This window comes from Kitasatospora sp. NPDC004531, assembly GCF_053602195.1.
The window spans coordinates 1-57671 of record NZ_JBSGDD010000036.1 but is presented as its reverse complement, the minus strand read 5'-3'; the positions used below and the strand labels follow the sequence as shown (position 1 = coordinate 57671).

Annotated in this window: 45 protein-coding genes (1 of these 45 running past the window's edge); 14 read left to right on the top strand and 31 right to left on the bottom strand. The window is 73.6% G+C overall.

Features of this window, described 5'->3' with window-relative positions; genetic code table 11:
• The 5 genes from dapB to eccD form a co-directional block, all read right to left on the bottom strand.
• On the bottom strand, nucleotides 1-313 hold the start of the coding sequence (gene dapB, locus ACWEMJ_RS17000) for a 4-hydroxy-tetrahydrodipicolinate reductase (protein ID WP_452137835.1). Its footprint begins 434 nt before the window's first position; 313 of the gene's 747 nt are visible here — the first part of the coding sequence; its start codon is at nucleotides 311-313; the stop codon falls past the left edge of the window.
• Nucleotides 314-344: 31 nt separating this feature from the next.
• Entirely contained in the window at nucleotides 345-1700 is a 1356-nt protein-coding gene (locus ACWEMJ_RS16995) for a M16 family metallopeptidase (RefSeq protein WP_452137834.1), read from the bottom strand.
• Nucleotides 1701-1803: 103 nt separating this feature from the next.
• Entirely contained in the window at nucleotides 1804-4014 is a 2211-nt protein-coding gene (locus ACWEMJ_RS16990) for a polyribonucleotide nucleotidyltransferase (RefSeq protein ID WP_452137833.1), read from the bottom strand.
• Nucleotides 4015-4388: 374 nt separating this feature from the next.
• A complete protein-coding gene (rpsO, locus tag ACWEMJ_RS16985) occupies nucleotides 4389-4679 on the bottom strand; it encodes a 30S ribosomal protein S15 (protein WP_030462697.1) in 291 nt (96 codons plus the stop codon).
• 91 nt (nucleotides 4680-4770) lie between these two features.
• Nucleotides 4771-6237, bottom strand: coding sequence for a type VII secretion integral membrane protein EccD (eccD, locus tag ACWEMJ_RS16980; RefSeq protein ID WP_452137832.1), 1467 nt, complete (start codon nucleotides 6235-6237; stop codon nucleotides 4771-4773).
• Between the two features lie 588 nt (nucleotides 6238-6825).
• On the opposite strand from eccD, the gene eccCa reads away from it, so the two are divergent.
• The gene (gene eccCa / locus ACWEMJ_RS16975; protein ID WP_452137831.1) at nucleotides 6826-10782 is read left to right on the top strand and encodes a type VII secretion protein EccCa; all 3957 of its coding nucleotides are present in this window, start codon (nucleotides 6826-6828) and stop codon (nucleotides 10780-10782) included.
• A 472-nt stretch (nucleotides 10783-11254) separates the two neighbouring features.
• The gene (locus ACWEMJ_RS16970) at nucleotides 11255-12664 is read left to right on the top strand and encodes an APC family permease (RefSeq protein WP_452137830.1); all 1410 of its coding nucleotides are present in this window, start codon (nucleotides 11255-11257) and stop codon (nucleotides 12662-12664) included.
• Between the two features lie 83 nt (nucleotides 12665-12747).
• Here the strand turns inward: ACWEMJ_RS16970 and ACWEMJ_RS16965 are convergent, their stop codons facing one another.
• From ACWEMJ_RS16965 to eccB, 4 genes are all read right to left on the bottom strand, one after another.
• Nucleotides 12748-14070 (bottom strand): S8 family serine peptidase, encoded by a 1323-nt coding sequence (locus ACWEMJ_RS16965; RefSeq protein WP_452137829.1) that lies wholly within the window; start codon nucleotides 14068-14070, stop codon nucleotides 12748-12750.
• A gap of 113 nt (nucleotides 14071-14183) precedes the next feature.
• A complete protein-coding gene (locus tag ACWEMJ_RS16960; protein WP_452137828.1) occupies nucleotides 14184-14468 on the bottom strand; it encodes a WXG100 family type VII secretion target in 285 nt (94 codons plus the stop codon).
• A 72-nt stretch (nucleotides 14469-14540) separates the two neighbouring features.
• Nucleotides 14541-14843 (bottom strand): WXG100 family type VII secretion target, encoded by a 303-nt coding sequence (locus ACWEMJ_RS16955; protein ID WP_452137827.1) that lies wholly within the window; start codon nucleotides 14841-14843, stop codon nucleotides 14541-14543.
• Between the two features lie 181 nt (nucleotides 14844-15024).
• Complete coding sequence (eccB, locus tag ACWEMJ_RS16950; protein WP_452137826.1) at nucleotides 15025-16596, bottom strand: type VII secretion protein EccB; 1572 nt, start codon at nucleotides 16594-16596, stop codon at nucleotides 15025-15027.
• 254 nt (nucleotides 16597-16850) lie between these two features.
• Here eccB and eccE point away from each other — a divergent pair, with 254 nt between their 5' ends.
• From eccE to ACWEMJ_RS16935, 3 genes are all read left to right on the top strand, one after another.
• Nucleotides 16851-18236, top strand: coding sequence for a type VII secretion protein EccE (gene eccE / locus ACWEMJ_RS16945; protein WP_452137825.1), 1386 nt, complete (start codon nucleotides 16851-16853; stop codon nucleotides 18234-18236).
• A complete protein-coding gene (locus ACWEMJ_RS16940; RefSeq protein WP_452137824.1) occupies nucleotides 18236-18994 on the top strand; it encodes a hypothetical protein in 759 nt (252 codons plus the stop codon). The genes eccE and ACWEMJ_RS16940 overlap by 1 nt, the downstream gene beginning before the upstream one ends.
• A 209-nt stretch (nucleotides 18995-19203) precedes the next feature.
• Nucleotides 19204-21282, top strand: a complete 2079-nt coding sequence (locus tag ACWEMJ_RS16935) for a nucleotide-binding protein (RefSeq protein ID WP_452137823.1) — start codon at nucleotides 19204-19206, stop codon at nucleotides 21280-21282.
• Between the two features lie 60 nt (nucleotides 21283-21342).
• Here the strand turns inward: ACWEMJ_RS16935 and ACWEMJ_RS16930 are convergent, their stop codons facing one another.
• Nucleotides 21343-22287, bottom strand: a complete 945-nt coding sequence (locus ACWEMJ_RS16930; protein WP_452137822.1) for a bifunctional riboflavin kinase/FAD synthetase — start codon at nucleotides 22285-22287, stop codon at nucleotides 21343-21345.
• A 63-nt stretch (nucleotides 22288-22350) separates the two neighbouring features.
• The gene (locus ACWEMJ_RS16925; protein ID WP_452137821.1) at nucleotides 22351-25797 is read right to left on the bottom strand and encodes a serine protease; all 3447 of its coding nucleotides are present in this window, start codon (nucleotides 25795-25797) and stop codon (nucleotides 22351-22353) included.
• A 201-nt stretch (nucleotides 25798-25998) separates the two neighbouring features.
• On the opposite strand from ACWEMJ_RS16925, the gene ACWEMJ_RS16920 reads away from it, so the two are divergent.
• Nucleotides 25999-26565, top strand: a complete 567-nt coding sequence (locus ACWEMJ_RS16920) for a GNAT family N-acetyltransferase (protein WP_452137820.1) — start codon at nucleotides 25999-26001, stop codon at nucleotides 26563-26565.
• Between the two features lie 7 nt (nucleotides 26566-26572).
• On the opposite strand, the gene truB is transcribed toward ACWEMJ_RS16920, so the two are convergent.
• From truB to rimP, 8 genes are all read right to left on the bottom strand, one after another.
• Complete coding sequence (gene truB, locus ACWEMJ_RS16915; RefSeq protein WP_452137819.1) at nucleotides 26573-27478, bottom strand: tRNA pseudouridine(55) synthase TruB; 906 nt, start codon at nucleotides 27476-27478, stop codon at nucleotides 26573-26575.
• Between the two features lie 63 nt (nucleotides 27479-27541).
• Nucleotides 27542-28600 (bottom strand): DHH family phosphoesterase, encoded by a 1059-nt coding sequence (locus tag ACWEMJ_RS16910; protein ID WP_452137818.1) that lies wholly within the window; start codon nucleotides 28598-28600, stop codon nucleotides 27542-27544.
• A 56-nt stretch (nucleotides 28601-28656) separates the two neighbouring features.
• On the bottom strand, nucleotides 28657-29094 hold the full coding sequence (rbfA, locus tag ACWEMJ_RS16905) for a 30S ribosome-binding factor RbfA (protein WP_400902665.1): 438 nt from the start codon (nucleotides 29092-29094) through the stop codon (nucleotides 28657-28659).
• 145 nt (nucleotides 29095-29239) lie between these two features.
• Nucleotides 29240-29536 (bottom strand): DUF503 domain-containing protein, encoded by a 297-nt coding sequence (locus ACWEMJ_RS16900; RefSeq protein WP_043909696.1) that lies wholly within the window; start codon nucleotides 29534-29536, stop codon nucleotides 29240-29242.
• A 124-nt stretch (nucleotides 29537-29660) separates the two neighbouring features.
• Nucleotides 29661-32744: a translation initiation factor IF-2 gene (gene infB, locus ACWEMJ_RS16895; RefSeq protein ID WP_452137817.1), complete on the bottom strand. Its 3084-nt coding sequence runs from the start codon at nucleotides 32742-32744 to the stop codon at nucleotides 29661-29663.
• A 192-nt stretch (nucleotides 32745-32936) separates the two neighbouring features.
• Complete coding sequence (locus ACWEMJ_RS16890; protein ID WP_452137816.1) at nucleotides 32937-33239, bottom strand: YlxR family protein; 303 nt, start codon at nucleotides 33237-33239, stop codon at nucleotides 32937-32939.
• Nucleotides 33240-33316: 77 nt separating this feature from the next.
• Nucleotides 33317-34309: a transcription termination factor NusA gene (gene nusA, locus ACWEMJ_RS16885; RefSeq protein ID WP_452137815.1), complete on the bottom strand. Its 993-nt coding sequence runs from the start codon at nucleotides 34307-34309 to the stop codon at nucleotides 33317-33319.
• Nucleotides 34310-34311: 2 nt separating this feature from the next.
• Entirely contained in the window at nucleotides 34312-34854 is a 543-nt protein-coding gene (gene rimP, locus ACWEMJ_RS16880; protein WP_452137814.1) for a ribosome maturation factor RimP, read from the bottom strand.
• A gap of 226 nt (nucleotides 34855-35080) precedes the next feature.
• Here rimP and ACWEMJ_RS16875 point away from each other — a divergent pair, with 226 nt between their 5' ends.
• Genes ACWEMJ_RS16875 through ACWEMJ_RS16865 form a run of 3 tightly spaced genes read left to right on the top strand, consistent with a single transcriptional unit; the run spans nucleotide 35081 to nucleotide 37556 of the window.
• Nucleotides 35081-36016, top strand: a complete 936-nt coding sequence (locus tag ACWEMJ_RS16875; RefSeq protein ID WP_452137813.1) for a ferritin-like domain-containing protein — start codon at nucleotides 35081-35083, stop codon at nucleotides 36014-36016.
• Between the two features lie 24 nt (nucleotides 36017-36040).
• A complete protein-coding gene (locus ACWEMJ_RS16870) occupies nucleotides 36041-36955 on the top strand; it encodes an aminoglycoside phosphotransferase family protein (protein WP_452137812.1) in 915 nt (304 codons plus the stop codon).
• 49 nt (nucleotides 36956-37004) lie between these two features.
• Nucleotides 37005-37556, top strand: coding sequence for a GNAT family N-acetyltransferase (locus ACWEMJ_RS16865; protein ID WP_452137811.1), 552 nt, complete (start codon nucleotides 37005-37007; stop codon nucleotides 37554-37556).
• 7 nt (nucleotides 37557-37563) lie between these two features.
• On the opposite strand, the gene ACWEMJ_RS16860 is transcribed toward ACWEMJ_RS16865, so the two are convergent.
• From ACWEMJ_RS16860 to ACWEMJ_RS16830, 7 genes are all read right to left on the bottom strand, one after another.
• Nucleotides 37564-38439, bottom strand: coding sequence for a GNAT family N-acetyltransferase (locus tag ACWEMJ_RS16860; RefSeq protein WP_452137841.1), 876 nt, complete (start codon nucleotides 38437-38439; stop codon nucleotides 37564-37566).
• A gap of 83 nt (nucleotides 38440-38522) precedes the next feature.
• On the bottom strand, nucleotides 38523-39683 hold the full coding sequence (gene ispG / locus ACWEMJ_RS16855; RefSeq protein ID WP_452137810.1) for a flavodoxin-dependent (E)-4-hydroxy-3-methylbut-2-enyl-diphosphate synthase: 1161 nt from the start codon (nucleotides 39681-39683) through the stop codon (nucleotides 38523-38525).
• A gap of 121 nt (nucleotides 39684-39804) precedes the next feature.
• On the bottom strand, nucleotides 39805-41112 hold the full coding sequence (locus ACWEMJ_RS16850; protein WP_452137809.1) for a M50 family metallopeptidase: 1308 nt from the start codon (nucleotides 41110-41112) through the stop codon (nucleotides 39805-39807).
• Between the two features lie 25 nt (nucleotides 41113-41137).
• Nucleotides 41138-42367, bottom strand: a complete 1230-nt coding sequence (dxr, locus tag ACWEMJ_RS16845; protein WP_452137808.1) for a 1-deoxy-D-xylulose-5-phosphate reductoisomerase — start codon at nucleotides 42365-42367, stop codon at nucleotides 41138-41140.
• Between the two features lie 133 nt (nucleotides 42368-42500).
• Nucleotides 42501-43943: an aldehyde dehydrogenase family protein gene (locus ACWEMJ_RS16840; protein WP_452137807.1), complete on the bottom strand. Its 1443-nt coding sequence runs from the start codon at nucleotides 43941-43943 to the stop codon at nucleotides 42501-42503.
• A gap of 139 nt (nucleotides 43944-44082) precedes the next feature.
• Nucleotides 44083-45648 (bottom strand): PucR family transcriptional regulator, encoded by a 1566-nt coding sequence (locus tag ACWEMJ_RS16835; protein WP_452137806.1) that lies wholly within the window; start codon nucleotides 45646-45648, stop codon nucleotides 44083-44085.
• Nucleotides 45649-45809: 161 nt separating this feature from the next.
• On the bottom strand, nucleotides 45810-47825 hold the full coding sequence (locus tag ACWEMJ_RS16830) for an ATP-binding protein (RefSeq protein ID WP_452137805.1): 2016 nt from the start codon (nucleotides 47823-47825) through the stop codon (nucleotides 45810-45812).
• A gap of 224 nt (nucleotides 47826-48049) precedes the next feature.
• On the opposite strand from ACWEMJ_RS16830, the gene gabT reads away from it, so the two are divergent.
• The 3 genes from gabT to ACWEMJ_RS16815 all read left to right on the top strand — a co-directional run bounded on the left by gabT (nucleotide 48050) and on the right by ACWEMJ_RS16815 (nucleotide 51559).
• Nucleotides 48050-49390, top strand: coding sequence for a 4-aminobutyrate--2-oxoglutarate transaminase (gabT, locus tag ACWEMJ_RS16825; protein WP_452137804.1), 1341 nt, complete (start codon nucleotides 48050-48052; stop codon nucleotides 49388-49390).
• Nucleotides 49391-49755: 365 nt separating this feature from the next.
• Nucleotides 49756-50394: a phosphatase PAP2 family protein gene (locus ACWEMJ_RS16820; RefSeq protein ID WP_452137803.1), complete on the top strand. Its 639-nt coding sequence runs from the start codon at nucleotides 49756-49758 to the stop codon at nucleotides 50392-50394.
• Between the two features lie 85 nt (nucleotides 50395-50479).
• Nucleotides 50480-51559 carry a hypothetical protein gene (locus ACWEMJ_RS16815; RefSeq protein WP_452137802.1) on the top strand — a complete coding sequence of 360 codons (1080 nt, stop codon included), beginning with the start codon at nucleotides 50480-50482 and terminating at the stop codon, nucleotides 51557-51559.
• A gap of 11 nt (nucleotides 51560-51570) precedes the next feature.
• Here ACWEMJ_RS16815 and ACWEMJ_RS16810 read toward each other — a convergent pair whose 3' ends face one another.
• Nucleotides 51571-51903: a DUF2218 domain-containing protein gene (locus tag ACWEMJ_RS16810; RefSeq protein ID WP_452137801.1), complete on the bottom strand. Its 333-nt coding sequence runs from the start codon at nucleotides 51901-51903 to the stop codon at nucleotides 51571-51573.
• Between the two features lie 131 nt (nucleotides 51904-52034).
• Between ACWEMJ_RS16810 and ACWEMJ_RS16805 the strand changes: the two genes are divergently transcribed.
• Nucleotides 52035-52505, top strand: coding sequence for a MarR family winged helix-turn-helix transcriptional regulator (locus ACWEMJ_RS16805; RefSeq protein WP_452137800.1), 471 nt, complete (start codon nucleotides 52035-52037; stop codon nucleotides 52503-52505).
• Here ACWEMJ_RS16805 and ACWEMJ_RS16800 read toward each other — a convergent pair.
• Nucleotides 52426-53352 carry an EamA family transporter gene (locus ACWEMJ_RS16800; protein ID WP_452137840.1) on the bottom strand — a complete coding sequence of 309 codons (927 nt, stop codon included), beginning with the start codon at nucleotides 53350-53352 and terminating at the stop codon, nucleotides 52426-52428. The two genes, ACWEMJ_RS16805 and ACWEMJ_RS16800, sit on opposite strands and share 80 nt — an antisense overlap.
• Nucleotides 53353-53443: 91 nt before the next feature.
• Here ACWEMJ_RS16800 and ACWEMJ_RS16795 point away from each other — a divergent pair, with 91 nt between their 5' ends.
• Nucleotides 53444-54349, top strand: a complete 906-nt coding sequence (locus ACWEMJ_RS16795; RefSeq protein WP_452137799.1) for a LysR family transcriptional regulator — start codon at nucleotides 53444-53446, stop codon at nucleotides 54347-54349.
• A gap of 11 nt (nucleotides 54350-54360) precedes the next feature.
• On the opposite strand, the gene ACWEMJ_RS16790 is transcribed toward ACWEMJ_RS16795, so the two are convergent.
• From ACWEMJ_RS16790 to ACWEMJ_RS16780, 3 genes are all read right to left on the bottom strand, one after another.
• Entirely contained in the window at nucleotides 54361-55086 is a 726-nt protein-coding gene (locus ACWEMJ_RS16790) for a ZIP family metal transporter (protein ID WP_452137798.1), read from the bottom strand.
• Between the two features lie 200 nt (nucleotides 55087-55286).
• Entirely contained in the window at nucleotides 55287-55724 is a 438-nt protein-coding gene (locus ACWEMJ_RS16785) for a DUF6278 family protein (protein WP_452137797.1), read from the bottom strand.
• Nucleotides 55725-55797: 73 nt separating this feature from the next.
• Nucleotides 55798-57432 carry a restriction endonuclease gene (locus tag ACWEMJ_RS16780; protein ID WP_452137796.1) on the bottom strand — a complete coding sequence of 545 codons (1635 nt, stop codon included), beginning with the start codon at nucleotides 57430-57432 and terminating at the stop codon, nucleotides 55798-55800.
• Between the last annotated feature and the right edge of the window lie 239 nt (nucleotides 57433-57671).

Here is a 57671-nt window from a genome sequence, read left to right as displayed (position 1 = left end):
GGGCGATCAGGAGGCCCAGCCCGGGCGCCTCGGCGAGCAGGCCGCGGACGGTCTCCAGCCGCTCCTCGGTCCAGCCGGTGGTGCCGGTGACCACGTGGATGCCGTGGCGCAGGCAGTAGTCGAGGTTGCCCATCACCGAGTCCGGGTGGGTGAGTTCGACGGCGACGTCGACCCCGGCGTCGGTGAGTTCGGTGAGCTCCGAGCCCCGGCCGAGGGCGGCCACCAGCTCCAGGCCGTCGGCGGCCTGCACGGCCTTGACGGCCTCCGAGCCGATCCGGCCCTTGGCGCCGATCACGGCGACGCGCAGCGTCATGTCAGTTGTCCTTCCAGGCGAATCGGGCGGGTCAGGCCAGCAGGTCGGCCAGCTTGGCGGCCCGCCGGTCGTTGATCGGACCGATCAGCGCCAGCGAGGGCCGGTGCGCCCCCAGCACATCACGGGCGACGGCGTGCACGTCCTCCAGGGTGACGTCGGCCATCCTGCGCAGCATCTCGTCCACCGACAGGTGGTGGCCGTAGGAGAGTTCGGCCTTGCCGATGCGGTTCATCAGCGAGCCGGTGTCCTCCATGCCGAGCACGGTGGAGCCGGAGATCTGGCCGATCGCGCGGCTGAGCTCCTCCTCGGTGATGCCCTCCTCGACGACCCGGGCGAGTTCCTCGCGGCAGATCTTCAGCACTTCCTCGACCCGCTTGGGCTGGCAGCCGGCGTAGATGCCGAACAGGCCGGTGTCGGCGTACGAGGAGGAGTAGGAGTACACCGAGTACGCCAGGCCGCGCTTCTCCCGGACCTCCTGGAACAGCCGGGAGCTCATACCGCCGCCGAGGGCCGCGTTGAGCACGCCCATCGCCCAGCGGCGCTCGTCGTGGCGCGGGATGCCGGGCACGCCGAGGACCAGGTGGGCCTGCTCGGTGGGGCGGTTGAGGACGGCGGCCTTGCCGGAGGTGCGGACCGCCTTGACGCCGCGGCGGGCCTCGGCGGGGTGGCCCTGGGACTTGGCGAGCACCGGCGCGAACGCCTTCTCGACCAGCTTGACCACCTTGGCGTGGTCGAGGTTGCCGGCCGCCGCGACCACCAGGTTCTCCGGCTTGTAGCGGCGGTGGTAGAAGCCCGCGATCTGCTCGCGGCTCAGCGCGGAGACGGTCTCCTGGGTGCCCAGGATCGGCCGGCCGAGCGGGCCGGTCCCGAAGATCACCTTGGCGAACAGGTCGTGCACCACGTCGCCCGGGTCGTCCTCGGCCATCGCCATCTCTTCGAGGATGACGCCGCGCTCGGACTCCACGTCCTCGGGGCGGATCAGCGAACCGGTGAGCATGTCGCACACCACGTCGATGGCCAGCGGCAGGTCGGTGTCCAGCACCCGCGCGTAGTAGCAGGTGTTCTCCTTGGCGGTGAACGCGTTCATCTCGCCGCCGACCGCGTCCAGCGCGGCGGAGATCTCCAGCGCGTCGCGCCGGGCGGTGCCCTTGAAGAGCAGGTGCTCCAGGTAGTGCGTGGCGCCGTTCAGGACGGGCGTCTCGTCCCGGGAGCCGACGCCGACCCAGATGCCGAAGGTGGCGCTGCGCACCGTCGGGAGGGTCTCGGTGACGACCCGCAGGCCGCCGGGGAGCACGGTGCGGCGGACGGTGTTCGCGCCGCCTTCGGTGCCCTTGAGCAGGGTCCGGGTAGTGCCGGGGCGCTGCTTCGCCGCCGAGGCCTGGGCCACGGGTGTTCCTTCCAGCTACTGCTTCACGAGGGGAGCTTCACGAACAGGGCGCGGCCCGCACGCGCCGATCGGGGCGTGCGGGCCGCAGGGTGTTACCGGGATGTCACTCGGAGGCGGCGGCGTCGCCGCCCTCCTCGCCCTCGATGACGGGGATCAGCGACAGCTTGCCGCGCGGGTCGATCTCGGCGATCTCGACCTGCACCTTGGCGCCGACGCCGAGGACGTCCTCGACGTTCTCGACGCGCTTGCCGCCGGCCAGCTTGCGGATCTGCGAGATGTGCAGCAGACCGTCCTTGCCCGGCATGAGCGAGACGAAGGCGCCGAAGGTGGTGGTCTTCACCACGGTGCCCAGGTAGCGCTCGCCGACCTCCGGCATGGTCGGGTTGGCGATCTGGTTGATCGTCGAGCGGGCGGCCTCGGCGGCCGGGCCGTCGGCGGCACCGATGTAGATGGTGCCGTCGTCCTCGATGGTGATCTCGGCGCCGGTGTCCTCCTGGATCTGGTTGATCATCTTGCCCTTGGGGCCGATGACCTCGCCGATCTTGTCCACCGGGATCTTGATGGTGATGATCCGCGGCGCGTTCGGGGACATCTCGTCGGGCGAGTCGATGGCCTCGTTCATGACGTCGAGGATGTGCAGGCGGGCGTCGCGGGCCTGCTTCAGCGCGGCGGCCAGCACGGAGGCCGGGATGCCGTCGAGCTTGGTGTCCAGCTGCAGCGCGGTGATGAAGTTGCGGGTACCGGCGACCTTGAAGTCCATGTCGCCGTACGCGTCCTCGGCGCCGAGGATGTCGGTGAGGGTCACGTAGTGGGTCTCACCGTCGATCTCCTGCGAGATCAGGCCCATGGCGATGCCGGCGACGGCGGCCTTCAGCGGCACACCGGCGTTCAGCAGCGACATGGTGGACGCGCAGACCGAGCCCATCGAGGTGGAGCCGTTGGAGCCCAGCGCCTCGGAGACCTGGCGGATCGCGTAGGGGAACTCCTCGCGGGTCGGCAGGACCGGGATCAGGGCGCGCTCGGCGAGGGCGCCGTGGCCGATCTCGCGGCGCTTGGGCGAGCCCACGCGGCCGGTCTCGCCGACCGAGTACGGCGGGAAGTTGTAGTTGTGCATGTAGCGGCGACGGGTCTCCGGGGAGAGCGTGTCGAGCTGCTGCTCCATGCGCAGCATGTTCAGCGTGGTGACGCCCAGGATCTGGGTCTCGCCGCGCTCGAACAGGGCCGAGCCGTGCACCCGCGGGATGGCCTCGACCTCGGCGGCCAGGGTGCGGATGTCGGTGACGCCGCGGCCGTCGATGCGGACCTTGTCCTTGATGACGCGCTCGCGGACGATCTTCTTGGTCAGCGCGTTGTAGGCGCCGCTGATCTCCTTCTCGCGGCCCTCGAACTCCGGGAGCAGCTTCTCGGCCGCGACGGCCTTGATGCGGTCCAGCTCGTTCTGGCGCTCCTGCTTGCCGGCGATGGTCAGCGCCTTGGACAGCTCGTCCTTGACGGCGGCGGTCAGCGCGGCCAGCACGTCGTCCTGGTAGTCCAGGAAGCGCGGGAACTCGCCGGTCGGCTTGGCGGCCTGCTTGGCGAGCTGCACCTGGGCGGCGCACAGCACCTTGATGAACGGCTTGGCGGCCTCCAGGCCGGCCGCGACGACCTCTTCGGTGGGGGCGTCGGCGCCGCCCTCGACCAGCTTGATGGTCTTGTCGGTGGCCTCGGCCTCGACCATCATGATCGCGACGTCGCCGTCCGGCAGGACACGACCGGCGACGACCATGTCGAAGACGGCCGACTCCAGCTCGGAGTGGGTCGGGAAGGCCACCCACTGGCCGTTGATCAGCGCGACGCGGACGCCGCCGATCGGGCCGGAGAACGGCAGGCCGGCCAGCTGGGTGGAGGCGGAGGCCGCGTTGATGGCCACCACGTCGTACAGGTGGTCGGGGTTGAGCGCCATGACGGTGACGACGACCTGGACCTCGTTGCGCAGGCCCTTGACGAAGGACGGGCGCAGCGGGCGGTCGATCAGGCGGCAGGTGAGGATCGCGTCCTCGGACGGCCGGCCCTCACGGCGGAAGAACGAGCCGGGGATGCGGCCGGCGGCGTACATCCGCTCCTCGACGTCCACCGTCAGCGGGAAGAAGTCGAAGTGCTCCTTGGGCTGCTTCGAGGCGCTGGTGGCCGACAGCACCATGGTGTCGTCGTCCAGGTAGGCCACGGCGGAGCCGGCGGCCTGACGGGCCAGGCGGCCGGTCTCGAAGCGGATGGTGCGGGTACCGAAGCTGCCGTTGTCGATGACGGCCTCGGCGTAGAAAACGTTCTCTTCCACCTGGAAGATCTCCTCTTTCGTACGTCTCCCCAGGAGCGCCCCTGCGCTTGCCTGCCGTGGCCCGGGCAGTTGGGCCGGTCTTCGATCGAAGCCACCGGGTCCGTCCCCGCGTGTCGGGGGTTCCGGCGGCCACTACCGAGGACCGGCGCCTTTCGGCGTGCGGCGGCGTCGGCGTGTGGACGCTCCTTGGGTGCGGGCGGCTTCCGTTTGAAGCCTTGCGGCCCGCAAGGGCGGGCATGCCCTTTACCTTACAAATTCACACCCTATCGAGCGCGGCTTTGAGGCGGGCTGTTCGCGGGGTGCGGTCGCGGGGTGGCGCGGAAAGCGCCGAGGGGCGGCTCCCCCGGTGAGGGGAGCCGCCCCTACGAGCGGTGTCAGCGGGCGCCGCCGGCGGCACCGCGGCGGATGCCGAGGCGGTCCACCAGGGTACGGAAGCGCTCGATGTCCTTCTTGGCCAGGTACTGCAGCAGGCGGCGGCGCTGGCCGACCAGGATCAGCAGGCCACGGCGCGAGTGGTGGTCGTGCTTGTGGAACTTCAGGTGCTCGGTCAGGTCCGAGATGCGGCGGGAGAGCATGGCCACCTGGACCTCGGGGGAGCCGGTGTCGCCCTCCTTCTGGCCGAACTCGGCGATGATCTGCTTCTTGACGTCAGCGGCGAGGGCCACGGGCATCTCCTTCGGTGTGTGTGACCGAGCGGTCCTGGTCGAACGCACAGGACCTGACAAGACTCGGACGGATCAACGATACCAGCGCGGCTCAGCCGGTCGCGCCGCGCACCACGTTGTAGATGTTGAGCACGGCCAGCGCCAGTGGCACCAGGGAGATCAGCATCAGGCTGTCGACCATGTCCAGGATGCGGCCCCAGAACGGGGACACCCCGGAGCGGGGGACGATCAGCGCGATCGCGGTCATGATCGCGGCGCCGGCCGCGATGGACGCGGACAGCCACACGGTGCGCAGGTCGCCGCCACCGCCGCCGGGGGTGGCCGCGGCCAGCGCCAGGTGCAGCGGGGTGTGCAGGGCCAGGCCCAGGATCAGCAGCGCCAGGCCGACCAGGCCGGCGATGGTGAGCGCGAACACCTGCGCGGTGTAGCGGAACAGCCGGGCGCGCAGCATGGTCGAGACGCCGATGGTCAGGGCCAGCAGTTCGGCCCAGGTGCGGTCGCTGAAGCCGAGCACGGTGCAGGCGCCGACGATGGTGGTGGCGGCGCCGCCGACCAGGCCGACCAGCACCTCGTGGCCGCGGCGGGCCTGGGCGGCGATCCGCTCGTACTGGACGGTCTCGGCGCTGCTGGTCTCCTCGCCGTACGCGGTGCCGCGGGTGCGGGTCTGGCCGGGGGCGCTGAAGCCGACGGGCAGGCGGGCGAACCGGGCGGAGAGCGCGGGCAGGAAGCCGACCGCGGCGACCGCGGCGACGCCGGTGACGGCGGCGATGTCGGTGATCGCGGTGCCGGACATCAGCACCGCGGCGAAGGTGGCCAGGGTGCCGGCGGCGGCGACGAAGGCGGCGGCGACGAACACCGAGTCCTTCTCCGGCAGCAGGCCGACCAGCAGGACGGCGACCACCAGCACGGTGACGCAGCCGACCAGGAACTGGAGCCGGCCGGGGCCGTCGCCCGCGTTCGGGACGTCGATGATGCCGGAGCCCGCCAGCATGGCGTGCGGCAGCGCGCCGAGGCCGAGCGCGACCGCGGCGATGTGGTCGTCGTAGACCCGGGCCCGGACGGCGGCGAAGGTCACCAGCACGACGGCGGTGACGCCGGACAGGATGCCCGGCAGGCCGAACATGTTGTGCCGCAGGTCGGAGAACCACAGCGCGAACGCCAGCAGGGTGAGCAGCACCGAGCCGGCGATCAGGCCGAAGGCCCGCATCAGGTCGGGGCTCCAGAACCGGCGGTCGGCCTCGACCGCGGAGGCGATGGCGTCGGCGACGTCGTCGTAGACGGCCGGCGGCAGCGACTCGGAGAACGGGCGCAGGCTCAGCAGGTCGCCGTCGCGCACCTGTTGGGCCGCCAGCGGAAGTCCGCTGTCGAGCACGGTGCCGTCCCGCCGCACCAGATGGAAGCCGGTCGGTGTTCCGTCCACCTGCGTCTGCCCGGAGAGCCGCAGCACTTCCGGGTAGATGTCGGCGAGCGGGACGTCCTCCGGCAGGGCGACGTCGATCCGGCTGTCCGGTGCCACTACGGTGACCCGGCAGAAACCGGTCGTAGCGTTGTTGCTCACCGGCCCTCTCCCCCTCGTTGGCTAGTCGGCAAGTCTGCTGACCCTCGTCGACGGGGTTCCGGAACTGTCACGGCCCGAACGAGAGTTGGCGCGGCGTCACCATACCGCCTCCGGGCAAGTGCGCACTGCGGCGGGGGCGCGGTGGGTGTGCGGGCGGCGCGCGGGGGTGGAGGCGGTGCGCAGGTGCGCCGGGGGTTGTGTGCTGACAGCCGGTCAGTACTCTGCGGGTGGGCGACCCCGTGGACGAACGGCTTGGTCCGCGCAGTAGGATCGGCCCCTGCGCACGGCGTACGGGGGCGGCGATCGAGACGCGACAGCCCCGGCGCGCCTGCGGTTCGGCGGAGCGGGGGCGGCGTCATCACACGGGGCGCCCTCACCGTACGTATCCAGATGCGTGAGGGCGGATTGTGAGCGAGCGATGGGGGTGCCCCCGACCCTGTGCCCGGGGAGGGCGCACCGTTGAGGACGGGGAGTCGCGCGCTGCGGCTGCCGCGGGGGGCGGGGTGGTCGCGTGAGTGAGCGGAGCGAGCTCACCATCAAGAGGCGCGTGTGTACGAAGTGCCCGCCGAGCGCCAGCGAGGTGGTCGCATGAGTACCGTGACGGTCAAGCGTCCGCCACGGGCGTTCCCGCCTCCGGTGTCGGAGGAGCCGGTCGAGCTGGTTCCGCCGCCGGAGCTGCCGCGGGGCGGTGGCGAGGACTGGATGATGTCGCTGCTGCCGCTGCTCGGCATGGGCGGTTCGGCGGCGTTCTTCTTCTCTCCGGGCGCACAGGGCCCGATGAAGATGATGGGCGTCCTGATGGTCGCGTCGACCGCCGCGATGGCGGTGGCGCAGATCGTCAAGGCGCGCAAGGGCGGTAGCGCGGCCACCTCGGACGAGCGCCGGGACTACCTGAAGTACCTGCAGCAGAAGCGCCGCGAGGTGCGTCGCACGGCCGAGCGTCAGCGCGGTTCGCTGCTGTTCACCCACCCGGAGCCGGACCAGCTGTGGTCGATCGTGGCCGAGGGCCGCCGGTTGTGGGAGCGCCGGCCGACCGACGCGGACTTCGCGCAGATCCGGGTGGGCCTGGGGCCGTTGCAGCTGTCGACGCCGCTGGTGGCGCCGCAGACCGCGCCGATGGACGAGTTGGAGCCGCTCGCCGCGGAGGCGATGGGCACCTTCATCAAGACCCACGGAACGCTGCAGGACCTGCCGTTGGCGGTGTCGCTGCGCGCCTTCTACCACATCACGGTGTGCGGCGACCCGGACTCGGTGTACGGCAACGTCCGGGCGATGGTGGCCCAGTTGGCGACCCTGCACTCCCCCGAGGACCTGATGATCGGGGTGGCCGCCGCGCCCGGCGCGGTGGAGGAGTGGGAGTGGGCGAAGTGGCTGCCGCACACCCAGCACCGCAAGGAGAGCGACGGCGCGGGTTCGCGTCGTCTGATCGCCGCCGGGCTGGGCGAGTTGGAGGAGCTGCTGGCCAACGAGCTGGCCGGCCGCAAGGGCTTCTCCCGTGACAGCACGCCGAGTTCGGACCAGCCGCACCTGGTGGTCATCATGGACGGCGCCTCGGTGCCGGTCGACTCGGTGATCGCCGGTCCGGAGGGCGTCCAGGGCGTCACCGTGATCGAGGTCGTCCCGGGTGACCTGGACGAGCCGAACGGCCACCTGGTGATCACCGTCGGCAAGAACGAGCTGCTGCTGGAGGCGGCGTCCGGGGCGAGCTACCCGGGCAAGCCGGACACCCTGTCGAGCTGGCAGGCCGAGGCGCTGTCGCGGCAGTTGGCGCCGTTCCGGGCGTCCGCGGGCGGCGACGACAGCGACCCGTCGCTGGTGTCGATGGACTTCACCGAGATGATGCACACCGGCGACCCGGGCTCCTTCGACCCGGCCCGGCACTGGCGTCCCAAGCCGATCCGCGAGAAGCTGCGCGTCCCGCTGGGCGTCGGCAGCAACGGCGAGTACGTCTGGCTGGACATCAAGGAAGCCTCGCTGGAGGGCATGGGCCCGCACGGCATGTGCGTCGGCGCGACCGGTTCCGGCAAGTCCGAGGTGCTGCGCACCATCGTGCTGGCGCTGGCGGTCACCCACTCCTCCGAGGTGCTCAACCTGGTCCTCGCGGACTTCAAGGGTGGTGCGACCTTCGCCGGCATGTCGGAGATGCCGCACACCGCGGCCGTGATCACCAACCTCGAGGGCGAAGCCACCCTGATCGACCGCATGCGCGACGCGATCGAGGGCGAGATGAACCGCCGTCAGGAGCTGCTGCGCGCGGCGGGCAACTACGCGAACATCAACGAGTACGAGCGGGCCCGTACCGCGGGCGCCCCGCTCGACCCGCTGCCCTCGCTGCTGATGATCATCGACGAGTTCTCCGAGCTGCTCACCGCGAAGCCGGACTTCATCGACCTGTTCATCCAGATCGGCCGCATCGGCCGTTCGCTCGGTATGCACATGCTGCTCGCCTCGCAGCGACTGGAGGAGGGCAAGCTCCGCGGTCTGGACACCTTCCTGTCCTACCGCCTGGGTCTGCGCACCTTCTCGGCCGCCGAGTCGCGGGCCGCGATCGGCGTGCCGGACGCCTACCACCTGCCGCCGATCCCCGGCGTGGGCTACCTGAAGTTCGGCTCCGACGTGATGGAGCGCTTCCGGGCCGCGTACGTGTCCGGCAAGTACCGTCCGCCGGGCCAGCAGCGCGCGGTCGGCGGCCGGGTGGTCACCGCCCAGCCGGTGCTGTTCACCGCCGCCGAGGTCGAGGTCATCGAGCCCGAGGTGGAGGAGATCCTCCCCGACCCGACCGAGGAGGAGGAGAAGGACGACGCGCTGCTGGACACCATGCTCGACGTGTTCGTCCAGCGGATGATCGGACAGGGCCCGCCGGCCCACCAGGTGTGGCTGCCCCCGCTGGAGGCGCCGCCGTCGGTGGACTCCCTGCTGGAGCCGCTGCTGGTCAGCCCGGAGCGCGGTCTGACCCCGGCCTCGATCCGCCAGGGCAACCTGGTCGTCCCGGTCGGCATCGTCGACAAGCCGCGCGACCAGCGCCGCGACGTGATGTACCTGGACTACTCGGGCGCGGCCGGCCACGGCATGATCGTCGGCGGTCCGCGGTCCGGCAAGTCCACCATGGTGCGCACCATCGTGGCGGGCTTCTCGGTCACCCACACCCCGGTGGAGACGCAGTTCTACCTGCTCGACTTCGGCGGTGGCGGTTTCGGCTCGCTGGCCGACCTGCCGCACGTCGGCGGCGTGGCGGGCCGACTGGACGTCGAGAAGGTCCGCCGCATGGTCAGCGAGGTGCACGGGGTGCTCAACCGCCGTGAGGAGCTGTTCCGGGCCTCCGGCATCGACACCATCGCCACCTACCGCACCCGTCGGGCGAACGGGCAGCTGCCGGACGAGCAGTTCGGCGACGTGTTCCTGTTCATCGACGGCTGGCTGACCTTCAAGCAGGAGTTCGAGGTCCTGGAGCCGGTCATCGCCGACATCGCGCTGCGCGGTCTCGGTTACGGCGTCCACGTGGTGATCACCGCGGCCCGCTACGCCGAGGTCCGCCCGGCGCTGAAGGACCAGCTGCAGAACCGCGTCGAGCTGAAGCTCGGTGACTCCATGGAGTCGGAGATCAACCGCAAGGCCGCCGCGAACGTGCCGGCGATCCCGGGTCGCGGTCTGACCCACGAGCAGCTGCACTTCCTGTCCGGTCTGCCGCGCATCGACGGGTCCAGCTCCACCGAGGACCTGGTGGACGGCGTCACCGACATGGTCGCCCAGATCAACTCGGCCTGGACCGGCCCGCGTGCCCCGCAGGTGCGCATGCTGCCGCCGGTGCTCGACGGCAACTCGCTGCCCAAGGGCTTCGAGCACCCCGAGCTCGGTGTCGCGTTCGGTGTCGACGAGGTCGAGCTGGCGCCGGTGTTCGTCAACTTCGAGACCGACCCGCTGTTCGTCGTCTTCGGCGAGAGCGAGTCCGGCAAGTCGGCGATGCTGCGCATGCTGATCAAGCAGATCACCGAGCGGTACACCCCGGACCAGGCCGGCATCGTGGTCGGCGACTTCCGCCGCTCGCTGCTGGGCGTGGTGCCGCCGGAGTACCTGGTGGAGTACGCGGCCGCCGCGCCCGCCATGTCGGCGATCGTGGAGATGCTGCGCGGCGCCTGCGGCCGTCGCCTGCCCGGTCCGGACGTCACCGCCGAGCAGCTGCGCAACCGCAGCTGGTACAGCGGCAAGGACATGTTCGTGATCGTGGACGACTACGAGCTGGTCGCCACCCAGTCCGGCAACCCGATGGCGCCGCTGGCGGAGTTCCTGCCGTTCGCGCGCGACATCGGTCTGCGTCTGATCGTCGCCCGCAACGCGGGTGGCGCCGGCCGTTCGCTGTTCGAGCCGGTGATGCAGCGCATGCGCGAGCTGGGCGGCCAGGGTCTGATCCTGTCCGGCGACAAGAGCGAGGGCGCGCTGCTGGGCACGGTCAAGCCGCAGCCGCTGCCGCCGGGCCGCGGTGTGTTCGTCTCCCGCCGCATCCAGGCGGGTCAGACGGTGCAGACGGGTTGGCTGCCGAGCCAGTAGCCACCGGGGCGCGTGTGACGCACCGTGACCGATGGGGCCGGGTTCCGAAAGGGATCCGGCCCTTCGGCATTCCACGGCCCGAACGGTGCCATAACGTTATCTTCTGATTTTTGGGCGCCACCTTCGGTTCCCGTACCCCGGGGGTCGACCGGCCTGGGATTTCGGGCCGTCAGCCGTCCCGGCGCAGCGCCTTTGAATCCGAGTTGCGCAGATCACTTCACCTTCGATTCAAGCGCAGTTCATCGGAGTTGACACAGACGAAACAAGCGTCCACCGCGCCGCCGGGCTGGGTTCCGCAGGAAAACCCGGGATTCGGCAACGGAATCCGCAGCCGATCGCGCGTTGACGAGTCCTTTTCACCCAGGCAACCTGGCGCATCAGGGAGCGATGGAGAACCAGACCCGCGAGAACGTGTTTCGGAGGCGATACCGCTCCCACCCCCAGTCACGACGCACATTCGATCGGATGCCCCATGACCGACACGCTTCCCCCGCAGGCAGCCGCCCCCGCCACGGGGACCGCCACCGGCGCGGACGCCCCGAAGAAGCTCGCCCGATCGCTCGGCGTCGTGGGCGGCACCCTGCTCACGCTCTCCTGCGTGACCCCGGCGTCCTCGCTCTTCGTGCTCGTCCCCGACCTGTTCAAGGAACTCGGGACGTTCACGCTGATGTCGATCGTCATCGGCGCGGTGATCTGCGTCGCGGTGGCGTTCTGCTACTCGGAGCTCGGCACCCTGGTGCCCTCCGCGGGCGGCGAGTACGCCATGGTCGGCACGCTGGCGGGCAAGTTCGCGGGGTGGCTGGTCTTCATCCAGTCGCTGATCGTGGTGATGCTGGTGCCCTCGATCATCGCGATGGGCACCGCCGAGTACCTCGAACCGATCATCCACGTCGACCCGATGATCGCCGGCGCCGTGGTGATGGTCGCGGCGACCGTCGCCGGCCTGCTGGACCTGCGGGCCAACGCCTGGATCACCGGCATCTTCCTGGTGCTGGAGGTCATCGCCTGCGCGGTGGTGTCCTTCCTCGGCTTCACCCACACCGAGCGCGGCGCGGACAGCATGCTGCACGGCACCGTCGCCGACGCGGCCGGCGCCACCTCCGGCGTGGGCATCGGGGCGATCGTCGCCCTGATGGGCACCGCGCTGTTCGTCACCCAGGGCTTCTCCACCGCGATCTACCTCTCCGAGGAGCTGGAGAACCCGCGCAAGAACGTCGCCCGCACCGTGCTGTGGACGCTGGGCCTGTCGGTCGCCGTCATCGTGATCCCGGTGGCCGCCATCACCATGGGCGCGCCGGACCTCACCGCGCTGAGCGAGGGCAACATCTCGCAGCTGGTGATCGGCTGGAGCAACTCGGGCCTCGGCACCTTCATCAGCCTCTGCATCGCGCTGGCCATCATCAACGCCGGCATCGTGATGGTCATCCAGAACTCCCGGGTGCTGTTCGCCTCCGGCCGCGACAAGGCCTGGCCGGAGCCGGTGAACAACGCCTTCGGCACCCTCAACAAGTTCAGCGCCCCGTGGGTCTCCACGCTGGCCGTCGGCATCCCCGGCGCGGTGCTGTGCTTCGTCCCGCAGTCCCTGCTGATCGAGATCACCGGCGTCGCGGTCGCCGCGCTCTACCTGCTGGTCGCCGTCGGCTCGCTGTTCTCCCGCCGCGGCCACCACAAGCACGCCCCCGCCTGGCGCCAGCCGCTGTGGCCCGCGCTGCCGATCCTGGTCATCGCCGCGCTCGGCTTCACGCTCTACAGCCTGGCCGGCCCGGGCCTGTGGTGGACCCTCGGCATCACCGCCGTCGCCAGCCTCTACTGGGTGGTCTACCTGCGGCCCCGGCAGGAGACCCGCTGGGTGATCACCCTTCCCGAGGACGAGCGGGTCTGACCCCCTGCACCCCGCTCCCTCTCGGCCCCGCCGGTTCCCCCCGACCGGCGGGGCCGACCCCTTTCCAGGGGCCTTCCACGCCCTCAGTGGCGGCGGCGCCGGCCCATGTCGCGGGTGACGATCGCCCCGCCGGCCAGGCCCGCCACCAGCAGGCCGCCCGCGCCCAGCACGAAGGTGCCGGTCCGCCGGTCCCGGTCCGCCTGGGTCTCCTCGATGCCCAGCGGCTGCGCGATCAGCGGAGCGGTGTCCAGCTTGGTCGGCGCGTCCGGGTGCGGCGAGGACTCCGGCAGGCCCTCGAAGTTGACCGCCTTGACCGGGTCGACCACGCCCCAGCCGATCCACTTGTTGCGGCTGTGCTCGGTGCGCTGCGCGGTCTGCTCGATCACGGTGCGGATCTGCGCGGCCGTCCAGTCCTTGTGCTGGCCCTTCAGGATCGCCGCCAGGCCGGCCACGTAGGGCGCGGAGAAGCTGGTGCCGTTGTCGGTGCACTGGCCCGCCCCGGGGACGGTGGAGAGCATGTCGACGCCCGGCGCGACCACGTCGACGAAGTCGCCGTACTGCGAGAACTGGGCCCGCTCGTTGTTGCGGTCGGAGGCGCCCACGGCCAGCACGGTGGGGATGGCGGCCGGGTAGGTGTCGCCCTCGGCGCCGTCGTTGCCGGAGGAGGCGATCACCACGATCTTCTGGCTCTCGGCGCGGTTCAGCGCCTCCACCAGGTCGTCGTACTCCGCGAACGGCTTCTGCCCCGACGCCTTCTCCGGGTCCGCCTCGATCCGGACGTCCTGCGAGATGTTGATGACGTCGACCTTCGCGGTGACCGCCGCGTTGATGGCCTCGATCAGGGTCTTGACGCTGCCGTGGCCCTCGGCGTCGTTCTGCCGGATCGAGTAGATCGTGGCGTCCTTGGCCAGGCCGACGAAGCCGACCTTCTCGCGCGGCGCGGCCGCGATGATGCCCGCCACCTTGGTGCCGTGCCCGACCGGGTCGGTCCGGCTGTCGCCCTGCGGCTTCTGCTTGTCGGCCGGCGTCGAGGCGCCGAGCGGGTCCGGCCCCGCGATCACCTTGTTCGGGCCGCCCAGCTGCGGGTTGGCGACGTCCACGCCGGTGTCGATCACCGCGACCTTGACGCCGTCCCCGGAGTGCTCGGCCTTGCCGTTCTTGACGCCCCACAGCTCGTCCAGGAAGACCCGCTGGAGCGCCCACGGCACGGCCTCGACGTCCTTGGACGCGCAGTCGCCGGCCGCCGCGATCGCCACCGGCGGCCGGTAGCTGGACTCCCCGGAGGGCGCGGACGAGGGCTCGGCGAAAGCGGGCCCGACAGCGGTGGTGCCGACCACCCCGAGTACCAGCAGCACCGCGCCGGCCCGGCGCAACGATCCCGACGACACCTGAAGTCCACCCCTCATTGCTTCCACCCGTGTTCGGCGCGTGCCCCGTGCCACGCGCGAAGGGCGGGCGCCCCGTGGGACGCCCGCCCTTGAGAAGAGCGCTAGTTGCGCGGAGTCCCCTGGAGGGAGACTCAGGCCCAGAGCTGCGAGTTCGAGTTCTCGGTCTGCTGGTAGCTCTGCGCGGCGTTGTCCAGCGCGGTCGCGATCTGGGTCAGCGTCTGCTGCAGGTCGGCGGCCTTGGCGTCCCACTGGGCCTGGCGGGCCTGGTAGCCCTCCTGAGCCGCACCCTCCCACGAGGAGGCGATGCGCTGGACGCCCGCCTTCAGGTCGTCGAGCTGGGACTGAACGCGCGCGGCGGTCTGACGGACCTCGGAGCTGGCGTTCTGGATCGTGTTGAAATTGACGAGAATGGACATGCTTGTCTCCCCTTCGATGGATGCACGGCGCGCCCCCGCGAGGGCGCGGTGTGGCGGTTACCGATCCCGGCGTCAGCCGGAGATGCCACCGACCGCAGCCGCCTGCTCGTCCTCGGTCATCGAGTAGGCCTTGGTGGTCGCCTCGATCGCCTGACGGATCTCGTCGAGCACCTTGTTGAGCGCCGTGGCGTCCTCGTTGACCCGGTTCTGCATCGACTGGTACGCGGTCGCAGCCGCGCCCTTCCAGCCGGACGCGATCTCGGAGACCAGGTTGTTCAGGCGGGTGATCTCACCCTGGACCTGCTGGTTGACCTCGCCGATGCGGTTAGCGAACGCGGTCATCTCTTCCGCGGTCGTCGTGAACTGACCTGCCATGATCCACCGTCCCCCATGAGACAGACTTCGTCCGGGCGCCCCTGTGGCGAACGCCCGCACGGGCACCACGTGGTGTGGTGCTCTGTAGCACTGTAACGGCCAAGTGCGGTTGGCCCAACACCGGGTAGCGGGTAGTTACCAGACCATGACACTGAACTCCCGCACCGGCGTTGACGATTCGTCAGGCGTTCTGGGCCTGAAGTGCGGTGTTGGTGTTGAGCACCGGTCCGGCCGGCACCAGCTTCGACCACGCGTCGGGCACGAACTGCGGATTGATCGACTTGTAGCCGAGGCGCACCTGGGACTCGTTCGTACCCTTCTTCTCCCCGCCCTGCGCGTTCGGACTGGGGCTCGCGGTCGCGCCGGAGCCGCCGTCGTTGTTGGCGGGCAGCGAGAAGCGCAGGCCGGAGTCGGTGATCAGGAAGTCGCGGCCCGAACCGCCGTCGCTGGGACCGGTGTTGCCCTCCAGCGCGCGGTACAGCAGGCCGTGGCCGGGCGTCACGTGGGCGCTGACCGCGTCCGCGGTGATGTCCGCCGGGTAGGCGGTGCCGGCCCACACCGACTGCTTGATCTTGTTGCCGTCGTAGCCGTCGAAGGTCGAGCAGATCACCGTACGGGCGTCCTTGTCGCCGATGTTGACGGCCGGGGACTTGAACTTGGGCAGGTTGCCGGACTTGGCCAGCAGGTCCGTGGAGGTCTTCGCCTCCAGCGTGCTCAGGTCGTTCGCGCCGAGGGTGCCGAAGGCCGGCGGCGTGCTGCCGTACGCGGCCTGCGTCGCGGGGTCGTTGAGCATCAGGTTCGCCTGGAACTCGGTGACCTCGTACAGCTTGCTCTGCCCGACCACGTAGTACCTGTTGTCCTGGAACTTCAGCAGTCGGCCGACCTTCTTCTCCGAGGGCTGCGAGAGCTCCAGCGAGGACTGCGCGCCGACGGCGTTGTCCACCCGGGTGAACTCGATCGGGTCGCCGTCCGCCACGGTGGCGAGCCACTCCTTGGTGACCCGCTGGGGCTGAATGCCCGGGCCGACCAGCGCGGTCACCAGGGCCTTCCGGTCGCTCGTGGTGGTGTCCATGACGCCGACCGCGTGCTTGAGGCCGTTGGAGTCCACCAGGTAGCTCGACCCGGGCTGGTTCGCGGAGATGTCCGGCTCCTGGACGAACAGCGACTGCCGCTCGGTGAGCCTGCGCTCCCCCTGCAGGGTCTTGGTGTCCGCCCCCGCCGCGATGAACACCGACTGCCCGATCGCCGACTGCAGGTTCTCCTTGCCCTGCTTGTCGCAGACCGACCACAGCTTCGCGGCGCTCGCGTCGTCCGGCTTCGGCAGCTTGTCCGGCGCGTACGGGATGCCGATGGCGGGGCCGCGGCGCGGGTACTTGTCCAGCACGTCGTCGGCGACGGTCTGCACGGTGGCGCCCTCGGAGAGCACCAGCCGGGCCGAGGACATGTTCAGCACCTGGTGCAGCGTCGGCTTGCCGGTCTTCGAGTCGGGCAGCACCACGTAGCGGGTGGTCGAGGACTTGCCCTGCAGGATGTACTTGCCGTTGTCCCAGTTCGGCGGCGCGCTGGGCTTGATGACGCCCCACATGCCGAAGCCGGCGACGATGACGGCGCCGATCACGAAGCTCGGCAGCACCGCGCGGATCGGACGCGGCGCGTCCTCGTCGTTGCCGCCGCCCCCCGGCTGCAGGAATGCCCCCACCATCCGCTTGCGGGCGAAGGTGTAGGCGTTCAGCTCGTCCCGGCGTGATGCCATGCTCGTCCCCGTCTCCCCTGTGTGACCCGACCAGCGGGTGTCAACGCGCTTGTGCTGTGCGTGAGTCTGCCACCCGGCGGGCGTCCGGACCGGTCAACCCTCTACGATGCGACAGCAGACGGTGAGTACGGTAACGGGTAGGCTCCGACGGTCCGCCATCCGGGCCGTCGACCCGGCCCGCGGCCGGTGGCCCGAGAGCCGCGGCCGCACGGGGATCTGACGGCACATCTGAAGCAGAGAGGGCAATTCGGGGGATGCCAAGCCAGTCCGCTCCAGCACGACGACGCTCCACCTCGCACGGTCGGAGGCCGGACGCCCAGGGCGGGCGGCGGGCCCGCACCGCCGCGGCCCCGGTGGCCACCGGCCCGGTGGGCCTGCGACTGCTGCCCAGGCCCGGGCTGCTCGCCCGCCGCCTGGAACTCAAGCAGATCGTCCAACTCGAGGTCGCCGTCGCCCTGGTGGCGGTCGGCTGGTCGATCAACAAGCTCACGGCCGCGGTGCTCGCGGTGCCCGCCGTGGTCCTGGTCGTGGTGGCGCTGCTGCGCCTCGGCGGCCGCACCATGGGCGAGGCGCTCGGGGTCCGCTCCGCGTACAACTCCCGTCGCCGGGAGGCCAAGTACAACGTTCCGCCGCCCGGCACCGACCCGGCGCTGGCGCCGGTGATGGAGCTGGAGCCGGCGCTGAGCACCTGCACCCACGCCATCGAGACCGACCTCGGCGACGGCCGGCCGCTGCGCCGGGAGACCGGCATGGTCGGCGACGGCACGTTCTTCACCTCGGTGCTGCTGGTGCAGTCCAAGGACCAGCCGCTGCGTCCCGGCCGCGCCAACTCCTCGCTGCCGCTGGACATCATCTGCTCGGTGCTGCAGGTCGACGACATCCCGCTGGAGTCGGTGCAGCTGATCCAGCACACCCAGCCGGCGCCCGCGCCGTACCTGCCGGAGCACTCGCTGGCCGCGCGCGCCTACCAGCAGGCCCCCGGAGGGGTGAACACCCCCGCGCTGCGGTTGACCTGGGTGGCCGTCAAGCTCGACCCGGAGCAGGCCTCCACGGCCGTGCTGGCGCGCGGCGGCGGTGAGGAGGGCGCCCGCAAGGCCCTCCAGCGGGTCACCGACCAGCTGGCCGGGCGGCTGAACAGCGCCGGCTTCACCGCGACCGTCCTGGACGAGCGGGAGCTGATCGCGGCGCTGGCCATCTCGGTGTGCGCCAACCCGGTCGCGGTGGCGGGCCGTCAGGGCTCCGGCGGCGGCGGGGTCGGCGTGCGCCGGGCCCAGGAGTCCGCGAAGTTCTGCCGGATCGACGACCGCTGGCACGCCACCTACTGGATCTCCAAGTGGCCGGAGCTGACCCGGCCCGGCGCCGGCGGCGGCCGGGTCGCCGCACCCGAGCTGGTCAACCAGCTCACCAGCACCCCGGCGGCGTTCGCCTCCACCTTCTCGGTCACCGCCAGCCGCGCGATGGGCGGCGCGGTGGCGCTCAGCGGGCACGTCCGGCTGACCGCGCGCAGCGAGAGCGAGATCGCCCAGGTGGGCCGCCTGGTGGAGTCCCGTGCCCAGCACGCCGGCACCGCGCTGACCCGGCTCGACCAGGAGCACGGCCCGGGCCTGCTCGCCACGCTGCCCCTGGGAGGGACGTCCTGATGGCCTACCAGACCTACTCCGGCCAGGCCCCGCAGTCGGCCGAGCAGCCCCGGGTCCGGGTCCGTCCCGGCTTCGGCCTGCGCGGCCCGCGCCGGGAGAAGCACGTGCTGACCGTCGAGGACCTCGCCGCGGTGTCCTTCCCGGTCGGCGACGACGGCGTGGTGATCGGCCTCGACCAGCAGCAGCAGCCCGCGGTGATAGGGCTGTTCCGGCCCACCCAGTACGACGTGGTGCTGGTCGGCGGCATGTGGACGGCGCAGCTGATCGCGCTGCGCGCCGCCGCCACCGGTGCCCGGATCGCGGTGGAGACCGGCCGTCCGCAGGCGTGGGCGCCGATGGCGCAGGCCGCGGGCGGCGGGCAGCCGTGCGTGACGATCCACCAGGTCGGCCGCCTGGGCGCGCAGGGCGCGTCGGTGGCGTCCCCCGTCCTGGTGGTTCGCGACCTGGGTGCGCGGCCCTCGCGCAGCCGGCTGTCGGCGGCGCCGTGGCAGACCACGCTGACGGTGCTGCCGTACCTGGGCCCGAACGCGAGCCGGGTGCTGAACGCCGCCGACCTGGTCGGCCTGCAGCGGGTGTCGCCGCAGGAGTCCGACTTGGTGGGCCGCATCCTGTCGCTGTCCCCGGGCGACGTGAACACCCTGCCGACGATGCCCGACCACATCACCCTGTGGGCGACCCGGATGCGCCGTCAGTACGTGATGACCAATCCGGGCGAGGCCGAGACCCAGGTGCTGGGCGGCCCGCGCCGCATGGACTGACGCGGTGCGGCCGGCGGGCCGCGTCGCGCGGGCGGGCCGGCCGGTGGGTCCGACGGGGGCGGTGTTCCCCGCGGGACCCGCCGGTCGGCCGACCCGCTCCGATCTGCCGTCAGGTCGGGCTCCGCCTTCATCGGAGCCGCCTGCACGGCCTAGTCTTGTTGCCCGAAGGCAACCGCCGAAGCAACGTCGGCGAAAACGAGGGAGCCCCAGTGAGCAGCGATCGGGACGGCGTCTACGTCGGCGACAACGCGGCCGAGGACGACGATGACTGGTCCGATGCCCCGGACTACACCCCTCCGTCCTGGTACACCCAGAGCGCCGCTCCCGGCCCGGCCCAGCCGCCCGTCCAGCAGCAGCCGCCGGTGCAGCAACCGCCGCTCCAGCAGCCGCCGGTGGCACAGCAGCCCCCCGTTCAGCAGCCTCCGGTGCAGCAGCAGCCGGTGCAGCCGGAGGTGCAGCAGCCTCCCGTGCAGCAGCCGCCGGCCGTGCCCGAGCAGGCCCAGCCGCAGCCGGTGCAGGCTCAGGTCCCGCCGGTGGCGCAGCCGGTGACGGCCGCTCCGGAGGCGGCGCCGCAGCCGCCCGCGGCGGAGCAGCAGCCGCCGGTCCAGCAGGCCCCCGTTCAGCAGCCTCCCGTTGCCCAGCCGCCCGTTGCCCAGCCTCCCGTCCAGCAGCAGCCGCCCGTTCAGCAGCCTCCGGTGCAGCCGCAGCCCCCGGTGGAGCTCGCGGCCGCGCAGCCGCAGCCGCCGGTGCAGGAAGCGCCGCCGGTGCAGCAGCAGCCGCCGGTGTACCCGCAGCAGGGCCAGCAGCCGCCCGTGCAGCAGCCCCCGGTGCAGCAGCAGCCGTGGCCCAACCAGCCGCAGCCGCCGGCGTACCCGCAGCAGGGCCAGCAGCCGCCGGTGCAGCAGCAGCCCCCGGCGTACCCGCAGCAGGGCCAGCAGCAGTGGGCCGGGCAGCCGCCGGTGGACCCGCGGGCCGGCGGCTGGCCGCAGGCCGGTCCGGGGCCGGGTCCGGCGTACCAGCAGCACTCGGGCCCGCAGAACGCCCCGCAGGCGCCGGCGCAGTTCCAGCAGCCCGGTCCGCAGGCGGCGGCGCACGGTGCGGCGCTGGGCTACACCGCGGCCGTCGAGCTCTCCTCGGACCGGCTGCTGCGCGGCCAGCCGAAGGTGCAGAAGCAGTCGCGGTTCCAGTTCGGCGGCAAGTCGGCGCAGGCCGGCAAGCAGCAGAAGCTGGAGCTGATCCGGCACCCCGTGACGACCTGCTACCGGATCGCGGTGATCAGCCTCAAGGGCGGGGTCGGCAAGACCACGACCACCACCTCGCTGGGCGCGACGCTGGCCAGCGAGCGGCAGGACAAGGTCATCGCGATCGACGCCAACCCGGACGCGGGCACCCTGGGCCGCCGCATCAAGCGGCAGACCGGGGCGACCATCCGCGACCTGGTGACGGCGATCCCGCACGTGCGCAACTACATGGACATCCGTCAGTTCACCTCGCAGGACCCGAACTCGGGCCTGGAGATCGTCGCCAACGACGTCGACCCGGCGGTCTCCACCACCTTCGACGACTCGGACTACCGCCAGGTCATCCAGGTGCTGGGCCAGCACTACCCGATCATCCTGACCGACTCGGGCACCGGCCTGCTGTACTCGGCGATGCGCGGGGTGCTGGATCTGGCGGACCAGCTGATCGTGGTGGCCACGCCCAGCGTGGACGGCGCCTCCAGTGCCTCGACCACGCTGGACTGGCTGTCCGCGCACGGCTACGCGGACCTGGTGCAGCGGTCGATCACGGTGGTCTCGGGGGTGCGAGAGACCAGCAAGATGATCAAGATCGAGGACATCGTGGCGCACTTCCAGACCCGCTGCCGCGGCGTCGTGGTGGTGCCGTTCGACGAGAGCCTGGCGGCCGGCGCCGAGGTCAACCTGGCGATGATGCGGCCCAAGGTCCGGGACGCGTACTTCGAGCTGGCGGCGCTGGTCGGCGAGGACATCGCCCGGGCGCAGCAGCAGGGCGGCTGGCAGCAGCAACAACAGCAGCAGGGCGGGTGGCAGCAGGCCCAGCAGGGCGTGCCGCCGCAGCAGCAGCCGTACCCGCCGCAGTACCCGCAGCAGGGCGGCTACCCGGCGGCCGGGCAGCCGTGGCAGCAGCCGCCGCAGCAGCCGTACCCGCAGGCGCCGCAGCAGGGCGGCTACCCGCCGCAGGGCCCGCCGGCGCCGGGCTACGGCTACCCGCCGCCGCACGAGGCCCCGCCGCCCGGCTACGGGTACCCGCCGCCGCAGCACGGCTGAGCACGGACGGAAAAGCCCCCCGCGAAGGGTTCTTCGCGGGGGGCTTCCGGGTGCCGCGGGTCAGGGGCGCTCGGTGAGGTCGCGGGCGCGCTTGACGTCCTCGGCCATCCGCTCCAGCAGGGCGTCGATGCTGTCGAACTTCTCCATGCCGCGCAGCCAGGCGAGGAAGTCGACGGCGACGTGCTTGCCGTACAGGTCCAGGCCGACCCGGTCGATGGCGTAGGCCTCGACGGTGCGGGTGGTGCCGTCGAAGGTGGGGTTGGTGCCGACCGAGATCGCGGCGGGCATGGTCTCGCCGTCGGCGGTCAGCCAGCCCGCGTAGACGCCGTCGGCGGGGATCGCGGAGTGCGGGACGGTGTCCACGTTGGCGGTGGGGTAGCCGAGTTCGCGGCCGCGCTGGGCGCCCCGGACGACCTCGCCCTCGACCCGGTGCGGGCGGCCGAGGACCTCGGCGACGCCGGCCATGTCGCCGGCCGCGACCAGCCGGCGGCACAGGCTGGAGGAGAACGGCTCGCCGTCGCCGGCGGCGCCGCGCACCTTGAGGTCGACCACCTCGACGGCGAAGTCGTCGGCCCGGCCGAGCTCGGCGAGCAGGTCGACGTTGCCCGCCGCGCGGTGCCCGAAGCGGAAGTTGGGGCCCTCGACGACGGCCTTCGCGCGCAGCGCGTCGACCAGCACGGTGCGAACGAACCGCTCGGGCGACTCCTGGGAGAACGCGGCGGTGAACGGCAGCACCAGCACGGCGTCCACGCCGAGCTGCTCGACCAGTTCGGCCCGCCGGGGCTGCGGGGCCAGCAGCGGCGGGTGGCTGCCGGGGCGGACCACCTCGCTGGGGTGCGGGTCGAAGGTGACGACGACGGACTTCGCCCCCAGTTCCGCGGCCAGTTCGACCACCCGATTGATGATCAACTGGTGTCCGCGGTGGACCCCGTCGAACGATCCGATGGTGACGACGCTGCGCCCCCAGTCCCCGGGGATCTCCTCCAGGCCGTGCCAGCGCTGCACCTGACCGCTCCTTGTTCCTACGGTGTGCACACCCGGTGCACTCGAAAGACCGAAACCGAACCCCTATAGCGTGCCATGCGACCGACCCTGCCCAGGTACCGGAAGGCCTCCGGTGTGACCGGTCAGACGGCCGCCGGGGCGGTCGACCTGCCGTTCGGCCTCCGCGGCGGCGTACTGCGGGTCGCGGCCGGCGTCGGTGAGCGTCCGCATCCTGGTCAGCCGGGGCCCGTCGGGGGGTGGCGGGGCGTCGGCGGGCCAGTCGGCCAGCAGGCGGGCGAAACCGGCCCAGCGGCCCGCGCAGTGCACCAGCACGGCGTCGGCGCCGGGCCAGCGGTCGGCGATCCGGCGGAGCAACTCGCGGACCCGGCACGGCGGGTGGCCGGCGTGCCGGGCCGCCAGGGCCTCGACGACGGCGCCCAGCACCAGGTGGTCCCGTTCGGCGGCCAGCAGGGCGTCCAGCAGGCCCGCACGGCCGTTTCCGGGGGCGGCCAGCACCGGCGCGAAGCGGGCGCGCTGCGGGGGGCCGGCGGCGAGCACGGCGGGCAGCAGCGGGCGGCCGTCCTGCCCGGCGTCCAGCAGCCGGTCGAGGTGGTCGGCGACCTGCCCGGCCCGCTCGGGCCGCTCGCGCAGCAGTTCGGCGGCGAGCAGCACCCCGGAGCGCACCACGGCCGGGTCGGCGGCCCGGTCGAGCGCCCGCAGTCCGTCGCCGGCCCGCGCCCCGGGCTGCCCGAGCCGGTCGCGGACGGCGGCCAGCACCTCGGACGGGTGCTCCTCGACCAGGCCGCCCAGCACCTCCTCGGTGAGGAACGGGTCGCCCGCCCGGTAGGCGGCCAGCGCGGCCGGCAGGTGTTCGGCGCGGGTCTGCGGGTCGCCCACCAGCAGGGCCAGCGCCGCGCCGTGCAGCGCCGGTTCGTCGTCGCGGGCCAGCAGGGTGCGGGCGGCGAGGCGCAGCAGCTGGGCGCCCGAGCCGCCCGCGTGCGGGGCGGTGCGCAGGGCGTGGACGGCGGCCGCGACGTGCCGTTCGGGGCGCGGGTCGTGGCTCCACCGGTCGACGGCGCGGCACAGCGCGGACGGCTCCCGTTCGGCGAGCCGGCCGAGCAGCGCGTCGGTGCGCGGGTGCGCGGTGGCGACCAGGGCCTCCGTCAACTCGTCGAGGGCCAGCGCCCGGTGCTCGAACAGCAGGGTGTCGGCGAGGTCGGCGGCGCCCCGCCCGGCGTGCGGGTACCAGCCGCACAGCAGGGGCAGCACGGTGTGCGGGTCGGCGGCGAGCAGTTCCGCGACGGTCTCCCGGACGGCGCGGGCGCGGTCGGCGGGGCCGTCGGCGAGCCGGCCGAGCAGGGCGACCCGGTCGGCGGCGGGCAGTGGCAGGCCGGCCCAGAACGCGGGGCCGAAGCGGTCGTCCCGGCCGGCCCGGTCGACGAGCAGTTCGAGCAGTTCGCGGTGGGCGCCGGGGTCGGGGCTGCCGGCGATGCCGGCGGTGAGCAGCCGGGCGGCCCACCAGTCGGGGTCGCCGCCGGGTTCGGCGCGTTCCAGGGCGAGCCGGATGCGGTGCAGCCAGCCGTCCAGCGCGCCGGCGCCGCGGGCCGCGCCGACCCGGCGCAGCGCGCCGACCACCACACCGACGCGGGCCCGGCCGACGGCGCCCTGCCGGTCCTTCACCCGGTCGGCGGGCGGCAGGACGTTGCGGGCCGCCGGGCCGCCGGGGGCGTCCCGGGCGTCCTGGGCTTCCCGGGCGTCCCGGGCGTCCTGGTTGGCCTCGTCCTCGGCGAGCAGCAGGCGCAGCGCGGCGTCGAGGTCCAGGTGCAGGCTCTGCAGCCACTCGCCCCACTCCTCGTGGCCCGCCCGGTGGCCGCTTCCGGCGGGCACCAGCAGGCGTTCCTCGTGGACGGCCCGGGCCCAGCCGCCGGCGGCCGGGAACAGCCGGTCGAACTCCTCGGCGGGCAGCGCCCCGTCGCCCGCGCCGAGCATCAGCCGGGCGGCCTCGTGCAGGCGGCCGGCGGCGACGGCGGCGAGCCGGCGCATCCGGCGGGCGTCCTCGCCGGGCGGGACGGGGGCGCCGCGGCGGTGGCGGCGCTGGCCGCCGGGGGTGTGCGCGAGGCGGCGGGCGACGGTCAGGCAGGCCAGGTCGAACCAGCCGTCGAAGAGTTCGGCGCGGTCGGCGACAGGGCCGTGCACTCCGGCGCCGCGCAGGTCGCCGGCCAGGCGGAGGGCGAGCGGGTGGCCGCGGTCGGCGGGGCCGAGGAAGGAGTCGGGCAGTCCGTAGCGGCGGCCGGCCCGGGCGGCGGCGTCGTCGGTGAGCGGGCCGAGCCACAGTGCGCGGGCGGCGCCGCGCCAGGGGCCGAGCTGCTGCCAGCCGTCGGGGCGGCAGGCGACCAGGGCGCGGGCGCGGTGGTCGCGCAGCCACTGGAGTGCGCCGTCCAGCCAGCGGGTGGTGAGGGCGAGCGGTGCTTCCTCGGGCGCGTCGAGGACGACCAGCAGTGGGCGGCCGCCGTCCGCGCAGCGTTCGGCGAGCTCCGCGGGGTCGGCCTCGGGGACGCCCAACTGCCGTGCGGCGGCGGCGAGTCGGTGGTGCAGGGTGTCGTCGAGCGGGCGGTCGCCGAGGGCCAGGTCGGCGCCGCGCAGCCAGAGCGTGGGCAGCGGTTCGACGGCGCCGGCCCGGCGGACGGCGAGTGCGGCGAGTTCGGTGGTGCGGCCGCTGCCGGCGTCGCCGAGCAGCACGGTCAGGGTGTCCTGCGGTTCCTCGCCGCTGAGGCCGTCGGGGCGGTCGACCCGGTCGGCGGCGAGTTCGGTGATCCGGCCGGGCCCGGCGGTGGCGGCGTCGAGCTGGGCGGCGGTCAGGCGCAGTCCGCCGGCCAGGTTGAGGGCGCGGCCGAACGCGGGCACGCCGGCGGCGTTGCGGGCCAGCAGTTCGCCGAGCGGGCCGTCGCCGCCCGGGCCGCCGACGGACAGCGGGACGGCGGCCACCCCGTCGGCGGCGGCGGTGCGCACCCGGGGGGCGACGACGGCCAGCACGGCGCCGGTGTCCGGGTCGAGCACGGGCGCGCCGGCCACCGGGGCGGCGGCGAGGTCGAGCAGCAGCACACCGGGCACGGTGCGGGTCTGCGCGCCGTCGCCGCAGCGGCCGTTCTCCCGGCCGAGCAGCTCGCCGCGGGCCAGCGCGGGCGTGCCGTCCTCCCAGCGCTGGTGCGGCACCACGACGGGGCCGGAGAGCTCGCCGCGGCCGATCGGCAGCGCGCGGCCGGGCACCCCGCCGACCGCGGTGGTGCGCAGCAGGGCCAGCCCGCGCTGCGGCAGCAGGTCGACGCTCTCCGGCCCGAGCACCCTGGACTGCCCGCCCGGGGTGTGCAGCACCAGCCTGGGCAGGCCCGCCACCGCCTCGTGCGCGGTCACCACCGTGCCGTGCCGGTCGGCGACGAACCCGAGCCCGCACAGCCGGCCCTGCACGTCCCGGATCCGCAGCAGCCCGTGCGCCGGGTCTCCCGCGAATCCGGCGCTCGCGCCCTCGCCCATCCCGCCCGTCCTCCCGCAGCTGAACACCGGCCGCTGTTCCGGCCGCCGGTCAGCCTGCCCCCCACCAGCCCCACAGCACCCCGTGCGCCCCGCTCACCACACCCGTTCACCTCGCGCGCCCCCGGCGACACGCCGCGCAACGCCCCGTCCGCCGCCGAAAACCGGTGGGCGGGGCGGCCGCCGGCCTGGCAGCATCCGGGCATGGACGTCCGCCTCGCTGCCTGGTCCGAGTCGCACTTCGCCCTGCTGGAGCGCATCAACACGCCGCTGATGCGCCGTCACGTCGGCGGCCCGGAGAGCCCGGAGCAGCTGCTGCTGCGCCACCGCCGCTACCTGGGGCTGCCCGCGCTGGGCGGTGTGATGTTCGCGGTGCTGGCCGACGGCGTCCCCGCCGGGTCGATCGCCTACCACCGGCGGGAGTGGCACGGCGCGGAGGTCTTCGAGACCGGTTGGAACGTGCTGCCCGAGTTCCAGGGCCGCGGCCTCGCGCTCGCCGCCGGCCGCCTGATGCTGGCCGAGCTGCGGGCGCTCACCGCCGCGGACGCCGCCGCGCCCGGCGTCCTGCACGCCTTCCCCGCCGTCGACAACGCCCCGTCCAACGCCCTGTGCGCCCGCCTGGGCTTCACCGACGCGGGCCCGTGCGACTTCGAGTACCCGCAGCGCTCGGGCCGCTTCCTGCGCAGCAACGACTGGCGCCTGATGCTGCGCCGGAACGCGCGGGCGGCCCCGGCGGAGAACCTCTCCACCGGGGCCGCCCAAGGCAGTTGACGGCGCGTCAGCCGACGAACACCGCGACCGGCTTGGCCTTGCCGGCGTGCTCCTCGACCAGCGCCAGGAAGCGGCCGTCCGGGTCGAACACCGCGATCGGGCCGTCCACACCGAGGCCGGGCGCGGGCAGCCGCACGCCGTTGGAGAGCAGCTTGGCCTGGTCGGCGTCGATGTCCCAGCGGGGGAACGCGGCGGCGGCGGCCTCCGCGATCGGCAGCACCTCCAGCTTCTCCTCCAACTGCTCGACGGTGTGCGCCGATTCGACCGAGTACGGCCCGACCTTGGTGCGCCGCAGCATGGTCAGGTGGCCGCCGACGCCGAGCGCGGCGCCCAGGTCGCGGGCCAGCGCGCGGATGTAGGTGCCGGAGGAGCACTCGACGGTGACGTCCAGGTCGAGCACCGGCGTGCCGTCCTCGGCGACCGCGGGGCGCACCTCGTGCACGGTGAAGGAGTGCACGGTGGTCGGCCGGGCGGCGAGTTCGAAGTCCTCGCCCTCGCGGACCCGCGCGTACGAGCGCTTGCCGTCGATCTTGATGGCGCTGACCTTGGACGGCACCTGCATGATCTCGCCGGTGAGCTTCGCGATCTCGGCGTCGATCGCCTCCCGCGCCACCGCGTCGGCGGGGGTGGAGGCAGTGACCTCGCCCTCCCGGTCGTCGGTGACGGTGGTCTGCCCGAGCCGGACGGTGGCGTCGTAGGTCTTCGCCGTGAGCATCAGGTGCCCGAGCAGCCGGGTGGCCCGCTCGACGCCGATCACCAGCACGCCGGTGGCCATCGGGTCGAGGGTGCCGGCGTGCCCGACCTTGCGGGTGCCGGCCAGCCACCGGAGCTTGGCGACCACGCCGTGGGAGGTGATGCCCTCCGGCTTGTCGACGATGACCAGCCCGTCGGGGCCCGTCCCTTTACGCTTCATCGTTCTACCGCTTCAATCCCTGCACGGCCGCCGTCGCAGCCCCGTCCACCGAACCGGACGAGCCTAACGCGCACTCTCCTCGGCCAGCGCCACCCGGAACCGCCGCACCGTCTCCGGCACCCCGGCGCGGGCCGAGAACCCGGCCGCGAACACGTGCCCGCCGCCGTCCAGCCGGGCGCACACCGCGGCCACGTCCACCGCGCCCCGGGAGCGGCAGGAGCCGCGCAGGGTGCCGTCCGGGTCCTGCTTGAGCACCAGCGCCACGTCCGCCTCGGCGGGCTTGCGCAGCACGTCGATCAGGCCCTCGATCTCCTCCACGGTGACCCCGAACAGCGCCAGGTCCTGGTACGGCACCCAGGTCCACACCAGCCCGTGCCCGCCGGCCTCCTCGGGCTCGAACACGGCGCGCTCCAGCGCCCCGGCGAGCACCTTCAGGAAGCCGAACGAGGTGGTGTCCCACAGCTGCCGGGAGATCAGGTCGTGCCGGATCCCGGTGGCCAGCATCCGCCCCGCCATCTCGTGCGTGGCCGGCGTGGTCGCCCGGTACTTGAACGAGCCGGTGTCGGTGGCGATGCCGGTGTACAGGCAGGCCGCGATCGACCGGTCCAGCGGGACGCGCAGCCGCCGCAGCAGCTCGTCCACCAGCACCGCGGTGGCGGGCGCGGACGGGTCGATCAGCCGGACGCCGCCGAAGCCCGGGTTGGACGAGTGGTGGTCGAACACCACCAGCTCGGCGGCGGCGAACGCCTTGTCGCGCAGCAGCCCGAGCCGCTCCTCGGAGGCGGCGTCGAAGGCCAGCACCAGCGCGGGCGCGGCGGGCACCGCGTCGGCGGGGACGATCAGCTCCTGCCCGGGCAGGAAGGACAGCGACTCGGGGATGATCTGCGGGTCGTCGCCGAACGACACCCGCACCCGCTTGCCGAGGCCCCGCAGCGCCAGCGCGGCGGCCAGCGCGGAGCCCAGCGCGTCGCCGTCCGGGCAGATGTGGCAGATCAGGTCGATCTCGTCGGCGCCCGCGATCAGTTCCAGGGCGCGCTCCCAGGCGGCCTCGAACGGGGCCCCCGGGTCGGGCGCGGACGACCCGGTGCGCGGGCCCGGAAGCACCGCGGGGGCGGTCTCCACCTCAGCAGTGGAGACCGCCCCCGCGGCACCGGACTCGGCCGGCTTCCCGGCCGTGGTCACTCGTCCTCGTCGTCGTCGCGGGCCGCCTTGTACGGGTCGGCGTCGCCGGCGTACGTGGCCCCGGCGGCGGCGGTGCGGACGGCGGCGTCGGAGACCCGCGCCTTGTCCAGCAGGTCGTCGATGTTCCGGGCGTTGTCCGGCAGCGCGTCGGCGACGAAGGTCAGGGTCGGCGTGAACCGCACCCCGGTCTGCTTGCCGACCTCGGAGCGCAGGATGCCCTTGGCGCTCTCCAGCGCGGCCGCGCTGGACTCCCGCTCGGTCTCGTCGCCGTAGACGGTGTAGAAGACGGTGGCCTCGCGCAGGTCACCCGTCACCCGGGCGTCCGTGATGGTGACGTACCCGAGTCGCGGGTCCTTGATCCGGCGCTGCAGGGTCTCCGCCACGACCACCTGAATGCGGTCGGCGAGCTTGCGCGCCCTTGCGGTGTCGGTCACGTGCCTTGCCTCCTCGTGCAGTGGGCGCGGTACCCGGGTCATGACCTCGACCCGGCTGGGGCCCTCCCCCCAACGTACCCGCCCGCGCCCAGCCTTGTGGGCGCTCCGGTTCCGATGCGGGTGTGACAGTGGTGACGCCCGCAGGTCATTCGTCGTCGTCGTGGTGGTGGCGCCTCCTCGCGGAGAGCAGCATCACCTCGGGGCGGCCGGCGACGAGCCGCTCACAGCTGTCCAGGATCTCGTTGACGTACCCGGCGTCGCCGGACACCACCGCGCAGCCGATCTCGGCCCTGCGGTGCAGATCCTGGTTCCCGACCTCTGCGGCGCACACGCTGTACTTGCGCTGCAGTTCGGCCACGATGGGCCGCACGATCGACCGCTTCTCCTTCAACGAATGGACGTCGCCGAGGAGCAGGTCGAAGGTGAGAGTACCTACGTACATGTGATGACAGGCCTGGCCGGCCTGGGGGCCTCGAAGGATTCCCGACAGCCAGGACCCTAACAGCGCGGCCGGGGCCGGCCAACGGGATTACTGCACCCCGTCGGCCGACCCCGGTCAGCAGCCGTTACGCGCGCGGCTTCTCGCGCATCTCGTAGGTCTCGATGACATCGTCGATCTTGATGTCGTTGAACGAGCCCAGCGTGACACCGGCCTCGAAGCCCTCGCGGACCTCGGTCGCGTCGTCCTTGAAGCGGCGCAGACCCTCGATGTTGAGGTTCTCCGCCACGACCTTGCCGTCGCGCAGCAGGCGGGCCTTGGTGTTGCGGCGGATGATGCCTTCGCGCACCAGGACACCGGCGATGTTGCCGAACTTGGAGGAGCGGAACACCTCGCGGATCTCCGCGGAGCCGAGGCGCACCTCCTCGTACTCGGGCTTGAGCAGGCCCTTGAGCGCGGCCTCGATCTCCTCGATCGCCTGGTAGATGACCGAGTAGTACCGGATGTCGACGCCCTCGCGCTCGGCCGCGGTACGGGCACGCCCCTCGGCGCGCACGTTGAAGCCGATGATGATGGCGTCCGAGCCCATCGCCAGGTCCACGTCGGACTCGGTGATGGCGCCCACACCGCGGTGCAGCACGCGCAGCTCGACCTCTTCGCCCACGTCCAGCTTGACGAGGGCGTCTTCCAGGGCCTCGACCGAACCGGAGACGTCACCCTTGATGATGAGGTTGAGCTTCTCGATGTTGCCGGCGGCCAGCGCGGCCTCGAAGCCCTCCAGCGACACGCGGACGCGGCGCTGGGCCATCGAGGCGTTGCGGTCGCGGGCGGCGCGCTTCTCGGCGATCTGACGGGCCGTGCGGTCCTCGTCGACGACGATGAAGCTGTCGCCGGCGCGGGGCACCGAGGTCAGACCGAGCAGCAGCACCGGACGGGACGGGCCGGCCTCGGCGAGGCTGTTGCCGTTCTCGTCCAGCATCGCGCGGACGCGGCCGTAGGAGTCGCCGACCACGATCGAGTCGCCGACCCGCAGGGTGCCGCGCTGGACGAGCAGCGTCGCCATGGCGCCGCGGCCCTTGTCCAGGTGGGCCTCGATCGCGATGCCCTGGGCGTCCTGCTCCGGGTTGGCGCGCAGGTCGAGCGAGGCGTCCGCGGTCAGGACCACGGCCTCCAGCAGCTCCTCGATGTTGAGGCCCTGGCGGGCGGAGATGTCGACGAACATGGTGTCGCCGCCGTACTCCTCGGCCACCAGGCCGAACTCGGTCAGCTGGCCGCGGACCTTGGTCGGGTCGGCGCCCTCGACGTCGATCTTGTTGACGGCGACCACGATCGGCACACCGGCGGCCTTGGCGTGGTTGAGCGCCTCGACCGTCTGCGGCATGACACCGTCGTTGGCCGCGACCACCAGGATCGCGATGTCGGTGGACTTGGCACCACGGGCACGCATGGCGGAGAACGCCTCGTGACCCGGGGTGTCGAGGAAGGTGATCGGACGCTGCTCGCCGTTCACCTCGGTGACCACCTGGTAGGCACCGATGTGCTGGGTGATGCCGCCGGCCTCGCCCGCGACCACGTTGGTCTTGCGGATCGCGTCCAGCAGTCGGGTCTTACCGTGGTCGACGTGACCCATGACGGTCACCACCGGCGGACGCGGAGCCAGCTGCTCCTCGTCGCCCTCGTCGACACCGAAGTCGATGTCGAACGACTCCAGCAGCTCACGGTCCTCGTCGTCCCGGCTGACGATCTCCAGCACGAAGCCCATCTCGTCCGCCAGCAGCTGCAGCGTGGCGTCGGAGACCGACTGGGTGGCGGTGACCATCTCACCGAGGTTGAACATGACGGAGACGAGCGCGGCCGGGTTGGCGTTGATCTTCTCCGCGAAGTCCGTCAGCGACGCACCGCGCGACAGGCGAACGGTCGAACCGTTGCCGCGCGGCAGCATCACACCGCCGACGGACGGGGCCTGCATGGCCTCGTACTCCTGGCGCTTCGCGCGCTTCGACTTCCGGCCACGCGCCGGACGGCCGCCGGGGCCGCGACCGAACGCACCCTGCGTGCCACCACGGGCACCCGGGCCGCCGGGACGACCGCCGAAGCCACCCGGACGGGCGCCGCCGCCACCGAAGCCGCCGCCACCGGTGCCACCGGGACGGGGGCCGCCGAAGCCGCCACCGGCCGGACGCGAGCCCGGACCGGCCGGACGGCCCTGGAAGCCCGGACGGGCGCCACCCGGAGCACCCGGACGCGCACCGGGGCCACCCGGACGCGCACCGGCACCCGGACCCGGGCGCGGGCCCGGACGCTGCGGCATCATGCCGGGGTTCGGACGGGGCATCCCGGACGGGCTCGGCGCACCGGGGCGCGGAGCGGCCGGACGCGGCATGCCGTCGGGACGCGGAGCACCGGCGCCCGGACCACCGGGGCGCGGAGCGCCGGCGGGACGGGGACCGCGCTCGCCGGCCGGAGCACCCGGACGCGGAGCACCCGCACCCGGGCCGCCCGGACGGGGACCGCGCTCGCCGGGACGGGGACCGCGCTCACCGGCCGGAGCACCCGGACGCGGAGCACCCGCACCCGGAGCACCCGGACGCTGGCCGCGCTCGCCGGCCGGACCGCCCGGACGCGGGGCGGACGGACGGGCCATGCCCGACGCGCCGCCCGAGGTGAAGGGGTTGTTGCCCGGACGCGGACCGGCCGGACGCGGACCCGGACGGGCCGCGGGGTTGGCCGGAGCCGGCCGCGGGGCGGCCGGACGCGCCGGAGCCTCACCGGCGGGAGCCGGAGAGGAGAACTCGGCCGCCGGGGCGGGCGCGGCCGGAGCGGCCGGACGGGCCGCCGGGCGCGGACCCGGGGTCGGCGCCCCGGCGGGCTTCGGCGCGGCCGAGCCCGCGGCGGGCGCGGGAGTGGGACGGGGACCCGGCGTCGCGGTCGGACGCGGGCCAGGGGTGGGGGCACCCGGCTTGGGTGCGGCCGAACCGGCGGTGCCGGACGGCTGGGGCGCCGCGGGCTTCCGCGGGCCAGGCTTCGCGGAGGACGCGCCGCCGGACGGCGGGGTCGCTCCCAAAGCGTCAGTCAACTTGCGCACGACCGGCGCCTCGATCGTCGAGGACGCCGAACGCACGAACTCGCCCAGCTCGGTGAGCTTGGCCATGACGGCCTTGCTCTCCAAGCCAAGCTCCTTGGCGAGTTCGTATACCCGGACCTTAGCCACTTCGCTCCTGTCTATACGTCCGGGGTATTCGTCCGCCGGACTGTCGCTACTTCATGGGCGTACTCATCGCGTACTCATCGAGTGCTCATCGCAATCTCGACCTACTTCCATCTCGCGAGGTACCTGACCTTGGGGCGCACGGCGACGTACCCACTGCCGTGCGCTGGTGCGTGTTGCCGGGCGCGAGGCCCGTCAGCGGGCCGACTGACCGTCGGCCGGACTTGCTCCTGCCCCGACGTACTCCCGCAGGGCACCGGGTTCGAGCGTGCCCTGGACCCGGAGGGCCCTCGGGAACGCCCTGCGGCGGACCGCGAGGTCGAGGCAGGTCGGGTCGGGGTGCAGATACGCGCCCCGGCCCGGCAGTGTGCCGCGAGGATCGGGGACGCACTCGCCCTCGCCCGCCACGACACGCAGCAGCTCGTGCTTGGCCGCCCGCTTGCGGCAGCCCACGCAGGTGCGTTCAGGGCATGCGCGGACATGCGTCCGGCCAGACACGTTCAAGTCTACCCCTCCGAGGGGACTCACCGCCCCCGAGTAGATTCCGGGGGCTCGGGACAGCGCTTCTCTTCTGGTTACTCGGACTCGGCCGGGGCCTCGGTGTCCGGGCGGATGTCGATCCGCCAGCCGGTCAGCCGGGCGGCCAGACGGGCGTTCTGCCCCTCCTTGCCGATCGCCAGCGACAGCTGGTAGTCCGGCACGATCACCCGGGCGGACCGCTGGGCCAGGTCGACGATCTCCACCTTGGTCACCCGTGCGGGCGACAGCGCGGCGGCCACCATCTCGGCCGGGTCCTCCGACCAGTCGACGATGTCGATCTTCTCGCCGTGCAGCTCGGCCATCACGCCGCGCACCCGCATGCCGTTCGGGCCGATGCAGGCGCCCTTGGCGTTCAGGCCCGCACGGCGCGACCAGACCGCGATCTTGGTGCGGTGGCCGGCCTCGCGGGCGATCGCCGCGATCTCCACCGAACCGTCCGCGATCTCCGGGACCTCCAGCGCGAACAGCCGCTTCACCAGGCTGGGGTGGGTCCGCGACAGGGTGACGGACGGGCCGCGCACACCGCGCCGCACGCCCACCACGTAGCACTTCAGGCGGGTGCCGTGCCGGTAGTCCTCGCCCGGGACCTGCTCCTGCGGAGGCAGGATGGCCTCCAGCTTGCCGATGTCGACCAGGATGTTCTTCGGGTCGTTGCCCTGCTGGACGACACCGGTGACGATGTCGCCCTCCTTGCCGGCGTACTCGCCGAAGGTCTTGTCGTCCGCGGCGTCCCGCAGCCGCTGCAGGATGACCTGCTTGGCGGTGGAGGCGGCGATCCGGCCGAACCCGCTCGGGGTGTCGTCGAACTCCTTGGGCTCCACGCCCTCGTCCAGCTCGGCCGCGTCCTCCAGCGCCCACACCGTCACGTGGCCGCTCTTGCGGTTCAGCTCCACCCGCGCGCGGCGGCGGGAGCCCTCGGTGCGGTGGTACGCGATGAGGAGGGCCGACTCGATCGACTCGACCAGCAGGTCGAACGGCACGCCCTTCTCGGTGACCAGCCCGCGCAGGGCACTCATGTCGATGTCCACGATTACGCCTCCTCTTCCTCTTCGTCCGTGTCCGCGATGTCGGCGGCGGCGTCGAGCAGTTCCTCGTCCTTGCGGTTGAACTCGACCTGCACCCGGGCCCGCGCGATCTCCGCGAACTCCAGTCGGCGCTCCTTGGGGCGGCCGCGCCCCTTCACCGGCTGCACCTCGACCAGCGCGCCGTCCTCGTCGCTCTCCAGCACCCGCGCGGTCAGTTCCGCGCCGTCCACCAGCTTGATCGCCGCCAGCCGGCCGGTCGCCCGGCGCCAGTGCCGCGGCTCGTTCAGCGGGCGCTCGGCGCCCGGCGAACCGACCTCCAGCAGGTACGGGGCGTCACCCATCAGGTCCGACTCGTCCAGCGCCTGGCCGACCAGGCGGGAGAACTCCGCGATCGCGTCCAGGTCGACGCCGCCGTCGGCGTCCACGTCGATCTGCACCTGGCGGCGGCTGCCGGCCTGGGTCACCTTGACCTCTTCGAGGTCCAACCCGGCTTCGGCTGCCAGCGGCTCCAGCAATGTGCGCAGCCGGTCGGTTGGGGTGGTGCTCATCCGGGTGACTCCTCGGCCGCGTCTGCTGTTGTCGTAGGTGCTAACTCAGGGCGAAGCCTATCCGGTCCACCCCCGAACCGCCGATTCCGACCCGGGCGGGGGCCACCCCCCTGCGAGCAACGTCACAGCCGCCCGGTACTGTCCGAGCCTCGGCCGGGCAGCGCCCGGCACCGGTCCTGCTTCTCCCGACGGGGGCGTCCGGCCCCACGAACACGCTGGAGTGCCGATGCCCGCGCCGACCCGGCGGTCCGTCCTGGCCCTCGGGGCGCTCGCCCTGCTGTCCGGCTGCACCTCCGGCCCGGGGACGGCCGCCCGCCCGGCCGCCGAGGACCCGGACCGGCCGCTGCGACTGCGCCAACTCGCCGCCACCGACGCGCTGCTCGCCGAGTACGACGCGGTGCTCGCCGCCGCCCCGGCCCCCGCCGACGCGGGGCGGCTCGGCGACCTGCGGGACGACCTGCTCCAGCACCGCGAGGCGCTCGCCCGGTCACTGCCCGCCACCTCCGCCTCCCCCACTGCCCCCGCCGCCGCGCGCACCGTCGCCGACCTGGCCGCGGCCGAACGCCGCACCGCGGGCCTCCGGCTGGCCGACCTCGCCGCCGCCTCCCCCGCGCTGGCCGGCACGCTCGCCTCGGTGGCCGCCTCCGGCGCCGCGCACGCCGCCGCCCTCGGCGACACCGGACCGGTCGCCGAGGACCTCCCCTCCCCGCCGGCCGCCCTGCCCGCCGCCGACGCCGGCGCCCTGCAGGCCGTGCTGGCCGCCGAGCACGCCGCCGTCTACGGCTACGGCGTGGTGGGCGCGTTCCTGCCGACCGGCCCGGAACGCGAGAACGGGCGCGCCGCGTACGCCGCCCACCAGTCCCGCCGCGACGCCTGGCAGCGCCTGCTCACCACCGCCGGCGCCTCCCCCACCGCCGCCGCCCCCGGCTACCGGCTGCCGTTCCCGGTCGACGACGCCGCCGGCGCCGCCCGCCTCGCCGCCCACCTGGAGACCCAGCTCACCGCCGCCTACGCCGAACTGTGCGCCACCGCCGCCGTGCGCCCCCAGGCCGCCGCCGCCCTGCGCGAGGCCGCCCTCCGCGCCGCCCACTGGGGCGCCGACCTCCCCGCTCTCCCCGGCCTCACCGCCCCCGACCCCGGCCCGTCCGCCTCGGCCTCCTAGCCGCTCTGCGCGATGATGGGCGGTATGTCCGCACAGCCCCCGCAGTTCACCGTCCCCGCGCGTCTGGCCGAAGCCGTTCGGACGGGAGGCGATCCCGCCGAGGCGGCGTGGCTGGCCGGGCTGCCCGCCCGGTTCGGGGAGCGGACCGCCGACTGGGGCCTGGTGCTGGAGCGGGTCGCGGAGCCCGGCGGCCGCAGCGGCGTGGTCGGGTACGCGTACCGCGCACAGGACCGCACGCCGGTGGCGATGAAGGCGCTGCGGCCGTCCGCCGACGCGGCGGGCGAGGCGGCGGCGCTGCGGGCCTGGGCCGGGCGCGGGGCCGTGCTGCTGCTGGCCGAGGCCGACGGGACGCTGCTGCTGGAGCGGCTGCACGGCGAGATCCCGCTGCGTTCGCTGGCCGAGGCGAAGGCGACCCTGGAGGCCACCAGCCTGCTGCGCCGCCTGTGGGTGCGGCCGCCCGCCGGGCACGCCTTCCGCCCCCTCGCCGAGCACGCCGGAGAGCTGGAGCGGCGGATCTCCGAGCGGCGGACGCTGCCCGGCGCCGCCGACGCGGGGCCGCTGGTGGACGAGGCGCTGGAGGCGGTGGCGCTGGCCGCCGACGGCGACGGGTGGCTGCTGCACGGGGACTTCCACCACGGGCGGGTGCTGGCCGCCGACCGCGCGCCGTGGCTGGCCGTCGCGCCGCGGCCGGTGGTGGGCGACCGGGCGTTCGACCTGGCCCGGCTGGTGCTGGACCGGGTGGAGACCCTGGCGGCCGCCCCGGGCCCGCGCGGCGCGGCCCGCCGCCGCCTCGCGCAGCTCGCGGAGGCGGTGGAGCTGCCCGCCGACCGGGTGCGGGCCTGGACGCTGCTGCGGGCCGTGGACATCGCGCTGGCGGAGCTGGCCCGGGGCGACGCGGCGGGCGCGGAGCTCCATCTGGAGTTCGCGGCCTGGCTGTGAGGACGGGCCGCGCGGCTGCCCGCGACGGCAGGTAGTAACGTCCCGCTTCATGGAGCAGCGCACCGGGGTGACGATCGAGGCCATCGACCTGGCGGCGTGGGCGCCTGCCGTGCTGGAGGTCCAGGCGGTCGCGTTCGGGCTGGGGCCGCAGGAGGTGGCGGTGCGGCTGCCGATCGTCGGACGGCACGCGTTGCAGCCGGGGGTGGTGGCGCTGGGCGCGATGGCGCAGGGCCGGCTGGTCGGGTTCGGCTACGGGATGCCGAACCAGCGCACGCACTGGTGGTCGACGGTGATCGAGCCGTACCTGGCGGCGCGCGGCCACGCGGACTGGCTGGACGGGGTGTTCGCGGTGACGGAGCTGCACGTGCTGCCGCAGTTCCAGGGCCTGGGGGTGGGCACCCGGCTGATCCGCGCGCTGTGCGGGCTCTCCGGGCTGGACCGTTCGATCCTGTCGGCGATCGACGCGGAGACCCCGGCGCGCCGCCTGTACCGTTCGCTCGGCTACCGGGATCTGGCGCCGGCGGTGCGGTTCCCGAACACGGCCCGCCCGTACGCGGTGATGGGCGCCCACCTGCCGCTGCGCGACCCGTCCCGCCCCTGACGTCCGGTCAGAACAGCACGCTCATGAACGAGCCGACCTCGGTGAAGCCGACCCGGCGGTAGGCGGCGCGGGCGCGCAGGTTGAAGTCGTTGACGTACAGCGACACCACGGGGGCGATCTCGGCGAGGGCGGTGTTGACGACCGCAGCCATGCCGGCTTCGGACAGCCGCTTGCCGCGGTGCTCGGGCGCCACCCAGACGCCCTGGACCTGGCAGGCGCCGGCGGTGACGGCGCCGATCTCGGCCTTGAAGACGACCTTGCCGTGCTCGTCGAAGCGGGCGAACGACCGTCCGGAGGTGACGAGTTCGGCGACCCGGGCCTGGTAGAGCAGGCCGCCGTCGCCGGCCAGCGGGGAGATCCCGACCTCCTCGGTGAACATCGCGACGCAGGCGGGGATCAGCGCCTCGATCTCGCTGCGGTGCACCCGGCGCACCAGCGGGTCGGGGGCGACCTCGGTGACGGGCGTGGAGGTGGCCATCAGCGGCTGGTGGCCGCGCACCTCGCGGGCGGGGCCCCAGGAGCGCTCCAGCAGCGCCCACAGGGCGGCGGTGGGCTCGGCGGGGCCGACGATCGAGGAGCAGCGGCGGCCCTGCCGGCGGGCGCGTTCGGCGAACGCGCGGACGGCTTCGGGGCCGGCGTTGACGGGGACCAGGTTGGCGCCGGCGTAGCAGAGCGCGTCGAGCCGTCCGTCGGCGTCGTGCCAGCCCCACATCTCGCCGCCGAGCCGCCAGGGGTCGAGGCCGACGGCCTCCACCCGGGTGGCGACGAAGGCGTTGGCGACCGGGTCGCGGTGCAGGACCTCCAGTGCCTCGTCGAGGTCGGGCGTCTCCAGCACGCGGGTTGCGGCCAGCGCCCGGGCGACCTGGAACGGGCCGGGCAGCATCACACCTCGATCGAGCACGGGAGGCACCTCTCGCAGCGGGCGGGACCGCCGAAGGGGGCGGTCCCGCCGGGAAGTTCAGACCGTCACTCGGCGGCCACGACGACGGGGGCGCCGGACTCGACACCCTCCTCCTGCATCTGCTCGGCCAGCTTCATGGCCTCCTCGATCAGGGTCTCGACGATCTTCGACTCGGGCACGGTCTTGATCACCTGGCCCTTGACGAAGATCTGGCCCTTGCCGTTGCCGGAGGCGACGCCCAGGTCGGCCTCGCGGGCCTCGCCGGGGCCGTTGACGACGCAGCCCATGACGGCCACCCGCAGCGGCACCTCCATGCCCTCCAGGCCGGCGGTGACCTCCTCGGCGAGCTTGTAGACGTCCACCTGGGCGCGGCCGCAGGACGGGCAGGAGACGATCTCCAGGCCGCGCTCGCGCAGGCCCAGCGACTCCAGGATCTGGTTGCCGACCTTGATCTCCTCGGCCGGCGGCGCGGACAGCGAGACCCGGATGGTGTCGCCGATGCCCTCGGCGAGCAGCGCGCCGAACGCCACGGCGGACTTGATGGTGCCCTGGAAGGCGGGGCCGGCCTCGGTGACGCCCAGGTGCAGCGGGTAGTCGCAGGCCGCGGCGAGCTGGCGGTAGGCGTTGATCATCACGACCGGGTCGTTGTGCTTGACCGAGATCTTGATGTCGCGGAAGTCGTGCTCCTCGAACAGCGAGCACTCCCACAGCGCGGACTCCACCAGCGCCTCGGGGGTGGCCCGGCCGTACTTCTCCAGCAGGCGCTTGTCCAGCGAGCCGGCGTTGACGCCGATCCGGATCGGCACGCCGGCGTCCTTGGCGGCCTTGGCGATCTCGCCGACCTTGTCGTCGAAGGCCTTGATGTTGCCCGGGTTGACGCGCACCGCGGCGCAGCCGGCGTCGATCGCGGCGAACACGTACTTGGGCTGGAAGTGGATGTCGGCGATCACCGGGATCTGCGACTTCTTGGCGATGATCGGCAGCGCGTCGGCGTCGTCCTGCGAGGGGACGGCGACCCGGACGATCTGGCAGCCCGAGGCGGTCAGCTCGGCGATCTGCTGGAGCGTCGCGTTGACGTCGGAGGTCAGCGTGGTGGTCATCGACTGCACGGAGACCGGCGCGTCGCCGCCCACCGGGACGTTGCCGACCATGATCTGCCGCGAGTACCGGCGCTTGGCCAGCGGCTTGAGCGGCAGGGACGGGATACCGAGCGAGATCGCGGTCATGTGCGCAGTGTTTCCTCTGCAGAAATTCGGTGAGCCGACGCGCGCCGCAACCGGCGCGCCCGGCGTCCAACGGTACGGCACGGCCGGGTGGCGGAGCACACTCGGCCGCGGGGGGAGACCCTTAGTTGAGGCGAACGGGGTTGACGATGTCGGCGGCCATCACCAGGACGGTGAAGCAGATGAACACCCCGGCGACCACGTAGGCCAGCGGCATCAGCCGGGCCACGTCGAACGGTCCGGGGTCGGGGCGGCGCAGCACCCGGGCCAGGCCGCGGCGCAGCGACTCCCACAGGGCGCCGGCGATGTGGCCGCCGTCCAGCGGGAGCAGCGGCAGCATGTTGAACAGGAACAGCATCAGGTTGATGCCGGCCAGCAGCTGGACGAAGAACGCGAGCTGCTGGGTGGCGGGCAGGTCCATCGCGAAGACGTCGCCGCCGAGCCGGGCGGCGCCGACCATGCCGATCGGCGAGTCGGTGTCGCGCGGGGCGCCGTCGACCACGGCGTGCCACAGGCCGGGGATCTTGCCGGGGAGCTGACTCAGCGACTCGACGCTGTGCCGGACCATCGAGTCCATCTGGTCGACGCTCTCGCCGAGCGACATGTGGTGGACGCCGGTGGCGGGGGTGATGCCGAGGAACCCGGCGGTGACGGTCTCGCCCTTGACCGGGTTGTTGTCCTTGTCCAGCGCCTGCAGCGTGTTGGTGGTGATGCCGGCGTTCAGCGTGGCGAGGCTGCCGTCCTTGTGGCGGACCTCGATGGCGACCTGCTTGCCCGCCGAGTCCCGGATCAGGCCGGACAGCTGCGGGTAGTCGTGGATCGGCACCCCGCCGAAGGTGAGCACGGTGTCGCCGGCCCGCAGGCCCGCCAGGTTGGCCGGGGACTTCGGGTCCTCCGGCTTGCAGGTGTCGCTCTTCTGGCTGACCGGCACCACGCACTCGCTGACGGACTGCACGGTGGGCACCGACTGCTGGACGCCGATGCCCATGAACAGCGTCAGGAACAGGCCGATCGACAGGATCAGGTTCATGCCCGGGCCGGCGAACATCACGATGACGCGCTTCCACGGCTTGCGGGTGTAGAACAGCCGGGTCTCGTCGCCGGGCTGGATCTCCTCGTAGGAGGCCTCCCGGGCGTCCTCGATCATCGACCGCCAGGGCGAGCTGGAGCGTTTCGTTATCCGGCCGTCCGCGCCGGGCGGGAACATGCCGATCATCCGGATGTAGCCGCCGAACGGGATCGCCTTGAGGCCGTACTCGGTCTCGCCCCGCTTGGTCGACCAGATGGTCCGGCCGAAGCCGACCATGTACTGCGGCACCCGGATGCCGAACAGCTTCGCGGTGGAGAGGTGGCCGAGCTCGTGCCAGGCGATCGAGAACAGCAACCCGACCACGAAGATCAGGACGCCCAGCACCCACATCAGCTTGTCCACCGCGTCGCCTCCGTCGTCCTACCGCTTAGCCGGCCGCCAGTTCGCGGGCCCGGGCACGGGCCCAGCTCTCCGCGTGGAGTACGTCCTCCACCGTGAGCGAAGTTCCCGACTGGGGTGTGCCGTGTTCGGCGACCACCTTCGCCACAGTGTCCACGATTCCGGTGAAGGGCAGTGCGCCCTTCAGGAAAGCGTCCACACATTCCTCGTTGGCGGCGTTGAAGACCGCCGGGGCGGTCCCGCCGAGCGTACCCACCTCGCGGGCCAGCTCGACGGCCGGGAAGGCGTCGTTGTCCAGCGGGAAGAACTCCCAGGTCGCGGCCTTGGTCCAGTCGCAGCCGGGGGCGGCGTCCGGCACCCGGTCGGGCCAGCCGAGGCCGAGCGCGATCGGCATCCGCATGTCCGGCGGGCTGGCCTGGGCCAGCGTGGAGCCGTCCACGAACTCCACCATCGAATGAACGACCGACTGCGGATGGACGACGACCTCGATCCGGTCGAAGGGCACGTCGTACAGCAGGTGCGCCTCGATCACCTCCAGGCCCTTGTTCACCAGGGTCGCCGAGTTGATCGTCACCACCGGGCCCATCGCCCAGGTCGGGTGCGCCAGCGCGTCGGCCGGGGTGACGCCGGCCAGCTGCTCACGGGTGCGGTTGCGGAACGGGCCGCCGCTGGCGGTCACCACCAGCTTGCGGACCTCGGCGCGGGTGCCGCCGGCCAGCGCCTGGAACAGCGCGGCGTGCTCGGAGTCCACCGGCACGATCTGGCCGGGCCGGGCCACGGCCTTCACCAGCGGGCCGCCGACGATCAGCGACTCCTTGTTGGCCAGCACCAGCACCCGGCCGGCCCGCAGCGCGGCCAGCGTGGGGGCCAGGCCGATCGAGCCGGTGATGCCGTTGAGCACCGAGTGGCACTCCGCGGCGGCCAGCTCGGTCGCCGCGTCCGGGCCCGCCAGGACCTGCGGCAGCGGCGCGCCCTGCGCCTTGGCGGCCAGCGCCTCGCGCAGCGGGCGCTCGGCGGCCGGGTCGGCCACCGCGACGGTGTGCACGCCCAGCGCGACGGCCTGCTCGGCGAGCAGCTCCACCCGGCCGCCGGCGGCGGACAGCGCGACCACCTTGAACCGGTCGGGGTTGCGGAGCACCACGTCGATGGCCTGGGTGCCGATCGAACCGGTCGAGCCGAGGATGACCAACTCCCGCGGCCCGTCCGGGTCGGCGACGGTCGGGGTGAAGCGCAGCTGCGGATGGGCGAGCGAGTTCATGCCCCCAATTGTGGCCTGTGCCGCCGGGTGGTCGCCGCCACGCCCGGGCCTTCCGGGCGGTGGCGGGCCCGCACCGGGGCAGGCCGACGCCCCGCCGCCGCTGCTGCGGTGACGGGGCGTCGGAGGGGGTTGCTCAGAGGTCGAGGCCGGTCAGCACCATGACCTTCTCGACGGTGTAGTCGTCCATCGCGTAGCGGACGCCCTCGCGGCCCACGCCGGAGTCCTTCACGCCGCCGTACGGCATCTGGTCGGCGCGGTAGGACGGCGCGTCGCCGATCACCACGCCGCCGACCTCCAGCTCGCGGTGGGCGCGGAAGGCGGTCTGCACGTCGTGCGTGAAGACGCCGGCCTGCAGGCCGAAGTCGGAGTCGTTGACCATCGCGAAGGCCTCCTCGGTGGAGGCGGCCTTGTGCAGCGACAGCACCGGGCCGAACACCTCGGACTTCGCCAGGATGGCGTCCGCCGGCATCTCGGCGAGCACGGTCGGCTCGACGGCCGCGCCGTCCCGCTTGCCGCCGGTGAGCAGCTTGGCGCCCTTGGCGACGGCGTCCTCGATCCAGGACTCGACGCGCTTGGCGGCGTTCTCGTCCACCAGCGGGCCCACGTCGGTGGCCTCGTCGCGCGGGTCGCCGGTGACCTGCGCGCGCACCTTGGCGACGACCTTCTCGACCAGGCGGTCGTAGACGGTCGCGTCGGCGATCACCCGCTGCACCGAGATGCAGGACTGGCCGCCCTGGTAGTTCGCGAACAGCGCGATCCGGCTCGCGGCCCAGTCGAGGTCCGCCTCGGAGCTCCAGTCCGCCAGCACCACGGCCGCGGCGTTGCCGCCGAGCTCCAGGGTGACGTGCTTGCGCGGCACCGAGTCCATGATCTGGTAGCCGACCTTGTCCGAACCGGTGAACGAGATCACCGGCAGGCGCTTGTCCTGCACCAGCGCGGGCATCTTGGCGTTCTCGACCGGCAGGATGCTCCAGGAACCGGCCGGCAGGTCGGTCTCGGCCAGGATCTCGCCCAGCACCATGGCGGACAGCGGGGTGGCCGGGGCGGGCTTCAGGATGATCGGCGCGCCGACCGCGATCGCCGGGGCCAGCTTGTGGGCCACCAGGTTCAGCGGGAAGTTGAACGGCGCGATGCCGAGCACGACGCCGCGCGGGAAGCGGCGCACCAGCGCGTAGCGGCCGGTGCCGCCCGGGTCGGTGTCCAGGCGCATGGTCTCGCCGTTGGTGCGACGGGCCTCCTCGGCGGCCCAGCGGAACACCGACACGGCACGGCCCATCTCGCCGCGCGCCCACTTGATCGGCTTGCCGTTCTCGGCGGTGATCAGCTGGGCGATCTCCTCGGTGCGCTCGGTCAGCCGCTTGGCGACGTGGTCCAGCGCGGCGGCGCGCACGTGCGCCGGGGTCGCGGCGAACACCGGAACCGCGGCGGCGGCGGCCGCGACGGCCTCCTCGACCTGCGCGTCGGTCGGCACACCGACCTTCGCCACCAGGCTGTTGTCGTGCGGGTGGCGGACCTCGAAGTCCGTCTCGCCGCTCGCCCGCCGCCCGGCCAACCAGAACTCGTACGTGGTGGTCACGGTCGCACCGGCCCCTTCCCTCGAAGACTTCGCTTTCCCGTTCACGGTAGGGGGAGGGGGACGGCTTTCCGATTGGACGGACGGGTGGAAAGCAGCCGGTCGATTTCTACGGACAGGACAGGCCCGTCCGGGGCCGGAGTCAGTCCTCGCCGGCCCGCAGCGCCAGCCACAGCTCCATCCGCACGTCCGTGTCGTCCAGCGAGCGGCCCAGCAGCTCCTCGACCCGGCGCATCCGGTACCGCAGCGTGTGCCGGTGCACACCCAGGTCGGCGGCGGCCGCGTCCCACTGGCCGTGCCGCGACAGCCAGGCCCGCAGCGAGGCCACCAGGTCGCCCCGGGCGGTGCGGTCGTGCTCGCGCAGCGGGCGCAGCAGGCCCTCGGCGAACGCGGTGACGGCCTCCTCGCCGAGCAGCGGGAGCAGCGAGCCGGCGCCGACCTCCTCGTGGTCGACGGTGCGGCGGCCGCCGCGCTGGGCGACCGCCAGGGCCCGCTCGGCCTGCGCGTGCGCGGTGCCGGCGTCCTCCAGCGCGGCCGGGGCGGACACCCCGAGCGCCAGGCCCTCGTGCTCCTCGACGGCGCCCAGGCAGGCCCGGTGCACCGAGCCGTTGTCGATGGCGAGCACCATCAGGCGCGGCCCGTGCGCGCCGTCCTCCCGGGCCACCAGCAGCTTCTCGCCGACCTTGCCGCCGGCCTGTTCGGCCCGGTCGCCGAGCTCGCCGAGCGCCTCGGCGGCCTCGGGGCCCGGGCCCGCGGCGGCCACCAGCACCCGGACGGTGCCCTCGGGCAGGCCGCCGAACAGCCCGGAGGCCACCTGGCGGGCGGTGCCGACCTCGCCGGCCAGCACCATCCGCAGCAGCGCGGCGCCCATCTTCTCCTCGGCCTGCCGCAGCTCGCGGGAGCGCTCCAGGGTGAGGGTGAGCAGCGCGACGGCGGCGTTCAGCACGTACCGCTCGGTCGGGGTGATGCGGTCCTCGGTGCCGACCGCGAGGAAGCCGCGCGGGCGCCGGTCCGCGCCCAGCGACTGCACCACCACGTAGTCCTCGTCGGCGGTGTCGATCGTCCCCGCCCGGCCCTGCAGCGCGGCGCTGGACGGCGCGGGGCGGCGGCGCAGCCGGTCCACCTCGGCGGCCAGCCGGCCGGCCCGCCGGGCCGCCCAGTCCGGGGCGACCGCGGACAGCGCGCCCGACCCGTCGTACAGCGCGGCCCAGCCGCCGAGCCGGGCGGCCAGCCGGCGGACGATCGCGGTGGTGCCGTCCTTGCCGAGCGCGGCCCGGGTCAGCTCCTCCTGCGCCTCGAAGCTGGTCGTGACGGCCTCGTACTGCTCGGCGGCGAGCGCGGCGGAGACCACCTTGGAGATCGCGATGAACGGCGTCGCCTCGGGCACCCGCAGCAGCGGCAGCCCGCGCTGCGCCGCCGCGTCCACCAGCGCCTGCGGCACCTCCGTGTGCGACAGCCCGACCCCCAGCCCGAGCCCGACCACGCCGGCGTCCGCCAGCCGGTGCACGTAGGCCTGCAACCCCGCCGAGCTCTTGCCGAGCTTGATGCCGGTGGTGAGGAGCAGCTCGCCGCCCTCCAGGAACGGCGTGGGGTCGTCCAGCTCGCTGGTGTGCACCCAGCGGACCGGGCGTTCCAGGTGGTCCGCGCCGGCCAGGACCGTCAGATGGAGCGTGCTGGTGCGGACGACGGAGGCGAGAGTGGGGGGCATGGCACCTTCGGTGGTTCGACCTGGACGCGCCGTTGCGATCCGGGCGAGTGAGGGTTCTCCCCCCATTATGGACGCTCCGGACAACCCGGAGTGCCGAAATCCGCCGGTCCGTACCTTCCGTGACCCAACGCTGACCGCTCCGCAACCGCGGGCCGCCGCCGTCAGTGGCGCAGGTCGACCAGCAGGGGCGGTACCTGCTCCCCCGCCACCGAGGTCAGCGAGATCACCGCGTGGCCGGACGGCAGTGCGTGCGCCAGGTCGGACGGCGACCAGCGGTGGCGCTCGACGTCCCGGGTGGTGACCGACTCGGTCTGCGCGGTCGTCCCCGACAGGGCCTTGCGCACCAGCCGGCCGGCCCGGCGCATCGTGCCGCCGGAGGTGTCCGGCGTATGGGTGACGGCGGTCTCCCGCACCAGGTGGGTGCCCCAGGCCTCGGAGAACAGCCGGCCGTCCCAGGGCGCGATGCCGGGGAAGGCCATCCGGTTGCCGACCGCGCCGAACAGCGGCGCGCGCAGCGCCTCCGGCAGGTCCGACAGCGTGCGCAGCAGCAGCACCACGCCCGCGTTCGCGCCGCGCAGCCGCTGGATGCCGCGGACGGTCTGCGCGTCCACGGCGGCGGTCGCATCGTCCAGCACCAGCCCCGCGAACAGCTCGCGGTCGCTCCGGTCGGCGGCGGCCTGGGTGAACTGGCCGAGCAGCAGCCGCGACAGCATCCGGGCGGCCTCCGGGTGACTGCGCTCGGGCAGCTTCACCCGCACCCGCAGCGGGTGCTCCAGGGCGCGCATCGCGAACGCCGGCTTGGCGTCCGGGCCGCCCGAGAACCCGGGTGCGAGCGCCGGGCGGTCCAGCAGCGCCAGCCGGTCGGCGAGCAGCGCGCCCGGGTCGTCCACCCGGCCGTGCATCCGCTCCCGCTGCTGCACGTCCGCCTCGAACTCCGGCCCCCGCCCCGACTTCTTCAGCCGCTCCGCGAGCTCCGCCCACCCCTGCGCGTCCCCGGCCAGGAGCCCGCGCAGCTCCCGCACCCCGGGGTACCTGCCGTACGCCGCCCGGAACGGGCCGACCACCTGCTGCATCGACGTCCGGGCGCTCTCCGCCCGCGAGGCCAGCTCGTCCGGCAGCAGCGCGTCGGCCAGCCGGGCCGCCGCCTCGTCCGGGTTCGGCGCCGCACCGTACAGGTCCAGGCCGTACGGGGCGGACGGGTCGCCGGGGGCGATCACCACGTCGTACCAGTCGTCCGGGCCGAGATCCGCGTCCGCCGCCCCCACCACCACCGCGCAGGCCGCCCCCGCCAGCGCCTGCAGGCACAGCGCCTCCGCCACCGGACGGGCCAGCGCCGCCGTCTTGCCCGTCCCCGCCGGGCCGACCGCCAGCAGCGAGGTGCCGAGCAACGCCGGGTCCAGCGCGAAGCCCGCGTTGCGGTGGGTGGCCGGGTTCTTCGGCACGTCCTGCGCGACGCCCAGCCGCACCTGGCGCACCATCAGGTCGTGCCGCGCCGCCCGCCCGCCCGGCAGGTCGCGCTGCTCGGACGGGTGCGCGCAGGCGGCCGCGCCGCGGGCGGCCAGCTGCGCGGCGAACTCCTGCCGGCCGGCCGCGTCCGCGCCCACGCTCCGCCACGCCTGGTGCAGCCGCACGTAGTCCACGTCCCCGACCTGCTCCCGCTCCAGCCGCCGCACCCCCTCTCCTGCCGGCCGAAACTCCGCCCACACATCCACCACCGGCGCCGCCTCGGGCTCGGGCGGGACTTCGGTGACGGTGTGCGAGACGAGCGGCAGCAGGAAGCGTCGGCCGACTTCGCGCCAGCGGCCCATGCGGCCGAAGATCCAGATCAGCAGGACGGCGGCGATCGCTCCGAGGAGCAGGGCGAGCGGGTTCGCGAGGGCGCTGGTGAGCTGCCCGCCGAGTCCGACCACCTGGATCAGCCACACCTCCAGTTCCACCACGTACGGGTAGAGGACCGCGGCCACCACCAGGTTCAACGCCGCCCGCAGCACCAGCGGCCCCGCCGGCGTCCCGGCGTCGCCCGCCTTCTTCGCGTCGTACGGCGTGTGGTGCTGCCGGTAGACGCCGGGCGGGGCGGGGGGGCGGGGGGCGGTGGCCCAGGTGGGGAGGTGGAAGGGGGCGCGGGGGGGCGGGAGGTGGGGGTGGGTGTGCTGGGTTCTCGCGTCGTTCTGTTCCACTTCGGGCCCCTCCTACGTTGTCGGCGGCGGTCGTACCCGCTCCGCCGTCCCACCGACACACCCGGGGCCAATGTAGTGGAGGGGCCGGGATCGGGAGCCGATCTTCGGCCACTGGCCGCGCAGGACAATTCGTCCAGCGCAGCAGTACCGAGTGGCGCATGCCCGGCCCGGGGGGCCGGTCGTAGCCTGCGACTACCGCGCCTTGAGAACTTGGAGAACACACGATGAGCGCTGCAACGCCGCTCCCGCAGGAGCGCCGCCTGGTCACCGCGATCCCCGGCCCGAAGTCGCAGGAGCTGCAGTCTCGCAAGCTCGGCGCGGTGGCCGCGGGTGTGGGCACCACGCTGCCGGTGTACGTGACGCGCGCCGGTGGCGGCGTGCTGGAGGACGTGGACGGCAACAGCCTGATCGACTTCGGTTCGGGCATCGCCGTCACCAACGTGGGCAACAGCGCCGAGGCCGTGGTGGCGAAGACCACCGAGCAGCTGGCCGCGTTCACCCACACCTGCTTCATGGTGACCCCGTACGAGGGTTACGTGGCGGTCGCGGAGCAGCTGAACGAGCTGACCCCGGGCGACCACGCGAAGAAGACGGCGCTGTTCAACTCGGGTTCCGAGGCCGTCGAGAACGCGGTGAAGATCGCCCGCGCCTACACCAAGCGCCAGGCGGTCGTGGTGTTCGACCACGGCTACCACGGCCGCACCAACCTGACCCTGGCGCTGACGGCGAAGAACATGCCGTACAAGCAGGGCTTCGGTCCGTTCGCCCCCGAGGTCTACCGCGTGCCGGTGGCCTACCCGTACCGCTGGCTGACGGGCGCGGAGAACGCCGCCGCCGAGGCCGCCAAGCAGGCCATCGAGCAGATCAACAAGCAGATCGGCGCCGAGAACGTCGCCGCGATCATCATCGAGCCGATCCAGGGCGAGGGCGGCTTCATCGAGCCGGCCAAGGGCTTCCTGCCGGCGATCGTGGAGTTCGCGAAGGAGAACGGCATCGTCTTCGTCGCGGACGAGATCCAGACCGGCTTCTGCCGCACCGGCCAGTGGTTCGCGTGCGAGGACGAGGGCATCGTCCCGGACCTGATCACCACCGCCAAGGGCATCGCGGGCGGTCTGCCGCTGTCGGCGCTGACCGGCCGCGCCGAGATCATGGACGCCGCGCAGACCGGTGGTCTGGGTGGCACCTACGGTGGCAACCCGGTGGCCTGTGCGGCCGCGCTGGGCGCCATCGAGACCATGAAGGAGCAGGACCTCAACGGCAAGGCGCAGCGGATCGGCGAGATCATGCTGGGCCGCCTGCGGGCGATGCAGGAGAAGTTCGAGATCATCGGCGAGGTCCGCGGCCGCGGCGCGATGATCGCCGTCGAGCTGGTGAAGCCGGGCGGCAAGGAGCCGAACGCGGAGGCCACCGCGGCCATCGCGAAGGCCTGCCACGCCGAGGGCCTGGTCGTGCTGACCGCCGGCACCTACGGCAACGTGCTGCGCTTCCTGCCGCCGCTGGTGATGCCGGAGCACCTGCTGAATGAGGGCCTGGACATCCTGGAGTCGGCCTTCGCGGGCGTCTGAGCCGCAGGAGACACCCCCTGAGCGGCGCGGGGGCCGGACGGAAGCGGATCCCGTCCGGCCCCCGCGCGTTCTGCTGTTCGACCCGGGTGGAGGTTGCCCCGCCGGTGGTGAAGATGCTGTGCACGAAAGCCCGTCGGCCGTTGGCACGACCCGGCTTTGACGTACTGTCATCACAGATGGACAGCGAAGCTCACCCACTGCCCACACCGCCGTCCGCCGTCGAGGCGGGCGCACTGGACCGATCGACCGGCCGTCCCGCCCACACCCCCCGGGCCGCACGGTGCGGCGATCGCCTTGGCTGCCCCGGAGCTCTCCCCCCTGCTCCGGGGCGGCCGACTTTTTCTGTCCTGCCCCTGACACTCGCGGTGCTGCTGGTGGTGATCTCCTGGCAGGTGGCGGTGGACGGCCCGCTGCTGGGGATCGACCCGGCGGTGCGGGACGCGGTGCGGCAGGTGCGCCGCGCGCTGCACTCCACGTTGCTGAACCACGCGGGTGTGGCGCTGTCCGACCTGGGCGGCGGGGTGCCGGCCGTGCCGGTGCTGCTGGGCTGTGCGGGCCTGGCGGCCTGGCTGGGCCGGCGGGGCGGGCGGCCGCGCTGGTGGGTGCCGCTGCCGGTGGCGGTGGCGGCGTCGGTGCTGATCCCGCTGCTGGTGGTGCCGGCCAAGGCCTGGTTCGCCCGGCCGGGCCCGTTCGGCCTGCCGCTGGCCCCGGACCAGTGGGGCTGGTACCCGTCGGGCCACACGGCGACCTCGGCGATCGCGTACGGGACGGCGGCGCTGCTGCTGGCCCGGGTGCTGCCGGCGCGGCGGGCCCGGCCGGTGGGGTGGGCCGCCGCGGCCCTCTGCCTGGGGGTCGGCGCCGGGCTGGTGTGGAGCGACTTCCACTGGCTGCTGGACGTGATCGCGAGCTGGTGCCTCGCCGGTCTGCTGCTGCTCGGCCTGCGCCGGCTGCTGCCGCGCCTCATGCCCGACCGGCCCCGCGCGGGTTTCCGCCCGGGGCATTGACGCCCTCCCGGCTCGCGCGCACCCTGTTCCCCACCCAGCAGCACGCGATCGCCGGGAGGCGAATGTGCGTTCCCCAGTCATGCCCATGACGCGTTTCTCGGTGGCGGCCTCACTGCTCGCCCTGGCGGTGACGGCGCTGCCGGCCCCGAGCGCGGCCGCCGCGGCCGCCCCGGTGCAGGTCTACGGGGCCTGGCACTGCAGCAACGACGCCTGCACCTGGGCGAAGGTCCGCGACATGGCGGAGTTCGACGCCGCCAACCACTGGCTGGTCGACCGCGGCGACGGCCGCCCCTCGGTGAACGTGGTGGTGCTGAGCTTCGTCAATCCGCTGCGGCTGCTGGACGGCACCACCGACGCGGGGAACGCGGCGGGCGTCCCGGTGGGCATGAACCAGCAGGTGGTGGACTACTTCACGGCTCGCGGGATCCGGGTGATGCTCTCCATCGGCGGCATCACCTACACCGGCGACTGGGACACCGCGCTGGCCCGGAACGGCACGCTGCTCGGCCAACGGGCGGCGGCGCTGGCGTCGAAGCTCGGGGTGGGCATCGAGATCGACTACGAGAACAGCAGCAACCCGAACCTGACGGGCCTGCAGGCCTTCGTGGACGCCTACCGCTCCGCCCACCCGTACGACGCCTCGGGCGCCGACCCGGCCGCCCGGCTGACCATCGACGTCGCGGCGGGCGACCGGTGGCTGATCGGCATCGACCAGTACGCCACCGCGCACTGGCTGACCACCGGCAACCCGGTGCTGGACTACGCCAACGCGATGGTGCCGAACCGCCAGCCCTCGGCGGCCGGCGCGACCGCCAACTGGCAGGAGCACCTGGACGGCAAGCCGACCTACAACCCGCCGATCCCGCCGCTGGCGCCGGCCAAGTTCACCGGCAGCCTGTACATCGCGGAGGGCTCGCAGGTCCGGCCGGAGTGCACCGACTTCGCCAACTCGGTGCAGAACGCCACCGGCACCTGGGTGCGCAACGCCGCGCCGAACGGGGCGGGCGCCAGCGCGGGGCTGCTGGGCTTCATGTTCTGGGCGGCCGAGAAGCCTTCCACCCGGGGCGTGACCACCGCGCCGCCGAACAGCTGCGAGCGCGGGGTCGGCGCGGGCGCGACGGCGTTCTCGGTGCCGGTGCCGATGCCGCCGCTGCGGCAGAACTGAGCGGCGGCCGGTCAGCCCTCCTCGCCGGTCAGGCGCTGGACGGTGCCGGCCCGGCCGTCCTCCCGCTGCCAGGCGACCACCAGCTCGTCGCGGGTGCCGAAGCGGACCAGATGGCGGCCGACCACGTCCTCCAACTGGTCCAGGCTCTCCTCGGCGCCCTCGACGGCGAGCAGCAGCGCACCGTCCTCGGCGACCAGCTCGGCCCGGCCGGCGGAGAAGGCGAGGGTGCCGCGGCCGGTCTCCTCGGACCAGTCGGCGGGGACCTTGCGGCCCATGTGGGCGGCGAGCTGCTTGGCGTAGCGGCCGGGGCGGTCGGTGGTGACGCGGGCGGTGGAACGGGGCATGGCGGAACTCCTCGGAGCGCGGAAGACTTAGGGCACCCTAAGCTACTCGAATGCTGAGCCAAGCTCAACATATTTCCGGGCCGGGCCGATCGCCCGCCGGGCGCCGCCGGGCCGACCGCTACCCTGTGCCCATGACCTCCCCCGGCCCCGCCGACACCGCCGCGGAACTCGCCGACGCCCTCACCCGGGCGATGAAGCGGATCCGCCGACGGACCATGCAGCGGCTGGAGCCGTACGGCATCACCCCGGCCCAGGCCCGCGCGCTGCGCACCCTCGCCCACGCGCCGGGCTGCGAGAGCGCCGAGACCATGCGGCTGAGCGAGCTCGCCGAGCGCCTGCACATCGCGCCGCGCTCGGCGACCACCGTGGTCGACGCCCTGGAGGAGGCCGGCCTGGTGGCCCGCACCCCCGACCCCTCCGACCGCCGGGCGGTGCGCCTGGTGCTGACGGCCGCCGGGCACGGCGCGCTGGAGCGGATCTCGCAGGTCCGGCACGAGGTCGCCCAGCAGTACTTCGGCCCGGTCAGCTCTGCTGAGCAGGACGCCCTGCTGCGGGCGCTGCGTCGCGCCGAAGAGGCCTACGAAGTCGGGCCCACGCCGTAGCGGGCACCGCGCCCACCCCGATCCCGGCGATCACCAGCACCGCCGCCGCGCCCGCCGGCAGGCTGAACCGCTCGCCGAGCAGCAGCGCCGCCGAGGACATCCCGAACACCGGCACCAGCAGCGAGTACGGCGCGACCAGCGAGGCGTCGTAGCGGCGCAGCAGGTGGCTCCAGGCGACGAACGCGAACAGCGTGGAGACCAGGCCGACGTACAGCACCACGCCGACGCCGGACCAGCTGATGCCGCGCAGCGCCGCCCAGTCCGCGGCGGGGCCCTCGACCAGCAGGGACAGGCCGAGCAGCGGCAGCGGCGGCACCGCGGAGACCCAGACCATCCAGCGCAGCGCGTCCGGCGGGGCGGCCCGGCGGGTCAGTACGTTGGCCAGGCCCCAGGCCGCGGCCGAGCCGATGAGCAGCGCGAACGCGCCGGCCGGGCCGTGCACGCCGCGGTCCAGGGCGGCCAGCGCGATGCCGGTGAAGGCCAGGGCGAGTCCGGCGATCCGCACCGGGGCGGGGCGTTCGCGCAGCAGCCCGGCGGCGAACAGCGCGGTGAACCCGGCCTGGCTCTGCAGCACCAGCGAGGAGAGCCCGGCCGGCATGCCGGCGTGCATGCCGAGGAACAGCAGCCCGAACTTCACCACGCCGAGCGCCACCCCGACGCCGAGCACCCAGCGCCACGCCACCCGGGGCGGGCCGACGAAGAACACCGCGGGCAGCGCCACCACGGCGAAGCGCAGCGCGCAGAACAGCAGCGGCGGGAAGTCGTGCAGGCCGACCTCGATCAGCACGAAGTTCAGGCCCCAGACGGCGGCGATCAGCACGGCCAGCGCGATGTGACGCGGCGACATGGCGGAGGAGGACGGCATGGCCCGAGCATCCCCCGCACCGACTGTTCAGCACCAGCGACAGTTTCTCAATCGAACTGTTTAGGATCGCTGCATGATGGATCTGGGACGCCTGCGCGCCCTGCACGCGGTCGCCGTGCACGGCTCGGTCGGCGGCGCCGCCGCGGCGCTCGGCTTCACCCCGTCCGCGATCTCCCAGCAGATCGCCAAGCTCGAACGCGAGACCCGCACCGTGCTGCTGGAACGCCACGGCCGGGGCGTCCGACTCACCGACGCCGCACGGCGGTTGGCCGACACCGCGCAGCGGGTGCTGGCGCTGGTCGAGCAGGCCGAGGTGACGCTGGAGGAGCAGCGCGGCCGCGCCACCGGGCGGCTGCTGGTGGCCGCCTTCGCCACCGCCTCGCGCGGCCTGCTGCCCGCCGTGCTCGCCGAACTGCGGGACGACTGCCCGGAGTTGGAGGTCCGACTGCTGGAGAGCGACCCGTATCCGGCGGCCGAGCTGGTGGCCCGCGGCGAGGTGGACCTGGCGGTGGTGCAGGACTGGACCTCGGTGCCGCTGCCGGTGCAGGACGGCCTGGCCCGGCTCGACCTCGGCACCGACCCGGTCGACCTGCTGCTGCCCGCCGGCCACCCGCTGGCGGCGCTCGACGCCGTCCCGATGACGGAGCTGCGCGGGCAGCGCTGGACCAGCGTGCCGCCGGGCAACATCTGCCACGACTGGCTGCTGCACACCATGCGCGAGCTCGGTGAGGAACCCGACGTCCGCTACCAGATCGGCGAGTTCCAGAGCCAGATCGCGCTGATCGCGGCCGGTCTCGGCTTCGGCCTGGTCCCCCGGCTGGGCCGCGGCCCGCTCCCGCCGGAGGTCGCCGCCCGCCCGGTCGCCCCGCAGCCGTTCCGCCGGGTGTACGTCCTGTGGCGGGCCCGGACCTCGCGCCGCCCGGCCGTCACCGCCGCCCTGGACGCGCTGCGCCGGCACTGGGACGCGCTGGACCTCTGACCGGGCCGGCGCTACGTCAGCCCGACCACCAGCCACATGAACCCGACGCCCAGCAGGGTGCAGAGCAGGGTGCTGCGCGAGGGGTGCGGGCTGTGCGCCTCGGGCAGGATGTCGGAGGTCGCCAGGTACATCAGGAAGCCGCCGAAGAACCCCAGGTACAGCCCGAGCAGGTGGTCGGGGATGCTGAACAGCAGCGTGATCGCGGCGCCGGTGACGGGCGCGACGGCGTCGGCGAGCAGCAGCGTGACGGCGCGCCGTCGGTTGTTCCCGTACAGCCGGGTGAGCGTGTACGTGTTGAAGCCGTCGGCGAAGTCGTGCGCGACGACGGCGATCGCGACCACCGCGCCGACCGTGGTGCCGGCCTGGAACGCGGCGCCGATCGCGAAGCCGTCCATCATGCTGTGCACCACCAGCGCGGCGGCGGCGGCCAGTCCGACGCCCTGCTCGCGGTGCCGGTGGCCGGCCCCGTGGCCGTGGGCGTGGCTGTGCGCGGCGTACTCGCCCTCGTGGCCGCGGTGGATGGCGACGGCCCGCTCGACGACGTGGATGACCAGGAACCCGGCGGCGAACATCAGCAGCGCCTCGGGGACGCCGTGGAGCTCCTCGGGGGCCTGCGCCATCGCCTCGGGGAGCAGGTCGAAGGCGACCACGCCGAGCATCAGGCCGGCGGCGAAGCCGAGCACCAGGTGGCGCCGGTCGCCGGTGCGCTGCGCGACGAAGCCGCCGATCAGGGTCATCAGGAAGGCGCCGGCGGCGACCAGGACGGCGGTCAGTTTCGGCCTCCCCCGACTCGCGGCAGGGGCCGGACGGCTGCGCGACCGCTGCCCACGGCTGCCCAGTCGTCCGGCCCGGGCCGGTCGGTGCCTGGCCCTGGGCTCCACTGTGCGGGGCGGCCCGGCGGCACGCCGCCCGGCGGGCCCGTCGGGGTGAGGGGGCCTCAGCCGTCCCCGGCGGCCCGGTAGACGGCGGCGAGCTGCGGGGCGCCCTGCTCGGCCCAGCCGGCGCCGAGGGCGGTGACGTCGAGTTCGAAGCCGGTGGCGAGCACCATCAGCGGGCGGCCGTCGGCGGCGAGCCGCCAGGTCGAGCCGGGGATCCGGCGGCGGATCACCGTGCCGAGGTACAGGCCGGCGTCGGTGCCCAGCCACTGGGAGACCTGCGGGTCGTCGCGCCAGCGCGGCAGCAGCTGGTCGAGCGCGGTCAACGACTCGACGGTGTCGTCGAGGCGCACTCCGGCGGCGTCGGCGAGTTCGCGCAGCAGGCCGCACTCGGCGTACATCTCGGCCATCGCCCGTTCGCGGTCCTGCTCGGCGGCGTGCCGGTCTGCGTGCTCGGCGGGGTGCCGCTCGAAGCGGCGGCCGAGGAATCCGTTCTCCACCGCCCAAGCGTGACAGCTCGAACGGCGGAACGGGAGAAGGCCCGGCGTGAACCGCCGGGCCTGCGACGGGCCGTCAGGCGGTGACGGGCAGCTCCAGGTGGGTGAGGGCGAGTTCGCGGATGCCCTGGCCGTCGACCAGGTGGATCCGTTGGTGGCGTTCCTCGGTGGTCAGGTCGATCGCCTCGTCGGAGAACTGGCCGCAGGTCATCCGCAGGCCGCGGTCGGCGCCCTCCTCGCGGACGGCCTCGGACAGCGTGGCGATCTCCTCGGCGGTGACGGGCGCGGGCCCGCGCGAGGCCCACACCACCCAGCGGCCGGGCAGCCGGCTGCCGGGCCGCCCCTCGGCGGTGGCGACCAGTCCGGCGGGGCCGCGCAGCCGCACGCTCCAGTCCTCCAGGCCCCCGGCGGTGAGCACCGAACGGATCAGCAGGGCGAATTCGCCGGGCGAGAGTTCGCCGAGCGCGGGCACCGCGGCGTCGGCGGTGCCCCACGGCACCACCGCCTCGTCGGCGTAAGGGTCGGGGGTGATGACGGCGGCCAGCGCGCGCAGCCGCAGCAGCGACTCGTCGTGCTCGGCGTCCGCGTACACGCCGTCGTCGCCGAGGTGCCCGGAGTCGGGGACCAGCCGGGTGCGGGCCAGTGCGTCGCGGTCGGCGTCGACGCTGAGCAGGCAGCGCGGGGGGCGGCCGGGCAGCCGCAGCCAGCCGTTGAGCACCACGCCGGCCAGCACGTCGTCGGTGTCGACGGCGTCGGCGGCCTGCAGGGCGCGCAGCGCGAGGCGGGCGGCGAGGCGCAGGTAGTCGGCGCGGACGTCGGCGTCGGGGCGGCGGACCGGTTCGACGGCGCCGTCCTCGCCGAGCCGGTAGCCGGACAGCGCGGGGACGGTGTCCAGCGGCGGCAGGTCGAGGTCGAGGACGGCGGTGCGGGTCAGCGCCCGGAAGACGGCGTGGCAGGGGGCGGGCAGGTCGCGGGTGGAGCCTTCGGCGGCGGCCAGGGCGCGTTCCAGCAGCGATTCGACGGCGGCCGGTTCGGCCTGCCGGTAGGCGCGGCGGCACTCCTCCAGGCTGTCGTTGTACTCCTGCACGGCGCGGGCCCGGGCCAGCTCGGCCTCCTCGTGGGCCTGCCGGGCGGCGACCGCCCCGCTGTCGGCGAGGTCGGCCTGCCGGGTGCGCCACTCGCGCAGCGCGCGCTGGTGGCGCAGCCGGGCCTGGGCGAGTTCGCGCTGGTAGCCGGAGTCGAGCAGGCGGCGCGAGCGGGGCTGGTCGGGGTCCGGGTCGGCGGGCTCGGGCGGGGCGAAGTCGGCCCAGGCGGGCTCGGGTTCGGCGTCCGGCGCGGCGTCCGGGTACGGCTTGGGGCGGTAGGTGCGCAGCTGGCTCTCGAAGTCCATCGCGGAGACCGGCTGGGCGGCGCGGCGCAGCAGGTCGGCGAGGCGTTCGTGGTCGGCCTGCACGGCGAGGGTGCGGTGGTGGGTGAGCGCGGCGGCCCGGCCGTGCGCGGTCACCGGGTCGGGCGGGTCGTCGGGCGCGGGCGCGATAGGTGCGGGCGCGGTGGCCTCGGGCGCGGGGGCCGGCGCGGGCACGACGGGGGCGGCGGGGGCGGCGGGCGGCTCGTCCTCGTCGGCGCCGAGCTCGCGGAACAGCGAGGCGAGGAACCCGGGTTGGAGCACCGTGGCGGTGCCGTCGGCGCGGCCCTCGGATGGATGCTGCATCGGCGGTCGTTCCCCCTGCTCGTCCGGCGCACGTCTCAGGGCCGCCCGGCGGCGGGGCCCGAGCTGCATTGTCCCCCGCCGGGGTGCTCCGGGTCAGCCAACCACCAGGGTTTGGCCGACCGTTGACGCAGGATCAGCCGCACCGCCGCTCGGACCGGCCGCGCCCCCGCCCGGGCGGGCCGGATCGCGCTGGCCACCCTCGCCGCCCGCCGCGAGGGCCGCCCGCTGCCCGAGCGCCG

Bases quoted from the DNA above. Each gene is read 5' to 3' on its own strand.
- eccCa (WP_452137831.1), top strand. From the start codon at position 6,826: ATGAGTACCGTGACGGTCAAGCGTCCGCCACGGGCGTTCCCGCCTCCG.
- ACWEMJ_RS16970 (WP_452137830.1), top strand. From the start codon at position 11,255: ATGACCGACACGCTTCCCCCGCAGGCAGCCGCCCCCGCCACGGGGACC.
- ACWEMJ_RS16965 (WP_452137829.1), bottom strand. From the start codon at position 14,070: ATGAGGGGTGGACTTCAGGTGTCGTCGGGATCGTTGCGCCGGGCCGGC.
- ACWEMJ_RS16960 (WP_452137828.1), bottom strand. From the start codon at position 14,468: ATGTCCATTCTCGTCAATTTCAACACGATCCAGAACGCCAGCTCCGAG.
- ACWEMJ_RS16955 (WP_452137827.1), bottom strand. From the start codon at position 14,843: ATGGCAGGTCAGTTCACGACGACCGCGGAAGAGATGACCGCGTTCGCT.
- eccB (WP_452137826.1), bottom strand. From the start codon at position 16,596: ATGGCATCACGCCGGGACGAGCTGAACGCCTACACCTTCGCCCGCAAG.
- eccE (WP_452137825.1), top strand. From the start codon at position 16,851: ATGCCAAGCCAGTCCGCTCCAGCACGACGACGCTCCACCTCGCACGGT.
- ACWEMJ_RS16940 (WP_452137824.1), top strand. From the start codon at position 18,236: ATGGCCTACCAGACCTACTCCGGCCAGGCCCCGCAGTCGGCCGAGCAG.
- ACWEMJ_RS16925 (WP_452137821.1), bottom strand. From the start codon at position 25,797: ATGGGCGAGGGCGCGAGCGCCGGATTCGCGGGAGACCCGGCGCACGGG.
- ACWEMJ_RS16920 (WP_452137820.1), top strand. From the start codon at position 25,999: ATGGACGTCCGCCTCGCTGCCTGGTCCGAGTCGCACTTCGCCCTGCTG.
- truB (WP_452137819.1), bottom strand. From the start codon at position 27,478: ATGAAGCGTAAAGGGACGGGCCCCGACGGGCTGGTCATCGTCGACAAG.
- ACWEMJ_RS16900 (WP_043909696.1), bottom strand. From the start codon at position 29,536: ATGTACGTAGGTACTCTCACCTTCGACCTGCTCCTCGGCGACGTCCAT.
- rimP (WP_452137814.1), bottom strand. From the start codon at position 34,854: ATGAGCACCACCCCAACCGACCGGCTGCGCACATTGCTGGAGCCGCTG.
- ACWEMJ_RS16875 (WP_452137813.1), top strand. From the start codon at position 35,081: ATGCCCGCGCCGACCCGGCGGTCCGTCCTGGCCCTCGGGGCGCTCGCC.
- ACWEMJ_RS16870 (WP_452137812.1), top strand. From the start codon at position 36,041: ATGTCCGCACAGCCCCCGCAGTTCACCGTCCCCGCGCGTCTGGCCGAA.
- ACWEMJ_RS16865 (WP_452137811.1), top strand. From the start codon at position 37,005: ATGGAGCAGCGCACCGGGGTGACGATCGAGGCCATCGACCTGGCGGCG.
- ACWEMJ_RS16860 (WP_452137841.1), bottom strand. From the start codon at position 38,439: ATGCTGCCCGGCCCGTTCCAGGTCGCCCGGGCGCTGGCCGCAACCCGC.
- ispG (WP_452137810.1), bottom strand. From the start codon at position 39,683: ATGACCGCGATCTCGCTCGGTATCCCGTCCCTGCCGCTCAAGCCGCTG.
- dxr (WP_452137808.1), bottom strand. From the start codon at position 42,367: ATGAACTCGCTCGCCCATCCGCAGCTGCGCTTCACCCCGACCGTCGCC.
- ACWEMJ_RS16835 (WP_452137806.1), bottom strand. From the start codon at position 45,648: ATGCCCCCCACTCTCGCCTCCGTCGTCCGCACCAGCACGCTCCATCTG.
- gabT (WP_452137804.1), top strand. From the start codon at position 48,050: ATGAGCGCTGCAACGCCGCTCCCGCAGGAGCGCCGCCTGGTCACCGCG.
- ACWEMJ_RS16815 (WP_452137802.1), top strand. From the start codon at position 50,480: ATGACGCGTTTCTCGGTGGCGGCCTCACTGCTCGCCCTGGCGGTGACG.
- ACWEMJ_RS16810 (WP_452137801.1), bottom strand. From the start codon at position 51,903: ATGCCCCGTTCCACCGCCCGCGTCACCACCGACCGCCCCGGCCGCTAC.
- ACWEMJ_RS16805 (WP_452137800.1), top strand. From the start codon at position 52,035: ATGACCTCCCCCGGCCCCGCCGACACCGCCGCGGAACTCGCCGACGCC.
- ACWEMJ_RS16800 (WP_452137840.1), bottom strand. From the start codon at position 53,352: ATGTCGCCGCGTCACATCGCGCTGGCCGTGCTGATCGCCGCCGTCTGG.
- ACWEMJ_RS16795 (WP_452137799.1), top strand. From the start codon at position 53,444: ATGATGGATCTGGGACGCCTGCGCGCCCTGCACGCGGTCGCCGTGCAC.
- ACWEMJ_RS16790 (WP_452137798.1), bottom strand. From the start codon at position 55,086: ATGACCCTGATCGGCGGCTTCGTCGCGCAGCGCACCGGCGACCGGCGC.
- ACWEMJ_RS16780 (WP_452137796.1), bottom strand. From the start codon at position 57,432: ATGCAGCATCCATCCGAGGGCCGCGCCGACGGCACCGCCACGGTGCTC.